The sequence below is a fragment of the Kribbella sp. NPDC050124 genome (assembly GCF_044460355.1).
Classification (GTDB): Bacteria; Actinomycetota; Actinomycetes; order Propionibacteriales; family Kribbellaceae; genus Kribbella.
Window position 1 is genome coordinate 949,529 of sequence record NZ_JBITJU010000001.1, and the last position, 55,774, is coordinate 1,005,302.

General features: G+C 68.8%; 55 protein-coding genes and 1 riboswitch (2 of these 56 cut by a window edge). Of the genes, 27 read left to right on the top strand and 28 right to left on the bottom strand.

From position 1 onward, the window contains the following. On the top strand, window positions 1-354 hold the 3' portion of the coding sequence (locus tag ACIBL3_RS04775; protein ID WP_396351812.1) for a helix-turn-helix domain-containing protein. The gene continues 207 nt to the left of window position 1, outside the view; the window shows 354 of its 561 coding nt (coding positions 208-561); its start codon lies off the left edge, out of view; it ends in the stop codon at window positions 352-354. 47 nt (window positions 355-401) lie between these two features. On the opposite strand, the gene ACIBL3_RS04780 is transcribed toward ACIBL3_RS04775, so the two are convergent. Both ACIBL3_RS04780 and ACIBL3_RS04785 read right to left on the bottom strand, forming a co-directional pair. Then, the gene (locus ACIBL3_RS04780) at window positions 402-1,196 is read right to left on the bottom strand and encodes an ABC transporter permease (protein ID WP_396351813.1); all 795 of its coding nucleotides are present in this window, start codon (window positions 1,194-1,196) and stop codon (window positions 402-404) included. Beyond that, window positions 1,193-2,146, bottom strand: a complete 954-nt coding sequence (locus tag ACIBL3_RS04785) for an ATP-binding cassette domain-containing protein (RefSeq protein WP_396351814.1) — start codon at window positions 2,144-2,146, stop codon at window positions 1,193-1,195. The genes ACIBL3_RS04780 and ACIBL3_RS04785 overlap by 4 nt, the downstream gene beginning before the upstream one ends. A 124-nt stretch (window positions 2,147-2,270) precedes the next feature. On the opposite strand from ACIBL3_RS04785, the gene ACIBL3_RS04790 reads away from it, so the two are divergent. Next, window positions 2,271-3,038, top strand: a complete 768-nt coding sequence (locus ACIBL3_RS04790; RefSeq protein ID WP_396351815.1) for a TetR/AcrR family transcriptional regulator — start codon at window positions 2,271-2,273, stop codon at window positions 3,036-3,038. Here the strand turns inward: ACIBL3_RS04790 and ACIBL3_RS04795 are convergent. The 4 genes from ACIBL3_RS04795 to ACIBL3_RS04810 all read right to left on the bottom strand — a co-directional run bounded on the left by ACIBL3_RS04795 (window position 3,028) and on the right by ACIBL3_RS04810 (window position 6,220). Beyond that, the gene (locus tag ACIBL3_RS04795; RefSeq protein WP_396351816.1) at window positions 3,028-3,636 is read right to left on the bottom strand and encodes an FMN reductase; all 609 of its coding nucleotides are present in this window, start codon (window positions 3,634-3,636) and stop codon (window positions 3,028-3,030) included. The genes ACIBL3_RS04790 and ACIBL3_RS04795 overlap by 11 nt on opposite strands. Then, window positions 3,633-4,745 (bottom strand): LLM class flavin-dependent oxidoreductase, encoded by a 1,113-nt coding sequence (locus ACIBL3_RS04800; protein ID WP_396351817.1) that lies wholly within the window; start codon window positions 4,743-4,745, stop codon window positions 3,633-3,635. The genes ACIBL3_RS04795 and ACIBL3_RS04800 overlap by 4 nt, the downstream gene beginning before the upstream one ends. 166 nt (window positions 4,746-4,911) lie before the next feature. Next, complete coding sequence (locus ACIBL3_RS04805; RefSeq protein WP_396351818.1) at window positions 4,912-5,256, bottom strand: tetratricopeptide repeat protein; 345 nt, start codon at window positions 5,254-5,256, stop codon at window positions 4,912-4,914. An 88-nt stretch (window positions 5,257-5,344) separates the two neighbouring features. Then, the gene (locus tag ACIBL3_RS04810) at window positions 5,345-6,220 is read right to left on the bottom strand and encodes an aldo/keto reductase (protein ID WP_396351819.1); all 876 of its coding nucleotides are present in this window, start codon (window positions 6,218-6,220) and stop codon (window positions 5,345-5,347) included. Between the two features lie 206 nt (window positions 6,221-6,426). Here ACIBL3_RS04810 and ACIBL3_RS04815 point away from each other — a divergent pair, with 206 nt between their 5' ends. Further along, a complete protein-coding gene (locus tag ACIBL3_RS04815) occupies window positions 6,427-7,923 on the top strand; it encodes an alkaline phosphatase D family protein (RefSeq protein ID WP_396351820.1) in 1,497 nt (498 codons plus the stop codon). Continuing rightward, complete coding sequence (locus tag ACIBL3_RS04820) at window positions 7,923-8,744, top strand: polysaccharide lyase family protein (RefSeq protein ID WP_396351821.1); 822 nt, start codon at window positions 7,923-7,925, stop codon at window positions 8,742-8,744. Before ACIBL3_RS04815 ends, ACIBL3_RS04820 begins: the two co-directional genes overlap by 1 nt. A 45-nt stretch (window positions 8,745-8,789) precedes the next feature. Here ACIBL3_RS04820 and ACIBL3_RS04825 read toward each other — a convergent pair whose 3' ends face one another. After that, window positions 8,790-10,370 (bottom strand): alkaline phosphatase D family protein, encoded by a 1,581-nt coding sequence (locus tag ACIBL3_RS04825; protein WP_396351822.1) that lies wholly within the window; start codon window positions 10,368-10,370, stop codon window positions 8,790-8,792. A gap of 73 nt (window positions 10,371-10,443) precedes the next feature. Between ACIBL3_RS04825 and ACIBL3_RS04830 the strand changes: the two genes are divergently transcribed. The 3 genes from ACIBL3_RS04830 to ACIBL3_RS04840 all read left to right on the top strand — a co-directional run bounded on the left by ACIBL3_RS04830 (window position 10,444) and on the right by ACIBL3_RS04840 (window position 13,636). Further along, complete coding sequence (locus ACIBL3_RS04830) at window positions 10,444-10,926, top strand: GNAT family N-acetyltransferase (RefSeq protein ID WP_396351823.1); 483 nt, start codon at window positions 10,444-10,446, stop codon at window positions 10,924-10,926. A gap of 102 nt (window positions 10,927-11,028) precedes the next feature. Continuing rightward, window positions 11,029-12,675: a hypothetical protein gene (locus ACIBL3_RS04835; protein WP_396351824.1), complete on the top strand. Its 1,647-nt coding sequence runs from the start codon at window positions 11,029-11,031 to the stop codon at window positions 12,673-12,675. A 10-nt stretch (window positions 12,676-12,685) separates the two neighbouring features. After that, complete coding sequence (locus tag ACIBL3_RS04840) at window positions 12,686-13,636, top strand: hypothetical protein (RefSeq protein WP_396351825.1); 951 nt, start codon at window positions 12,686-12,688, stop codon at window positions 13,634-13,636. Between the two features lie 4 nt (window positions 13,637-13,640). Here the strand turns inward: ACIBL3_RS04840 and ACIBL3_RS04845 are convergent, their stop codons facing one another. The 7 genes from ACIBL3_RS04845 to ACIBL3_RS04875 all read right to left on the bottom strand — a co-directional run bounded on the left by ACIBL3_RS04845 (window position 13,641) and on the right by ACIBL3_RS04875 (window position 21,434). Next, window positions 13,641-15,086 (bottom strand): diguanylate cyclase domain-containing protein, encoded by a 1,446-nt coding sequence (locus ACIBL3_RS04845; protein WP_396351826.1) that lies wholly within the window; start codon window positions 15,084-15,086, stop codon window positions 13,641-13,643. 71 nt (window positions 15,087-15,157) lie between these two features. Further along, window positions 15,158-15,904 carry a sugar phosphate isomerase/epimerase family protein gene (locus ACIBL3_RS04850; RefSeq protein WP_396351827.1) on the bottom strand — a complete coding sequence of 249 codons (747 nt, stop codon included), beginning with the start codon at window positions 15,902-15,904 and terminating at the stop codon, window positions 15,158-15,160. 19 nt (window positions 15,905-15,923) lie between these two features. After that, entirely contained in the window at window positions 15,924-16,739 is an 816-nt protein-coding gene (locus ACIBL3_RS04855) for a sugar phosphate isomerase/epimerase family protein (RefSeq protein ID WP_396351828.1), read from the bottom strand. Next, window positions 16,736-17,890 carry a dihydrodipicolinate synthase family protein gene (locus tag ACIBL3_RS04860; protein ID WP_396351829.1) on the bottom strand — a complete coding sequence of 385 codons (1,155 nt, stop codon included), beginning with the start codon at window positions 17,888-17,890 and terminating at the stop codon, window positions 16,736-16,738. The genes ACIBL3_RS04855 and ACIBL3_RS04860 overlap by 4 nt, the downstream gene beginning before the upstream one ends. Further along, entirely contained in the window at window positions 17,887-19,050 is a 1,164-nt protein-coding gene (locus tag ACIBL3_RS04865; RefSeq protein WP_396351830.1) for a Gfo/Idh/MocA family protein, read from the bottom strand. Before ACIBL3_RS04865 ends, ACIBL3_RS04860 begins: the two co-directional genes overlap by 4 nt. Before the next feature lie 11 nt (window positions 19,051-19,061). After that, window positions 19,062-19,796, bottom strand: a complete 735-nt coding sequence (locus tag ACIBL3_RS04870; protein ID WP_396351831.1) for a cupin domain-containing protein — start codon at window positions 19,794-19,796, stop codon at window positions 19,062-19,064. 231 nt (window positions 19,797-20,027) lie between these two features. Further along, a complete protein-coding gene (locus tag ACIBL3_RS04875; RefSeq protein WP_396351832.1) occupies window positions 20,028-21,434 on the bottom strand; it encodes an FGGY family carbohydrate kinase in 1,407 nt (468 codons plus the stop codon). A gap of 135 nt (window positions 21,435-21,569) precedes the next feature. Between ACIBL3_RS04875 and ACIBL3_RS04880 the strand changes: the two genes are divergently transcribed. The 7 genes from ACIBL3_RS04880 (at window position 21,570) to ACIBL3_RS04910 (ending at window position 28,608) form a co-directional block, all read left to right on the top strand. Beyond that, the gene (locus ACIBL3_RS04880) at window positions 21,570-22,466 is read left to right on the top strand and encodes a nucleoside hydrolase (RefSeq protein WP_396351833.1); all 897 of its coding nucleotides are present in this window, start codon (window positions 21,570-21,572) and stop codon (window positions 22,464-22,466) included. Continuing rightward, window positions 22,463-23,767: an ABC transporter substrate-binding protein gene (locus tag ACIBL3_RS04885; RefSeq protein ID WP_396351834.1), complete on the top strand. Its 1,305-nt coding sequence runs from the start codon at window positions 22,463-22,465 to the stop codon at window positions 23,765-23,767. Before ACIBL3_RS04880 ends, ACIBL3_RS04885 begins: the two co-directional genes overlap by 4 nt. A gap of 9 nt (window positions 23,768-23,776) precedes the next feature. Beyond that, complete coding sequence (locus ACIBL3_RS04890; protein ID WP_396351835.1) at window positions 23,777-24,691, top strand: carbohydrate ABC transporter permease; 915 nt, start codon at window positions 23,777-23,779, stop codon at window positions 24,689-24,691. Window positions 24,692-24,809: 118 nt separating this feature from the next. After that, window positions 24,810-25,706, top strand: a complete 897-nt coding sequence (locus ACIBL3_RS04895) for a carbohydrate ABC transporter permease (protein WP_396351836.1) — start codon at window positions 24,810-24,812, stop codon at window positions 25,704-25,706. Between the two features lie 33 nt (window positions 25,707-25,739). Beyond that, window positions 25,740-26,735 (top strand): sugar phosphate isomerase/epimerase family protein, encoded by a 996-nt coding sequence (locus ACIBL3_RS04900; protein WP_396351837.1) that lies wholly within the window; start codon window positions 25,740-25,742, stop codon window positions 26,733-26,735. Further along, window positions 26,732-27,643 (top strand): transketolase, encoded by a 912-nt coding sequence (locus ACIBL3_RS04905; RefSeq protein ID WP_396351838.1) that lies wholly within the window; start codon window positions 26,732-26,734, stop codon window positions 27,641-27,643. The genes ACIBL3_RS04900 and ACIBL3_RS04905 overlap by 4 nt, the downstream gene beginning before the upstream one ends. Next, window positions 27,640-28,608 (top strand): transketolase family protein, encoded by a 969-nt coding sequence (locus ACIBL3_RS04910; protein WP_396351839.1) that lies wholly within the window; start codon window positions 27,640-27,642, stop codon window positions 28,606-28,608. Before ACIBL3_RS04905 ends, ACIBL3_RS04910 begins: the two co-directional genes overlap by 4 nt. Here the strand turns inward: ACIBL3_RS04910 and ribB are convergent. Next, window positions 28,592-29,215, bottom strand: a complete 624-nt coding sequence (gene ribB, locus ACIBL3_RS04915; RefSeq protein WP_396351840.1) for a 3,4-dihydroxy-2-butanone-4-phosphate synthase — start codon at window positions 29,213-29,215, stop codon at window positions 28,592-28,594. The two genes, ACIBL3_RS04910 and ribB, sit on opposite strands and share 17 nt — an antisense overlap. A 91-nt stretch (window positions 29,216-29,306) precedes the next feature. Beyond that, window positions 29,307-29,440, bottom strand: a riboswitch (FMN riboswitch). A gap of 52 nt (window positions 29,441-29,492) precedes the next feature. On the opposite strand from ribB, the gene ACIBL3_RS04920 reads away from it, so the two are divergent. The 3 genes from ACIBL3_RS04920 to ACIBL3_RS04930 are packed head-to-tail and all read left to right on the top strand — an operon-like array spanning window position 29,493 to window position 33,341. Then, a complete protein-coding gene (locus ACIBL3_RS04920; protein ID WP_396351841.1) occupies window positions 29,493-30,992 on the top strand; it encodes a DUF4038 domain-containing protein in 1,500 nt (499 codons plus the stop codon). A gap of 25 nt (window positions 30,993-31,017) precedes the next feature. Next, on the top strand, window positions 31,018-31,989 hold the full coding sequence (locus tag ACIBL3_RS04925) for a sugar-binding transcriptional regulator (protein ID WP_396351842.1): 972 nt from the start codon (window positions 31,018-31,020) through the stop codon (window positions 31,987-31,989). Continuing rightward, a complete protein-coding gene (locus ACIBL3_RS04930; protein WP_396351843.1) occupies window positions 31,989-33,341 on the top strand; it encodes a threonine/serine exporter ThrE family protein in 1,353 nt (450 codons plus the stop codon). The genes ACIBL3_RS04925 and ACIBL3_RS04930 overlap by 1 nt, the downstream gene beginning before the upstream one ends. A 5-nt stretch (window positions 33,342-33,346) precedes the next feature. On the opposite strand, the gene ACIBL3_RS04935 is transcribed toward ACIBL3_RS04930, so the two are convergent. After that, entirely contained in the window at window positions 33,347-34,879 is a 1,533-nt protein-coding gene (locus ACIBL3_RS04935) for a DUF4185 domain-containing protein (protein WP_396351844.1), read from the bottom strand. A 269-nt stretch (window positions 34,880-35,148) separates the two neighbouring features. Here ACIBL3_RS04935 and ACIBL3_RS04940 point away from each other — a divergent pair, with 269 nt between their 5' ends. The 5 genes from ACIBL3_RS04940 to ACIBL3_RS04960 all read left to right on the top strand — a co-directional run bounded on the left by ACIBL3_RS04940 (window position 35,149) and on the right by ACIBL3_RS04960 (window position 39,196). Beyond that, a complete protein-coding gene (locus ACIBL3_RS04940; protein ID WP_396351845.1) occupies window positions 35,149-36,351 on the top strand; it encodes a 3,4-dihydroxy-2-butanone-4-phosphate synthase in 1,203 nt (400 codons plus the stop codon). Beyond that, window positions 36,351-37,031: a class I SAM-dependent methyltransferase gene (locus ACIBL3_RS04945; protein ID WP_396352304.1), complete on the top strand. Its 681-nt coding sequence runs from the start codon at window positions 36,351-36,353 to the stop codon at window positions 37,029-37,031. Before ACIBL3_RS04940 ends, ACIBL3_RS04945 begins: the two co-directional genes overlap by 1 nt. Window positions 37,032-37,092: 61 nt before the next feature. Then, window positions 37,093-37,491 (top strand): cyclic nucleotide-binding domain-containing protein, encoded by a 399-nt coding sequence (locus tag ACIBL3_RS04950; RefSeq protein WP_396351846.1) that lies wholly within the window; start codon window positions 37,093-37,095, stop codon window positions 37,489-37,491. Then, the gene (locus ACIBL3_RS04955) at window positions 37,481-38,461 is read left to right on the top strand and encodes an adenylate/guanylate cyclase domain-containing protein (protein ID WP_396351847.1); all 981 of its coding nucleotides are present in this window, start codon (window positions 37,481-37,483) and stop codon (window positions 38,459-38,461) included. Before ACIBL3_RS04950 ends, ACIBL3_RS04955 begins: the two co-directional genes overlap by 11 nt. A 15-nt stretch (window positions 38,462-38,476) precedes the next feature. Beyond that, on the top strand, window positions 38,477-39,196 hold the full coding sequence (locus tag ACIBL3_RS04960) for a GNAT family N-acetyltransferase (protein ID WP_396351848.1): 720 nt from the start codon (window positions 38,477-38,479) through the stop codon (window positions 39,194-39,196). Here ACIBL3_RS04960 and ACIBL3_RS04965 read toward each other — a convergent pair. The 5 genes from ACIBL3_RS04965 to ACIBL3_RS04985 all read right to left on the bottom strand — a co-directional run bounded on the left by ACIBL3_RS04965 (window position 39,190) and on the right by ACIBL3_RS04985 (window position 44,033). Then, complete coding sequence (locus ACIBL3_RS04965; RefSeq protein ID WP_396351849.1) at window positions 39,190-40,695, bottom strand: SMI1/KNR4 family protein; 1,506 nt, start codon at window positions 40,693-40,695, stop codon at window positions 39,190-39,192. The genes ACIBL3_RS04960 and ACIBL3_RS04965 overlap by 7 nt on opposite strands. Next, window positions 40,692-41,573: a hypothetical protein gene (locus ACIBL3_RS04970; protein WP_396351850.1), complete on the bottom strand. Its 882-nt coding sequence runs from the start codon at window positions 41,571-41,573 to the stop codon at window positions 40,692-40,694. Before ACIBL3_RS04970 ends, ACIBL3_RS04965 begins: the two co-directional genes overlap by 4 nt. Before the next feature lie 65 nt (window positions 41,574-41,638). Further along, window positions 41,639-42,832: a DUF1700 domain-containing protein gene (locus ACIBL3_RS04975; protein ID WP_396351851.1), complete on the bottom strand. Its 1,194-nt coding sequence runs from the start codon at window positions 42,830-42,832 to the stop codon at window positions 41,639-41,641. After that, window positions 42,829-43,158, bottom strand: a complete 330-nt coding sequence (locus ACIBL3_RS04980; RefSeq protein ID WP_396351852.1) for a PadR family transcriptional regulator — start codon at window positions 43,156-43,158, stop codon at window positions 42,829-42,831. Before ACIBL3_RS04980 ends, ACIBL3_RS04975 begins: the two co-directional genes overlap by 4 nt. A 347-nt stretch (window positions 43,159-43,505) precedes the next feature. Beyond that, window positions 43,506-44,033: a hypothetical protein gene (locus ACIBL3_RS04985; RefSeq protein WP_396351853.1), complete on the bottom strand. Its 528-nt coding sequence runs from the start codon at window positions 44,031-44,033 to the stop codon at window positions 43,506-43,508. Between the two features lie 118 nt (window positions 44,034-44,151). Between ACIBL3_RS04985 and ACIBL3_RS04990 the strand changes: the two genes are divergently transcribed. After that, window positions 44,152-45,078 carry a helix-turn-helix domain-containing protein gene (locus tag ACIBL3_RS04990; RefSeq protein ID WP_396351854.1) on the top strand — a complete coding sequence of 309 codons (927 nt, stop codon included), beginning with the start codon at window positions 44,152-44,154 and terminating at the stop codon, window positions 45,076-45,078. Window positions 45,079-45,087: 9 nt separating this feature from the next. Here ACIBL3_RS04990 and ACIBL3_RS04995 read toward each other — a convergent pair whose 3' ends face one another. Continuing rightward, the gene (locus tag ACIBL3_RS04995) at window positions 45,088-46,011 is read right to left on the bottom strand and encodes an RNA polymerase subunit sigma-70 (protein WP_396351855.1); all 924 of its coding nucleotides are present in this window, start codon (window positions 46,009-46,011) and stop codon (window positions 45,088-45,090) included. A gap of 133 nt (window positions 46,012-46,144) precedes the next feature. Between ACIBL3_RS04995 and ACIBL3_RS05000 the strand changes: the two genes are divergently transcribed. After that, window positions 46,145-46,861: a DUF899 family protein gene (locus ACIBL3_RS05000; protein WP_396351856.1), complete on the top strand. Its 717-nt coding sequence runs from the start codon at window positions 46,145-46,147 to the stop codon at window positions 46,859-46,861. Between the two features lie 105 nt (window positions 46,862-46,966). Here ACIBL3_RS05000 and ACIBL3_RS05005 read toward each other — a convergent pair whose 3' ends face one another. The 5 genes from ACIBL3_RS05005 to ACIBL3_RS05025 form a co-directional block, all read right to left on the bottom strand. After that, window positions 46,967-47,293 carry a hypothetical protein gene (locus ACIBL3_RS05005; RefSeq protein WP_396351857.1) on the bottom strand — a complete coding sequence of 109 codons (327 nt, stop codon included), beginning with the start codon at window positions 47,291-47,293 and terminating at the stop codon, window positions 46,967-46,969. A gap of 131 nt (window positions 47,294-47,424) precedes the next feature. Then, window positions 47,425-48,537, bottom strand: coding sequence for a methyltransferase domain-containing protein (locus ACIBL3_RS05010; protein WP_396351858.1), 1,113 nt, complete (start codon window positions 48,535-48,537; stop codon window positions 47,425-47,427). A 142-nt stretch (window positions 48,538-48,679) separates the two neighbouring features. Next, the gene (locus tag ACIBL3_RS05015) at window positions 48,680-49,504 is read right to left on the bottom strand and encodes an MvdC/MvdD family ATP grasp protein (protein ID WP_396351859.1); all 825 of its coding nucleotides are present in this window, start codon (window positions 49,502-49,504) and stop codon (window positions 48,680-48,682) included. Between the two features lie 2 nt (window positions 49,505-49,506). Then, window positions 49,507-49,797, bottom strand: a complete 291-nt coding sequence (gene tgmA, locus ACIBL3_RS05020) for a putative ATP-grasp-modified RiPP (protein ID WP_396351860.1) — start codon at window positions 49,795-49,797, stop codon at window positions 49,507-49,509. A 90-nt stretch (window positions 49,798-49,887) separates the two neighbouring features. After that, window positions 49,888-50,238 (bottom strand): hypothetical protein, encoded by a 351-nt coding sequence (locus ACIBL3_RS05025; protein ID WP_396351861.1) that lies wholly within the window; start codon window positions 50,236-50,238, stop codon window positions 49,888-49,890. 98 nt (window positions 50,239-50,336) lie between these two features. On the opposite strand from ACIBL3_RS05025, the gene ACIBL3_RS05030 reads away from it, so the two are divergent. Continuing rightward, window positions 50,337-51,497 carry a helix-turn-helix domain-containing protein gene (locus ACIBL3_RS05030; protein WP_396351862.1) on the top strand — a complete coding sequence of 387 codons (1,161 nt, stop codon included), beginning with the start codon at window positions 50,337-50,339 and terminating at the stop codon, window positions 51,495-51,497. A gap of 964 nt (window positions 51,498-52,461) precedes the next feature. On the opposite strand, the gene ACIBL3_RS05035 is transcribed toward ACIBL3_RS05030, so the two are convergent. Next, window positions 52,462-54,405: a Xaa-Pro dipeptidyl-peptidase gene (locus ACIBL3_RS05035; RefSeq protein ID WP_396351863.1), complete on the bottom strand. Its 1,944-nt coding sequence runs from the start codon at window positions 54,403-54,405 to the stop codon at window positions 52,462-52,464. Window positions 54,406-54,550: 145 nt separating this feature from the next. Between ACIBL3_RS05035 and ACIBL3_RS05040 the strand changes: the two genes are divergently transcribed. Next, window positions 54,551-55,564, top strand: a complete 1,014-nt coding sequence (locus tag ACIBL3_RS05040) for a LacI family DNA-binding transcriptional regulator (protein ID WP_396351864.1) — start codon at window positions 54,551-54,553, stop codon at window positions 55,562-55,564. 34 nt (window positions 55,565-55,598) lie between these two features. After that, window positions 55,599-55,774 carry the 5' end (the start) of a 1,4-dihydroxy-2-naphthoyl-CoA synthase gene (locus tag ACIBL3_RS05045; RefSeq protein ID WP_396351865.1) on the top strand. Its footprint extends 727 nt past the window's final position, so 176 of the gene's 903 nt are visible here — the first part of the coding sequence; the start codon lies at window positions 55,599-55,601; the stop codon falls past the right edge of the window.

Below are 55,774 nucleotides of genomic sequence, written 5' to 3' on the forward strand. Positions count from 1 at the left end.
CTGCACCTGGAGGCCATGGTCGCCGACCCCGCCTGGGCCGCGCTCCCGCCGGACGAGCAGTCGCGCCGGCTCGCCGACGTACGGGCGGTCGAACGTTCGACGCTGACCACGGTCACCTCCGAGGTGCAGCCCGCCGCCGGCGCCGCACCGGCCCGTCCGCAGCCGGCGGGGGATCCGGTGACGGTGGTCCAGGACGTACTGCGGGCCGTGGCGTCGGCGGCCGAGCTCGAAGCCGCCGCCCAGATGCTCGAGCAGGAGTATCCCGACCTGGCGGAGGCCCTGAGGGTGCTCGGCACCGGCCGCACCCCGGACGCCCGCGCGTACTACGCCCGGATCCTCGCCGGCCCGGCCTAGCCTTCAGGCCGGATCCGGGCCGGCGGTGATCTTCCGGAACCGCGCAGTTACTGCGAGAGGGTGCGGTAGCGGTGGGCGGACAGCGGCAGGAAGACGGCGATCAGGATGAGCGGAGAGATGATCGCCGCGAGCTCCGCGTGGGTGCCGATCCAGGTGGCCGTCGCCGATGGATCCGGGTTGCCGAACAGGGCCCGGGATGCGGTCGCCGTTGCGGACAGCGGGTTCCACTGGGCGATGGTGCCGAGCCAGTTGGGCATCGTGGAGGTGGCGACGAAGGCGCTGGAGAGGAAGCCGATCGGCCAGACCAGCACCTGCACCACCGTCACGCTCTGCGCGTTCTTCACCGACAGCCCGATGAAGATCCCGACCCACAGCAACGCGAACCGCAGCAACAGCAGCAGCCCGAAGGCTGCCAGCGCAGCCGGTAGTCCTTCATGCCAACGCCAGCCGAGTGCGAGCCCAGCCGCGGCCAGCACGATCAGCGTGACCACCGAGTCGAGCATGTCCGCGATGCACCGGCCCATCACCACGGCGGTCGAGCTCATCGGCAGTGAACGGAACCGGTCGGTCACCCCCTTGTCCTTGTCCGTGGTCACCGCCGTCATCGTGCCCTCGAGCCCGAAGAGCATCGCCAGCGCGAAGATCCCGGGCACCAGCAGCTCGTAGTACGACTCGCCCTCGGGGAAGTCCATCGCCCCGCCGAGCAGGCTGCCGAACATCAGCAGCATCAGCACCGGGAACAACCAGTTGAAGACGATGAGCCCCGGCTGGTTCCGCCAGTGCGTCAGCGTCCGCCGCGCGATCGTCCAGCTGTCGGCCAAGGTCCACCCGAGCGCGGTCATGCTGCCACCTCCGGTCCGGTCAGGTGCAGGAACACTTCGTCCAGCGTCGGTCTGCGCAGCGTGATGTCCTCCGGTTCGATCTTTGCCTCGTGCAATGAATTCGCGATCGTCACCAGCGCCCGGGTGCGGTCCTTGACCGGCACGCTGATCCGTACGTCGGTCACCCGGATCTCCCCGTCCGCCAGCGGCTCGGCCAGCTCGAGCACCCGCGACACCTCCGCCGGGTCCGCCAGGACGAGGTCCAGCCAGTCCGACCCGAGCTGGGTCTTCAGTTCGTCCGGAGTGCCCTCGGCCACCACCTTCCCGGCCTTGAGCATCGAGATCCGGTTCGCCAGCTGATCCGCCTCCTCCAGGTACTGCGTGGTCAGCAGCACCGTCGTCCCGCCGTCGACCAGTTGCCGCACGGCGTTCCACACCTCGATCCGGCCCGCCGGGTCCAGCCCGGTGGTCGGCTCGTCCACGAACAGCACCGACGGCGCCACGATCAGGCTGGCCGCCAGGTCGAGCCGCCGCCGCATCCCACCGGAGTACTTCGTCACCGCCTGCCCGGCCGCCTCGGTCAGGCTGAACCGCTCGAGCAGCTCGTCCGCCCGCCGGACCGCGGTCGCGTGGCCCAGGTGGTTCAGCCGGCCGAACATGACCAGGTTCTGCCGGCCGGTCAGCACCTCGTCGATCGCCGCGTACTGGCCGACGAGCCCGATCCGGCGCCGTACCTCGGCACCTTGCCGGCGGACGTCGTACCCCGCGATCGTCGCCGTACCGGAGTCCATCTCGAGCAGTGTGGACAGGATCCGCACCGCGGTCGTCTTGCCGGCGCCGTTGGGCCCGAGCAGGCCGGTCACGGTGCCGGCGGTGACCTCCAGGTCGAAACCGTTCAGCCCCGCCCCCTCGGTGCCGCCCTTGTAGTTCTTCCGTACGCCGACGGCCTCGATCACACGTTCCGTAGTCACTTCCCACCTCTCGCCGAGTGAATCGTAGGGTGTACCGTACACCGTACGACTCAGGTACGATGCGGTCAACGACGAGCGGTCCACCACAACCGCCAGGCACTTACATCGTTTGGAGTTTCTTCCCTTGAGTCCGAAGAAGACGGCCGCGCCCGATCCGGCGCGCAGTCTGGCGCTGCTGTGGGGCAGTCACACGAAGCCCGGCCGGTCCGGCCTGACCGTGCGCTCGATCGTCGGCACTGCCATCGAGCTGGCCGACGCGCAGGGGCTCGACGCGGTGTCCATGCGGACCGTCGCGGAGCAGTTGAAGGTCGGCACGATGTCGCTTTACACGCACGTCCCGGGCAAGGGTGAGCTGACCGACCTGATGTTCGACAGCGTGTACGGCGACCTGTACGCCGACGTCGACGAGCCGGCCCGGCAGACAGGGGGCTGGCGTGGTGCGCTGGAGTTCATCGCGCAGCGCAACTGGGATGTGCTGGTGAAGCATCCGTGGATCCACGAGGTCCCGACGATGCGGAACGCGCTCGGGCCCAACATCACCTTGAAGTACGAAGCCGAGCTCCGTCCGCTGGACGGGCTCGGCCTGACCGACGTGGAGATGGACTCCGCGTTGACGCTCGTTCTCACCCACGTCCACGGCACCGCTCGCGCCGGTGCGGAGCAACTCCGCACACAGCGCGAGACCGGTCTGTCCGACCAGGAGTGGTGGCGTGAGATTGCACCCACGCTCACCTACGTGATGGCCGGTGCGGCCGACCGGTTTCCCGTGGCCGGCCGCGTCGGCACCTCAGTCGGCGAGCACTTCCAGTCCGTCATCGATCCGGCTCATGCGCTGCAGTTCGGGCTGAGCCGCATCCTGGACGGGATCGAACTGCTGATCGCTAGCCGTTGAGCAGATCCTCGAACGGCGTGGGGTTCTCGTACGGGTCGGCCTGAGCCGGGGTCTCGTGGTGGAGGGCTGCCACCAACTCGGTCGCAGCCTGCGCGATCCGAGTACGGAGCTTCGTCGCACCGCTGCCCCAATCGGTCGAGGCGGCGTACACACCGGTCGCGACCGGGAGCGCCTTCAGGTAGGCGAACAGCGGTCGCAGCGCGAAGTCGAGCACGAGCGAGTGCCGCTCGGTGCCGCCCGTCGCGGCGAGCAGGACCGGCTTGCCGGCCAGCGCCTTGTCGTCGAGCACGTCGAAGAACATCTTGAACAGCCCGCTGTACGACGCGCTGAACGTCGGCGTCACCGCGATCAAGGCGTCGGCGTTGGTGACCGTGTCGAGCACCTTGCCGAGCTCGGCCGTCGGGAAGCCGGTGAGCAGGTTGTTGGTCAGGTCGTGGGCGTGGTCACGCACCTCGATCAACTCGACCCGCGACTCGATCCCGCGACCGGACAGCTCGTCGCGCACCGCGGCGGCCAGTTGGTCGGCGAGCAGCCGGGACGACGACGGTGTCGTCAGCCCGGCCGTCACCACGGCGATCACGCGTTCGCGTTCGGTCATACCGTCGGCTCCTCGATCGTCTCCAGGTCCCGCGCGCGCTCGGCGGCGGCCTTCAGGGAAGCGTGGGTCGGCGCGTCCGGCACGTGCGCCGGCCTCTTCGCGGCGAACTCCTTGCGCAGCACCGGAACGACCTCCTCGCCGAGGATGTCCAGCTGCTCCAGCACGGTCTTCAACGGCAGCCCGGCGTGGTCGACCAGGAACAGCTGCCGCTGGTAGTCACCAAAGTGCTCCCGGAAGGTCAGCGTCCGCTCGATCACTTCCTGCGGGCTCCCGACCGTCAACGGCGTCTCCCGGCTGAAGTCCTCCAGCGACGGGCCGTGCCCGTAGACCGGCGCGTTGTCGAAGTACGGCCGGAACTCCCGGACGGCGTCCTGCGAGTTCTTCCGCATGAAGACCTGGCCGCCCAGCCCGACGATCGCCTGGTCCGCGGCGCCGTGTCCATAGTGCTCGAACCGGCTGCGGTAGAGCTCGATCATCCGCTTGGTGTGCGTGACCGGCCAGAAGATGTTGTTGTGGAAGAACCCGTCACCGTAGTACGCCGCCTGCTCGGCGATCTCGGGCGACCGGATCGACCCGTGCCAGACGAACGGAGGTACGCCGTCCAGCGGTCGAGGGGTCGCCGTGAAGCCCTGCAACGGCGTCCGGAACTTGCCCTCCCAGTCGACCACGTCCTCACGCCACAGCCGGCGCAGGAGCGCGTAGTTCTCCACTGCGAGCCCGATGCCGTTGCGGATGTCCTGGCCGAACCACGGGTACACCGGGCCGGTGTTGCCGCGACCCATCATCAGGTCGACCCGGCCGTCGGCCAGGTGCTGCAGCATCGCGTAGTCCTCAGCGATCTTCACCGGGTCGTTGGTGGTGATCAGGGTGGTCGCGGTGGACAGCACGATCTTCGACGTCTTCGCCGCGATGAACCCGAGTTGCGTGGTGGGGGAGGACGGCACGAACGGCGGGTTGTGGTGCTCACCCTGGGCGAACACGTCCAGGCCCACCTCCTCGGCCTTCAGCGCGATCGCGACCATGGCCTTGATCCGCTCGGCCTCGCTCACCGTGTGACCGGTGGTCGGGTCCTCGGTCACGTCGCCGACGCTGAACACACCGAACTGCATCTGTCCTCCTCCAGGATCTAGTAGTTAACTATTTAACTACTTCTGGCCCGCACAACGCCAATCCATGGTCCGGGCATTCCCCACTCTTGTCAGGCCGGGTCCGTCGCGACGTACCTACTCGGCCAGCGCCCGCCGATCACCGACCTGTACGCCCCCCAGCGTCAGCTCAGACGCGGTGCGGCTTGAGCAACTCGTCGTCACCGGTGAGCGCCGCCGCGATCCGGCGGTGCTTCCCGGCCTCGTCGGCCCGAGACTGCCGCTCGAGCGTCCGCGCCATCATCAGGTGCGCGTAGTACTCGGTCGGCTCCCGCTCGATGACCTCCAGCAGGTGCTCCTCGGCCGGCTTGAGCAAGGCCGCGTGGTAGTAAGCACGGGCAAGCAGCAGCCGCGTGCCGACGTCGTCCGGGGTCTCCTCCACGACGGGCCGCAGGGCGCGAATAGCGCCGCGGTAGTCCCGCTCGTCGAAGTATTGCTGGCCGAGCCCGTAGCTCAACGCACGCAGATCTTCCATCGCGAGAACCTCCTGTCTGGTTGGGGACAAGACAGGAACACCCCGGCCCACGAAGGTATTCCGTGGGCCGGGGCGCGCTGGGTCGGGGTCAGGCTGCGTCGAGCGTGGCGACCTGCTCCGGGGTGAGCTCGAGGTCCAGAGCGGCGTACGAGTCGAGGATCGTCTCGGGCCGGCTGGAGCCGGGGATCGGGATGACGTACGGCGACTTGGCCAGCATCCACGCCAGCGTGACGCGCTGCGGGCTGACGCCGAGCTCGTTCGCGAGCTGGTGGAAGGCGGGGTGCTTGGCGCCGAGCTCACCGGCGTTCGAGATGCCGCCGAGCGGGGACCAGGGCAGGAACGCGATCCCGAGCTGGTCGCAGAACTCGAGCTCGGGCTCGCTGGACCGGAAGGCCGGCGAGAACTGGTTCTGCACCGAGACGAGCCGGCCGCCGAGGATCTCGTTCGCCTGCTGGATCTGCGCCGGGTTCGCGTTCGAGATCCCGGCCATCCGGATCTTGCCCGCGTCGAGCAGGTCGCGGATCGCGCCGACGGACTCCTCGTACGGCGTGTTCGGGTCCGGCCGGTGGAACTGGTACAGCCCGATCGCGTCGACGCCGAGCCGCTTCAGCGACGCATCGGCCGCCTCCTTCAGGTGCTGGGGCGAGCCGTCGAGCGTCCACCGCCCGTCACCCGGCCGCAGGTGCCCGCCCTTGGTCGCGACCAGGACGCCGGAGGTGTCACCGCCGTACGACGCCAGCGCCTTGGCGATCAGGGACTCGTTGTGTCCGACATCGGTCGCGGTCAGGTGGTACGCGTCCGCGGTGTCGATCAGGGTGATGCCGGCGTCGAGCGCGGCGTGGATGGTCGCGATCGACCGAGCCTCGTCCGGTCGGCCCTCGATCGACATCGGCATCGCGCCGAGCCCGATCCCGCTGACCTCCACGTCGCCGATCCGACGCGTCTTCTTCGTCTGAGCTGCCATGCCCTCAAGCCTTGCGCGCCGCCACTCAGACTTCCAACAGGAATCTTCGCAAACACCCAGCACTCCAGTTGCTGAATCTTTGGCGACTTCCCGTCAACGACTGACATTACGGACGAGACATACGTAAGAATATGACGCAAGTCCGCCCTCCCCTGAATGGAGCTTCGCCCGTGCCTCCACCGCCAACACGTCGTACCTTCCTGCAGTTGACCGGGCTCAGTGCCGCGAGCGTCGCGGTGGGCGTCTCCGCACCGGCGAGTTCGGACGCCACCCCTGGGCGTCCGATTCCGTCCGGTGCGTTCGGGCTCGGCGTCGCGTCCGGTGATCCGCGGCCTGATGGGTTCGTGCTGTGGACTCGGCTCGCGCCTACGCCGTTGGCCGCCGACGGGCACGGCGGGATGCGTGCCGAGCACGTGCCGGTGCAGTACGAGGTGGCCGAGGACAGTTCGTTCAAGCGAGTCGTACGGCGTGGGCTCGCGATCGCGACGCCTGAGCTGGCGCACGCCGTCCATCCCGAGGTGCGTGGGCTGCGGCCGGAGCGCGAGTACTTCTACCGCTTCCGTGTCGGCACCGAGGTCAGCCCGGTCGGTCGCACGAAGACACTGCCGGTGCACGGTTCGCGGTTCAGCTTCGCCACCGCGTCGTGCCAGGCCTGGTACCACGGCTACTTCCCGGCGTACCGGGACATCGCGAGCCGGGCGCCGGACGCGGTGTTCTTCCTCGGCGACTACATCTACGAGTACGGCATCGTTGCCGGTGGAAACCTCTGGCGCGAGGGCGTGACGGTTGGTCCCGAGCACGGGGTGGAGATCGAGACGCTCGAGCAGTACCGGCTGCGGTACAGCCTGTTCAAGACCGACCCCGACCTGCAGGCAGCGCACGCGACCGCACCGTGGCTGAACGTCTGGGACGACCACGAGGTGCAGAACAACTACGGCGCGGACAACTCGATCTACGGGATCCCGCCGGAGCTGTTCGTCCATCGCCGCGCGGTCGCCTACCGGGCCTTCTACGAGAACCTGCCGATCGGGCTCGGCAGCCTGCCCGAGGGCCCGGACACCCAGGTCTACCAGCGGTACGACGTCGGGACGCTCGCCCGGATCAACCTGCTCGACAACCGGCAGTACCGCGACCCGGTGCCGGTGGACGAGGCCGACCGGCAGTCCGAGTCCCGCACGATCCTGGGCTCCAAGCAGGAGCAGTGGCTGTACGACGGACTGCGGCGATCTCCCGCGACCTGGAACGTCCTGGCCGGCGGTGTCGTCCTCACCGCGATCACCGACGACCGGATCGAGCAGTGGGACGGCTACCCGGCCAACCGCCGCCGACTGCTCGCGGAACTGCAGCAAGCGGGTAATGCGGTCATGCTGACCGGCGACATTCACCGGCACGTGGCGTCCGAGCTGAAGGCGGACTTCGCGGACCCGGCCTCTCCGACGATCGGCGTCGAGCTGGTGTGCTCGTCGATCGGATCCGACGGCGACGGCGCGGACACCGACCAGTACGCGAAGGACTGGCTTCAGCACCCGTACGTGAAGTTCTACAACGCCCGCCGCGGCTACGTGCACACCACGCTGACCCGGTCCGAGCTGACCGCGGAGTTCGTCAACTTCCCGTACATCGAGGCCGACGCGAACGCCGTACCGCACGTGGTCGCGGCGTTCCGCTCGCCGGTCGACGCGCCCCGTCTGGAGGCCCTGTGATGAACCGTCCGCCCGCCATCACCCATCTGACCGGCAGCGGCCAGCTCGGCACGATCACCCTCGACTGGAAACCGGTGTCGTGGGCAACCGTCGTCGACCACTACGCGGTGTACGTGCTGAAGGACGGCTCCTACGAGCTGGCCGGCAAGACCGTGTACCCGCACTTCGTCCACCGCGGGATGGGATTCACCGGCGTGACCCGGACGTACCGCGTCGTCACGGTCGATGCTGCAGGCAATAGCTCGAAGCCGTCGGCAACAGTTGCCGCGACCAACCTGACCTCGGTCACGATCTCGGGCCTCCCCGTCGCGACTGTCGGGACCTTCGACGGCAAGGGCTCCGAGCTCGCCCTGTCGCCGAACGGCTACGCGAGCTACCCGACCCGGTTCCCGTCGGACGTCGACTACAGGTTCGGTACGTCGACCCCGTCGGCCGACTGGTCGTATTTGCTGCCAGGTCCAGCCGACAAATGGGCTGGGTCGAAGAATCACAAGGCCACACTCCGCTTCGACCTGGCCGCCGTACCGGAGAAGGATCTCGACCTGGCGTTGTGGCTGATCGGCAGCCACGCCAGCCTGGCCGGCACCGCCGTACTGACTGTCAATGGGACCCAGGTCGACCGGCTGACGTTCGCCAATGGCGCCACCAAGGGCTCGACGATTGCCGATAGCACCTATCCGGGATCGCCGCTGAAGCCGTCGTACCTCGAACGGCCGTTGGCCCGGGATCTCTTCAGGCAAGGGCAGAACGTGATCGAGCTGTTCAAGGACAACGGCTCCTGGATCGCGTACGACGCCGTCGGCCTCTTCGCGCGGAAGTGACCCACTGACGGACCCCGGGCGGGCGCGCCCGGGGTCCTCAGCTTGTCAGGATGCGTGCACGTGCGGGTTGCGGTCCTCGACGACGTACGACGCCCGCGTGCTGATCGGCGCGTCGGGCTTGGTGACGTACGGCAGGACGCGGTAGTCGGAGCGCCACTGCTTCTGGTCCACGGTGACCCGGACGTAGCCGCGCTGCGAGTTGAAGAACTTCAGGTGCGGGTTGGCCGCCAGGAACTGCTGCCCCTGGTCGGTCATGTCGGCGCCGTCGCCGCCGCTGGTGATCGACGTACCGACGAACTCGGTGCCGACGGCGGCCGAGTCCGGGTTCGCGTAGTCCCGCTTGAGCTCGAGGGCGTAGTTCTGGTGCCGGTCACCGGTGATGACCACCAGGTTGCGGACGCCGCTGTCCTGCGCCGCGCCGAGCACCTGGTTGCGCTCGGCAACGTACCCGTCCCACGGGTCAAGCCAGACCCGGGTCTCCGGACCCGGCGTCCAGTCGGTCTGACCCATCGGCGCCTGGTTGCCGAGGATCTGCCAGCGGGCGTTCGACCGCTTGAACCCGTCCAGCAGCCAGCCGCGCTGCTTGCCGCCGAGCATCGTGTTGTCGGGGTTGAACCGGTCGTCACAGGTCGACGAGTCGCCGTCGCCGCACGGCTGGTCGGAGCGGTACTGGCGGGTGTCCAGCATGGTGATGTCGGCCAGCCGCCCGTACGGAAGCCGTCGGTGCAGCCGCACCGACGGGCCGGACGGCATCTGGTCGTGCCGCAGCGGCATGTTCTCGTACATCGCCTGGAACGCGGCCGCGCGGCGGGCCCGGAACACGACCGGGTCCTGGTCCGGCTCGGTGTCCGCCTGGGACAGGTCGCCGGCCCAGTTGTTCTCCACCTCGTGGTCGTCGATGGTCTGGACCCACGGGAACTGCGCGTGCGCAGCCTGCAGCGGCGCCTCGGTCTTGTAGAGCGCGTACTGCAGCCGGTAGCGGGCCAGGTCGAACGTCTCACCGTGGAACCGCGGGTCGGTCACGACTCCGCGCCGGTTCGTCCTCACACCGGACTCGTACAGGTAGTCGCCGAGGTGCACGACCAGGTCGAGGTCCTCGTCGGCCATGTGCTGGTAGGCGGTGTAGAAGCCGTCCTGCCAGGCGTTGCAGGAGGCGAACGCGAACCGGAGCTCCCGCGGCGAGGCGAACGGGTGCGGCGTGGTCCGGGTCCGGCCGGTCGGCGAGACCTCGCCGCCGGTGCGGAAGCGGTAGTAGTACACGTGGTCCGGCTGCAGCCCGCGGACCTCGGGGTGCACCGAGTGGCCGAGCTCCGGAGTGGCGACGACGCTCGACCGGCGAACGATGTGCCGGAAGTTCGGGTCCCGGGCGATCTCGTACTCGACCCGGACCGGCTTGGCGGGCATGCCGCCCTTGCCGTCGACGGCGTACGGGTCGGTGGCGAGCCGGGTCCACAGCACGACACCGTCGTACTGCGGATCACCTGAGCCCACGCCGAGCGTGAAGGGGTTGCCGCTGCCGGCTGGGGCGGCGTACGTGGTCGAGGCGTCCCAAGCGCCGGTGCCGAGCAGTACGGCGGCGGAGCCCGCACCACTCAGGCCGAGGAAGCGACGGCGGGAAACTGACATGGAGGATCCTCCTGTGTCGGGCGGGGAGGAGCCCAGCTTTCCGGCGCTTGGTGTCCTGGGAGTTAATGGTCCAATGCGGACTGACGAACGAGTACGACGGGCGCGGCCGGACGACGTGCCGGCGATCGTGGAACTGGTCTACGGCCTGGCCGAGTACGAGCGGGCTCCCGACGAGTGCCGGCTGACCGCCGAACAGTTGCAGACCGCCCTGTTCGGCCCGGAGCCGAAAGTGTTCTGCCACGTCGCCGAGCACGAGGGCGTGGTGGCCGGCTGTGCGATCTGGTTCCTCAGCTTCTCCACCTGGCGCGGCGTCCACGGCATCTACCTGGAAGACCTCTTCGTCCGCCCCGAAACCCGCGGCAGCGGCCTCGGCAAGGCCCTCCTGGTCGCCCTCGCCCAGGAATGCGTCCGCAACGACTACGAACGCCTCGAATGGTCCGTCCTCGACTGGAACACCCCCGCCATCGACTTCTACAAGTCCCTCGGCGCCCTGCCCCAGGACGAATGGACCACCTACCGCCTCACCGACGAGCCGCTCACGCGCCTGGGTTCTTGACCCCGTGGTTGCAACTTCCTGCAATTGCGGGGAAAGGGGGAGCGGGATCGCGTCGAGCCGGGCAAGATAGGGCGGCTATCGGTTCGAGTACCGGGTGGGGACATGGGTGGGGAGTTGCGGGTTACGGAGGTGGACGGGATTCCCGTCTACTGGGTGCCTGGTGAGCAGCGGATGCGGGCCGGGTTGTGGTTCCGGGTGGGGCTGGCGGACGAGACGCTGCCCACCCACGGCTGGCTGCATCTGCTCGAACACCTTGCCCTGCACGGGCGGGACACGATCCGTACGCCGGTCAACGGCCACGTCAGCATGCTGCACACCAGCTTCGACGTGGAAGGCGAGCCCGACGACATCGCCGAGTTCCTGCAGCACACGTGCCTGTGGCTGTCGGATCCGGACTTCACCGACCTGGAACACGAGCAGCGCGTCCTCCGAGCCGAAGGCGCCACGCGTGGTGGCGGTGCGGTCGCGTCGCACCTGCTTTGGCGTTACGGAGCGCAAGGACCTGGCCTGGCCGGGTACGACGAGTTTGGGCTGCACACGGCCGACGCGGATCGCCTTCGGGCGCTGGCGGCGGACGCCTACACCCGCGGCAACGCCGTACTGGCTCTCACCGGTCCGCCTCCGGCCGGACTGCGGTTGCCGCTGAACGACGGCACGCGCTGGAAGGCGAGCCGCCCGACGCAATGTGACCAGCCGATGCCGGGTGCATTCCCGGGACCTGAGGGCTCTGTCGCGATGTCGGGTGTCGTGCCGCGTTCGACGGCGGCTGTCGCTTTGGTGCGGGCGCTGCGGCGTGGTCTGGAGGGCGGCTTCCGGCACGGTGCCGGAGTCGGCTACAGCGGTTGGGCGTCGTACGAGCTCGTGGACGCCGAGCACGCGATGGTGACCGCCGGGATGGACATCCTGCCCGAGGCGCGGTCGACCGTCGTCGCCGAGACCACGACCGTCCTGCGCCGGCTGCGGGACCGCGGTCCGGACCCCGCCGAGCTGCGCGACGACCTGGACCAGGAGCTACGACGACTCAAGACCGAGCCGGCCGAGAACTGGCTGCCGTACCTGGCCGCCCGCGAGGTGCTGCTCGGGCGTCCGCCGACGGACCGCGATCAGCTGGCGGCCGAGCTCGATGCCGTGACGGTCGACGAGGTCCGGGAAGCCGCCCGGGCGATGTGGAGCAACCTGCTGTTGTCGGCGGATCCCGAGGCCGCTCGCGATCCCCAGCTGAGCTGGAACGGTGGCCCGCCGCGGGCCAGTGCGCCTTTGGGGCAACAGTTCAAGCACCTCGGTCGACCGGTGGCCAAGGCCGTGCTGACCGTGGGCCGCAGTGGCGCCCACGTCGACACCACCAGGGGCGAGACCTCGGCGTCGTACGACGAACTGGCCGCCGTCGTCGCCTTCCCCGACGGCGGACGGCTGCTGATCCGGCGGGACGGCTACCAGCTTCCGATCGAGCCCGCGCTGTGGAAGAACGGGCAGCAGGCGGTCGCGGCGGTCGACGCCGCGACCGCGGTCGCGCTGCGGGTCCCGATGCCGGCCCGCGAGCCCGACGAGATCCCGCGGAGCTCGGTGACCCGGTGGGACAAGGCGGCGTACTGGCTGAAGCGGCCGACGCTCTGGGTCCTCGCGGCTCTGGTCGGTGCGATCGTGCTGGCGCTGGCGACCGGGATGTCGTTCGGAGACCTGCCACCCGCCACGTTCGCCGTCCTGGTCGTCGGCATCGTGGTGGGCTACCGCGAACACCGCAAGAAGTGAGGTGCTGCCGATGAAGTGGCCACGGAAGACCCCGCCTCCGCCCACGATGGTCCTCGATCCGTGCCTGGGTGATCCCACCGCCCGGCGGCTGTACGACGCACTGGAGAACCGCGAGTGGTCCGCGGCTCGCGCCGTACTGGCCGCTGTCGATCACCCTGACGACCGCGCGTTCTACCTGGATGTCTGCGGAGCCGTCCCCGGCGTACAGGTCTGGATCGGGCACCACACGCCCGACGACAACTTGGCGCAGTTGGTCCGCGGCGCGCACGCCGTGCACTGGGCCTGGGATGCGCGTGGCGGCTACGGCGCGCAGTACACCTCCCGCGATCGGTTCGAGCTCTTCTTCGAGCGACTGCGCCTCGCCGAGTCGTATCTGTACGACGTGATCAGGCGCGACGCCGAGGAGGTGTCGGCATGGGCGTTCCTGATCCGCACGGCGCGCGGACTGCAGTTACCGCTGGAGGACGGCGAGTTCCGTTATCTGGAGGCGACGAAACGCCACCCGAGCCACTGGAAGGCGAACTTCGAGTGGATGCAGACGCTCTGCGGGAAGTGGTTCGGCAGTGACGAGCAGATGCACCGGTTCGCCCGCGACGCCGCGACCCGCAGCCCGGGCGGCAGCATGGTGCACGCCCTCGTCGCGCTTGCCCACCTCGAGATCACTGTCGAGCTGGACGCGAACCAGACGACCGGATACATGACCCAGCCGAACGTCCGGGCCGACCTGCGGACCGCGGCCGAGCTTTCCATCTGGCACCCGGCCGCCGACCTGCGTCCCGGATCGGCCGGTCCGTTGAACATCTTCGCTCTGGCCTTCAGCCTGAGCGCCGATCCGGCGGCTGCGGCCGCTGTCTTCCAACAGTTGGGCGAGCGCCCGACCGAGCAGCCCTGGGGCTATCTCGGCGGCGACCCCGGCCAGCGGTTCCTCGAAGCCCGGGCTCGGGTCACCACCGGCTCCTGATCCGTCAGCGTTCCCGCTTGCGTTGCTGCTTGGTGAGGTACATGGCCTGGTCGGCGATGTGCAGCAGGGTGTCCAGGTCGGTGGTCTCGGGGGTGATCGGGGCGGTGCCGATGCTGGTGGTGACCTCGACGGTGATGTTGGGGAGCGGGCGACTGACGGCGGTCTCGAGGCGACTGATCAGCGCGGCCAGGTCGTCGTCGGCGATGTCCTCGGCCAGGATGGCGAACTCGTCGCCGCCGAGCCGGGCGACGGTGTCACCGTGCCGGACCTCGTTGGCCAGCCGGGCGGCGATCTCGCGCAGCGCCCGATCGCCGGCCTCGTGACCGTAGCTGTCGTTGACCTGCTTGAAGTGGTTCAGGTCGCAGAACAGCAGGGCGCCGCGACGGCCGCTGGCGCGGGTCCGCTCCAGCGCGGCGGCGAACCGGTGCTGCAGCAGGCGACGGTTCGGCAGGCCGGTGAGCGGGTCGTGCGCGGCGTGGTGGCGGAGCTCGCGTTCGGCGTCCTTGCGGGCGGTCACGTCGTCGACCTGGACCAGCAGGATCCGCGGCTGCCCCTCGGCGCCGACGATGGCCGCCGTACCGCCGAGCCAGATGTCGTTGCCGGCGGGCGGCGAGAAGATCCGCTCGAACCGGTACGTGCCATTGCCGGCCGCGACCTTCTCGAGCTCCTCCCGGGACAGCGACGGGTCCTCGTCGCGCAGGAACTCGAGCAACCGGGCGCCGACGAGTTGGTCGGCGGCGTACCCGGTGATCCGGCTGAAGGCGTCGTTCACGCGCAGGATCCGGCCGGCCTCGGGCCCGTCCAGCGCGACCGTCGCCATCCCGTTGCCGGCGCCTTCGAACACCATCCGGAACGTGGTCTCGCTGGCCTCCAGCCGGGCCTTCTCGGCCAGCAGCTGATCGGTCAGCCGGGCCTTGTCGATGGCCAGCCCGGCCTGGGTGGCGAAGATCTCCAGCAGCTCCCGGTGGATCGGCCCGGGCCGGCGATGGTCCTCCGGCAGGTCGACCGCCAGCATCCCGACCAGCTCGCCGACCGGCGAGTACAACGGCGCGAACAGCGCGTCCAGTGGATGCCAGGCGGCCGGGTCGTCGGACACCGGTACGTCGGGCACCCAGCCGATCACCTCGCCCTCCGGCAATCGCTCGTGCGGCACGAACCGCAGCCGCCCCCACTCGTCCGCGATCGCGAACTCGGCGTCGAAGATGTCCGCCGAGCTGATCGTCCCGAGCAGCGCCTCGCGGGCCTCCGGCGACCCGGCGACCGCGATCACCTCGAACTTCCCGTCCGGCTGCCGCAGGTTCAGTACCGCGATCCCGAACCCGAGTCCGGTCACGACGCCGTCGACGACCGCCTGCAGGGTTTCGGCCAGGCTGCGCCCCGCACCCATCCGGGCGCTCACCTCGTACAGGCGCCGAACGGCCGTCAGCCGAACAGTCGGTTCGTTCTGCACGCGACGAGCTTAGGCCGATCTCACCGGACGTGAGCAGTTGTAACCACGGCTGATCCGGTTAAGCGTTTGGCTCAGAACCGGAGATCGGACAATCCGCGGTAGCTGCGTTCGGCGGACTGCCAGGCGTCGGCCGGCTTGTCGTGCTCGACCAGCCACTGCTCGACCCCACCCTCGGCGGCGTACGCGAACATCGCGGCGAAGTCGAGCTTGCCGGCGCCGACGTCCTCCCAGGAGCCGTCCTCGGCCATGTCCTTCACGTGCAGCGCCGGATAACGGCCCGGGTGGTTCCGGAAATAGTGGATCGGGTCCTTGCCGCCGTTGACCACCCAGTACAGGTCGAGCTCGAAGCCGAGCAGCTCGGGGTCGACCTCGAGCAGGATGTCGAACAGTACCTGCCCGTCGACCTCGTCGAAGTCCCGGCCGTGGTTGTGGAAGAGCAGCTTCAGCCCGGCGTCCCGAGCCGCCTTCCCCGCCTCGGTGAACGCGGCGGCCGCCGTCCGGAACCCCTCCACCGAGTGCTGCTCGGAGGGAATCGACGGTACGACGACCCACTGCGCACCCAGCGTCTTGGCGTCGGCCAGCGCGCCGGCCCAGTCGTCGGACATCCGGTCGTACTTCACGTGCTCCAGCACGATCGACAGCCCGGCCTCGTCCGCGAAGGACCGGATCTTGTCCGGTGAGTGACCGAACCGGCCGCTCACGCCCACCGTGCGATACCCGATACCGGCCAGCCGCTTCAGTGTTCCCGGGTAGTCCTCGGCCAGCACATCCCGCATCGTGTACAGGTGCATCCCGATGCCGTCGGCGGGGATAGTCATACAGGCAGCTCCTCGGTCGCTAGATGACGTGCTCCTGATACCGCTCCAGCGCCAGGTCGAAAACCTCCTGACCGGGCGCGTCCCACAGCTTCTGGTTGAAGATCTCGACCTCGATCGGCCCGTCGTACCCGGCCGCGTCACAGGCCTCGCGGAGGCGGCGCAGCTCGATCGAGCCGTCGCCCATCATGCCGCGGCCGAGCAAGGTGTCCTCCGGCAGCGGGACGACCCAGTCGCTCACCTGGTAGGACAGAATCCGCTCGCCGGCCCGCTCGATCTGCCGGTAGAGGTCCGCGTCCCACCACAGGTGGTAGGCGTCCACGATCACCCCGACCTGGGACGCCGGGAACTGCTCGGCCAGGTCGAGAGCTCCGGACAGCGACGACACCACACACCGGTCCGAGCAGAACATCGGGTGCAACGCCTCGACCGCGAGCTTCACGCCGCGTTCCTCGGCGTACGGCGCCAGCTCGGCCAGCCCGTCCCGGACCATCGCGCGGGCCCCGTCGATGTCCCGTGACCCCGGCGGCAGGCCGCCGCTGACGAGCACGAGTACGGAGGTCCCGATCGTCGCCGCCTCGTCGATCGCGCGGCGGTTGTCCTCGATCTTCGCCTTCCGGTCGACCGGGTCCGTCGAGGTGAAGAACCCGCTCCGGCACAGCGACGACACTTTCAGGCCGGCGTCCGCGACCAGCTTGGCGGCCTGATCGACGCCGTACTCCTGGATCGGCTCACGCCACAGGCCGATCCAGGACAGCCCGGCCGTGGCGCTGGCCGCGACGACGTCCTCGAGCGGCCAGTACTTCGTCGTCGCCTGGTTCAGGCTGTAGCGGTTCACGCGTCCACACCACCCACACGCAGCAGCTGCCGGAACCGTGAAACGGCCAGCTCGGGATTCGTCAGTACGCCGGCTTTGTCAGCGAGCCGGAACGTGTCCGCAAGGTGCGGCAACGACCGCCCGGTCTGCAGGCCACCGACCATCGTGAACCCGGGCTGGTGGCCGTTCAGCCAGGCCAGGAAGGCGATTCCAGTCTTGTAGTAGTACGTCGGCGCCGAGAAGATCTGCCGGGACAGCGCGACGGTCGGCTCGAACACCTCGTCGTACCGCTGCAGGTCCCCGTCGTCCAGCGCCTTCAACGCGGCCGCGGCCGCCGGGGCGATGGCTGCGAAGATCCCCAGCAGGGCGTCGCTGTAGGCATCGTCATCGCCTTTGATCAGCGCGGGGTAGTTGAAGTCGTCGCCGGTGTAGAGGCGCACGCCCTCGGGCAGCCGGTTGCGCAGGGCAACTTCACGGGAAGCCTCGAGCAGCGAGACCTTGATGCCGTCGACCTTCGCGGTGTTGTCGCCGATCAGCTCGATCACCACGTCGGCGGCGGTGTCCAGCGAGTCGCTGCCCCAGTAGCCGTCGAGCGCCGGGTCGAACATCGCACCCAGCCAGTGCAGGATCACCGGTCGCGACGACTGGCTCAGCAGTCGGTCGTACACCTTCCGGTAGTCGTCCGGCGAGCTCGCCGCCGCGCACAGCGCCCGGCTGGCCATCAGGATCGGCTGCGCGCCGACCTCCTCGGCGACCGCCAACTGCTCCTCGTAGGCGCCGATCACGGTCTCCAGCGGGTGGTTGCCCGCAGCAAGTTGATCCGTGCCGACCCCGACCGCGATCCGGCCGTTCGGAGCCTCCGCGGCGGACCGCCGGATCAGCTCCTGCGTCGCGGCCCAGTCCAGACCCATCCCGCGTTGCGCGGTGTCCATCGCCTCGGCGACCGACAATCCGAGCGACCAGAGGTGCCGGCGGAACCCCAGCGTGTGCTCCCAGTCGACCACGGCGGGCTGTCCCGGCGAGTTGTCACCCAACGGATCCGCGACGACGTGGGCGGCGGCGAACGCCAGCCGCGACCGCGCCGGCTCGTAGGTGCCTTGGGCAACGGGTTCGCCCACCAGCTGGTAGGACGACAGACCGCCGTCCAGAGGGAGCGTGAGCGAGAGCGTCACGGCTTGCCCTCGAGGTCGAGCGGCGGCACCTCGAGCTTGCGGCCCTCGCGCCACGACTGCAGGCCGAGCTCGGCGAGCTGCACACCCTTGGCGCCCTCGACGAAGTCCCAGGTGAACGGCGCGTCGTCGACCACGTGCCGCAGGAACATCTCCCACTGCACCTTGAAGCCGTTGTCGAACTCCTCGTTGTCCGGCACCTCGGCCCACTGGTCACGGAACTTCTCGGTGGCCGGCAGGTCCGGGTTCCAGACCGGCTTCGGCGTCACCGACCGGTGCTGCGCCCGGCACCGGCGCAGGCCCGCGACCGCGCTGCCCTCGGTCCCGTCCACCTGGAACTCGACCAGCTCGTCGCGGAACACCCGGGTCACCCAGGACGAGTTCATCTGGGCGACGATGCCGCCCTCCAGCTCGAAGACGCCGTACGCCGCGTCGTCCGCGGTGGCGGTGTACTCCTGGCCCTGCTCGTCGTACCGGGTCGGGATGTGGGTCGCGCCCTGGCAGTAGACCGACTTGACCGGGCCGAAGATCTGGTCGAGCACGTACCGCCAGTGGCAGAACATGTCGACGATGATGCCGCCGCCCTCTTCGGACTTGTAGTTCCAGGACGGCCGCTGCGCCTCCTGCCAGTCACCCTCGAACACCCAGTAGCCGAACTCGCCGCGGACCGAGAGGATCTGGCCGAAGAACCCGCCGTCCACCAGCCGCTTCAGCTTCCGCAGGCCGGGCAGCGAGAGCTTGTCCTGGACCACGCCGTTCTTCAGGCCCGAGTCGCGGACCAGCCGGGCCAGGTCGACGGCGGCCTCCAGGCCCTCGGCGATCGGCTTCTCGCAGTAGATCGCCTTGCCGGCCTCGACCGCCGCGCGGACACCCTTCTCGCGCAGTTGGGTGAGCTGGGAGTCGAAGTAGATCTCCACGTCCGGCTCGGCCAGCGCCTCGGCCAGGTCGGTGGTCCAGCGGGTCAGCTCGTACTTCTCCGCGATCCGGCGCAGCTTGAGCTCGTTGCGGCCGACCAGGATCGGCTCGGGGATGATCATGGTGCCGTCGGCGGCCGGGATGCCGCCCTGCGCACGGATCGCCACGATGGAGCGCTCGAGGTGCTGGCGCAGGCCCATCCGGCCGGTGACTCCGTTCATCACGATGCCGATGCGTCTCTCGTTCACAGTCTTGCCTCTCACGAAGTGATGTCGTAAATGTCGAGGCGACCGCACATGCCGTGCCGGCCGAACTCGGTGGGGGCGGGAAGGTCATGGAGCTCTGCGGTCTGCAGGTGCGGCGCGGTACCGGCCTCGAGGGCGTCCAGCGCGGCGCCGGTCTCGTCGGCGAGCCGGCGGGCGCCCTGCTCCCAGCGGCGTCGCCAGTCGGCGAGCTGCGGCTGGACGATCCGGACCGCGGCCGCGTAGAAGTCGTCGAGCGCCGTCGGGCCGTCCGCCTCGACCGACTCGCGCAGTACGGCGAAACCCTCGAGCGCGAGGTCGCGGCGGGCCATCGCGGACGGGGTCCGCGCCTCACCCTCGCCGGTGAGGGCAGTCGCCTTCAGGTACGTCTCGCGGTCGGTCAGGTGCTCGGGCGGTAGCGTGAGTACGGCGTCGCCGGCCTCGGGGAGACCGGAGTTCGACATCAGCGTGAGGATCTGCAGCTCGCCGCCGTTCACCAGCCGGTGGATGGTGCCGGGGTCGAACCAGACCACGGTGCCGGCCTGGAGCGGGGTCTCGGCGAAGCCCTTCGGGGTCAGCGTCTGGACCGCGCCGGCGCCGGCGATCACGTAGTACCCCTCGGAGCAGGCCAGGTGGACGTGGGGCGTGCCACCGACCAGGCCGTCCGGGGCCTCGATGTCGTACACGGACAGCCGCGAGATGCCGATCCCGCCGGGGAGTGCCACCGCAGCACCCGGCTCGAACTCGCACATGCCGAAGCCTCCCTCGCCACGAGCCTTGGAAAGGGCTTTCCAGGCCTTGTGACCGCAACCTTAGGTGGGCTGTCACGACGAGTCAACCTGTAACGGAAAGCGATCTCCGACCGCATCCGGTCACCCGCTCACTGTCACCCTCTGGTTGGCTGACCCACCGGGATGAGGGTTGGCCCACCGGATTCCGGTAGGGGAACCCACACGCTGGTTGGCTGACCCACCGGAGGGGGGTCAGGTGGTGCGGGTCGCGGCGACGGCGGCGGACCAGTGGGTACGGCGGTTCGCTCGGGAGGCGGCGTCGATCGCCGGCTCGAAGGTGCGGGCGGAGCGGCTGTCAGCCCAGCCGGTGGTCTCGCCGAGCGTGGTCCAGGCCAGTTCGGCGGCGCCGAGGGCGCTGACCTCGGCGACGTCGGACGCCTCGACCGGGTGGCCGAGCAGGTCGGCCTGGGTCTGCATCAACAGCCCGGAGACGGTCGCGCCGCCGTCGGCGCGGAGCCGCCCGGGAGTGCCCGGGATAGTGTCGACGATGTCGCAGATCTGGTGCGCGACCGCGTCCACGGACGCCCGCGCGATGTGGGCTCGGGTGGTCGAACTGCTCATCCCGGTCAGCGCGGCACGGGCGTTGCGATCCCAGTGCGGCGCCCCGAGCCCAGCGAACGCCGGCACGAGTACGACGCCGCCCGCATCCGGCACGGTGTCCGCGAGCTCTACGAGTGCACCGACGTCGGGCACGCCGAGCATGCCGGCCGTCCACGCGAGCGCCGCGCCGGACGACACGATGTTCCCTTCGAGCGCGTAGAGCGGCTGATCCGTCAGCCACGCGAGCGTGCAACCGTCGGCGACGAACGCGTCGACCGGCGTCATCACCGACGACCCGGTCCCGTAGGTCGCCTTGATCATCCCGGGCTGCGTGCATCCCTGCCCGTACATCGCGGCGTGCGAGTCGGCCAGTACGGCGACGATCGGGATCCCGTCGGCGAGTCCCGGAACGCCTTTGGTGTGGCCGAATCCGCCGTTCGACGGCCGCACCTCCGGCAGGACCGACCGCGGTACGCCGAAGGCCTCGAGCAACGACGTGGACCAGTCGAGGTCGAGAACGTCGTACAGCAAGGTGCGGGACGCGTTGCCGGCCTCTGTTAGATGCTCTTGGCAACCAGTCAGGCGATGGACCAGCCAGGAGTCGACGGTGCCGACGCGATCGGGTTTCGCGTTCTCGAGCAGCCAGTGCAGCTTGGGGGCGGAGAACATCGCGTCCACCCGCAGACCGGTGCGCTCGCGGACCAGGTCATCGAGCTCAGTTGGCAGCGCGGCGCACCAGGATGTCGTCCTGACGTCCTGCCAACCGATGACGGGCCCGACCGCCTCGCCTGTGTCATTCCACCCGACGACCGACTCACGCTGCGTGGACAAGGCGATCCCGACCACCTCAACCGCGCCGGCCGACGCCAAACACGCCGAGATCGCCGCGAGCACGCTCTGCCACAGCCCCTCGGCGTCCTGCTCCGCCCAGCCCGGCTGCGGCGTCGACAGGCCGACCGGCGCGGACCCGGTCGCCAGCACAGATCCGTCAGCGCCGACGAGCACCGCTTTCGAGTTGGTCGTGCCCTGGTCGACCGCAAGCACAGCAGATCCACCCACGTCGAGCGCCCTTTCGATCGGACAACTTTCAACCGAGGTCTTGACGGGACTCTAGCGCCGTGGTGAAACTCAGGTCGACAGGTTATGCACTACTGAATATCTATTCAAAGTGACGAGTCGAGGAGGTCAGCACAGGTGGCGAAGCCGAGTAGACGCCGGGTGATCATCAACACGGACGCCAAGAACGAGGCGGACGACCAGTTCGCGATCGTGCACGGGCTATTGTCGCCCACCTTCGACATCCGCGGGCTGATCGCCGCGCACTTCGGCACCCGGCGGTCGGACCGGAGCATGGCGGAGTCGCGCGAGGAGATCGACCTGCTGCTGGACCTGATGGACCTGACCGGCCAGGTCCCGGTCGCGGACGGGGCGCCGACCGGGATTCCGGACGAGCAGACCCCACTGGACTCGCCCGGCGCGCAGTTGATCATCGAGGAGTCGAAGCTGGCCTCGAAGGACGACCCGCTGTTCGTGTCGTTCCTCGGCCCGCTGACCGACATGGCCTCCGCGATCCTGCTGGACCCGGAGATCGTGCACCGGGACGTGATCGTGATCTGGATCGGCGGCCGCGGCTACCACGGCTACACGTCGTACCCGGGGATCGAGTTCAACCTGTCCAACGACATCCACGCCGCGAACGTGGTGTTCGGCTCCGGGATGACGGTCTGGCAGGTGCCCAGCGACGTGTACACCAAGGTCTCGGTGAGCTACGCGGAGCTCGACGAGAAGATCGGCGACGCCGGGCCGCTCGGCAAGTACCTGATCGAGCAGTTGCACGAGTGGAACGCCACCTACCACGGCGAGCCGATCGAGTCCCGGTCCCTCGGTGACTCACCCGCGATCGCCCTGATGCTGTACCCCCGCAGCGGGGACATGCGGGTCCGGCCGGCGCCGCGGTTCGGCGTCGACGGCTGGTACCTGCCCGGGACCGACAACCCCATCAGTGTCTGCGAGCAGGTCGACGTCCGGTTCCTGCTGGAGGACATGTTCGCCAAGATCCGCCGCTTTGCCCGCCAAAGGAGCAAGTCATGACAGGCAACACCTTCACCCGCCGTGGATTCCTGGGTCTCACGTCCGCCGCCGCAGCCGGCGTCGGTCTGTCCGCCTGCACCGGGGGTGGTGCGTCGACCAGCGGGAGCGGTGGCGCCACCGGCGCGGCCTCGAACAACCTGCGCCTGTTCACCTACGAGGGTGACGAGACGATCGGCCTGCTGAAGGCCCAGGTCAAGAAGTTCGACGAACAGAACGGTACGACGACGACCGTCGACAGCCTGCCCGGATCGGGCGCGGCCGTGTACCCGGACAAGCTGCGCACCGAGCTGCTCGGCGGGAAGGGCCCGGATGTGTGGCGGATCTGGGGCGGCCAGATCGGGGCGCCGTTCGCGAAGGCCAAGCAGGCGCTCGACCTGGCGCCGTACTACTCCAAGTACGGCTGGGACTCGAAGATCAACACCTCGGCGATCGGCGGGATGACGTTCGACGGCGTGAAGACCGGGGTGCCGTTCGTGTCCCTCGGGATCGGCGCCTGGTACAACAAGTCCCTGTTCGCGAAGGCCGGGGTGAGCGCCCCGCCGACGACGTACGCCGAGCTCGAGGCGATCAACGACAAGCTGGTCGCGGTCGGGGTGACTCCGCTCGGGACCGGGGGCAAGTACGGCTGGCACATCATGCGGCTGTTCGAGTACCTGCTCGAGCACACCGCCGGACCGGAGCTGCACGACAAGCTGCTGACCGGTGCCGAGAGCTGGGACCGGGCCGAGGTGGTCGAGGCGTTCACGCTGTTCAAGAAGTGGCAGGACAAGAAGTGGATGCCGCAGGGCGCGCTCGGTCTCGACCCGGCCGACATCGAACCGGCGTACGTCCAGGGCAAGACGGCGTACACGATCACCGGGCCGTGGACCGAGGCGGCCGCGATCCTGACCGCGAAGAAGAGCCCGGCCGCGTTCGGCAACTTCGAACTGCCCACCGACAAGCAGCCGGCCCGGCACTCGGGCTTCGTCGAGGGCTACATGATCAACGCCAAGACGGGCAACGCCGACAAGGCCGCGGCGCTGATCGACTTCATCGTGAAGCCCGAGACGCAGAAGGCGATGCAGGTCAGCGCCTCGACGGTCAAGGGCGCCGAGCCGGACCCGAAGGCGCTGCCGCTGTCGGCGGAGTGGGCGCAGAAGTACGGGAGCAACCCGTTCTACACGATCCAGGACCAGGCGTTCCCGAAGAAGGAGGCCGACCAGTACTTCAGCGTGCAGAGCGACCTGTTGCAGGGCTCGGTCACGCCGGACGCGGCGGCGAAGAAGATGCAGGAGATCGTCTCCGCCTGGGCGAAGGGCTGAGTAGGGCTCATGGCGACGGTCGCACTCTCCAAGCCTGCTAAGGCCGCGAAGGTCAAACGGGGTGGCAAGTGGTCACCCTGGTTGTTCGCCCTGCCCGCCTTGGTGGTGTACGTCGCGTTCCTGGTGTACCCGGCGTTGTCATCACTGTGGTTCAGCCTGACCGACTGGGACGGCCTGAGCGCGACGTACAGCTTCGTCGGGCTGCAGAACTACGTCGACCTGCCGAAGGACCCAGTCGTGGTCACGGCGGTCCGGAACAACGTGATCTGGACCGTCGTGACGATCGTGGTCCCGACCGTCATCGGGCTCGCGCTGGCGATCGCGCTGAACGGCAAGGTGCACGGCAAGCCGGTCCTGCGGCTGATCTTCTACACGCCCGCCGTGCTGCCGCTGGTCTCGATCGCCTCGATCTGGGGCTGGCTCTACAACCCGCAGTACGGCGCGATCAACTCCTTCCTGCGACTGCTCGGGCTGGACGGGTTGGCGCAGCCGTGGCTCGGGCAGGACTCGACCGCGTTGTGGGCGGTGATGGTGCCGGCCATCTGGTTGCGCACCGGCTTCCCGATGCTGCTCTACCTGGCCGCCCTGCAAGGGATCCCGAACGAGCTCTACGAGGCCGCGACGGTCGACGGCGCGAGCCGTTGGCAACAGTTCTGGCACGTCACGATGCCGAGCCTGCGGCCGGCCCACTACATCGTGCTGGCGTTGTCGCTGATCGACTCGTTCAAGGTCTTCGACATGATCTACGCGATGACGTACGGCGGCCCCGGTACGGCGACGCAGGTGATGGGCACGTGGATGTACGCCAACGTCTTCCAGTACTACCAGGCCGGTTACGGCACCGCGATCGCCGTGGTGATCACCCTGGTGGCGATCGCCGTCGGCATCCCGTACGTCCGGTCCCAGACGAAGGAGGCGTCATGACTGTGCTTTTGGCCGGGCCTCCGGCGCCGGCGTGGTCATGGGGCTGGAACTCCCGGCCTTCCCTCGTCACTCCAGTCGCTTCGCTCCCTCCGCTCCTCAGTCCAGGCCGGGAGGCCCCATGACCTCGATCGCACCGGTCCGGGTGGACGCGCCCGTCGTACCGAAGGAAACCGAGCCGGTCAGTCAGCAGTCGAAGGGCCGTAAGGGCCTGGTCATCACGTTGGTGCTCGTGGTGGTGGCGCTGTTCTGGATCTCGCCGCTGGCGTTGCTGGTGGTCACCGCGGTCCGGCCGCTGGCGGACTTCGTCGGCAACGGGCCGCTGTCCTGGCCGGACCAGTTCACCTGGTCGAACTTCAAGGACGCCTGGGGGATCGGCAACTTCGCCACCACCTACCGCAACAGCGCGCTGCTGGCGCTGATCAAGGTGCCGCTCGGCGTGCTGCTCGCGGCGATGCTCGGGTTCGCGCTGGCCAAGCTGCGGATGAAATTCCGCACCACGGTGATGTTCGCGGTGTTCCTCGGGCTGACCATCCCGATCTACATCACCATCGTGCCGGTCTTCATCATGATGCGCCAAGCCGGTGCGACCGACAGCATCTTCGGGCTGATCGGGCCGTACCTGGCGTTCGGCATCCCGTTCGAGGTGCTGGTGCTGCAGTCGTTCTTCCGGCAGATCCCGGACGAGATCATCGAGGCGGCCAAGGTCGACGGCGCCGGCGACTGGCGGGTGTTCTTCACGATCATCCTGCCGCTGTCCCTGCCCGCCCTGGTCACGGTCGCGATCCTGGACGCGGTGGCGACCTGGAACGAGTTCCTGTTCGCGTTGATCCTGCTGAACTCCGACGCCAACAAGACGATCCCGGTCGGACTGCTCAACTTCCAGGGCCAGTTCGCCAACAACAACACCGGTCTCGCGGCGGGCATCCTGATCGCCGTGGTGCCGATCCTGATCGCGTACACCCTCCTGCAGCGCTGGATCGTCGGCGGCCTCACCGCCGGCTCTCTCAAAGGCTGACCGAAACCGCCCCACACGAAGGAGTAACCACCAATGACTGACATGCCGGTCTTCGGCGCGGGTATCTGGCACTTCGCGACCTACAAGGACCGCTACGCCACCGACGGGTACGGCGACCCCGTCGGACTGCTCGAACAGATCGACCGCGCCGGCGCCGTCGGCGACCTGTCCGTGGTCGACCTGAACTGGCCGTTCGCCGGGTACGACGGGACGCTGGACGAGGTCAAGGACGCGCTGCAGCGCAACAACCTCAAGGCGATCGCGATCACGCCGGAGATCTACACCCGCGACTTCGTCAAGGGATCCTTCACCAACCCCGACCCCGGCGTCCGCAAGCAGGCGCTGGAGCTGATGCACAACGCCACCGAGCAGGCCTTGGACCTGGGCTGCTCGTACGTGAAGCTCTGGCCCGGCCAGGACGGCTGGGACTACCCGTTCCAGGTGGACTACCACGACATCTGGAACCTGGCGCTGGACGGCCTGAAGGAGCTCGTCTCCGCGCACCCGGACATCAACTTCGTGATCGAGTACAAGCCCCGTGAGCCGCGGGTGAAGATCATCTTCCCGAACGTCGCCCGGACGCTGCTCGGAATCGAGAAGATCGGCCTGCCCAACCTCGGCATCCTGCTCGACTTCGGGCACTCGCTGTACGGCCAGGAGACCCCGGCCGACGCCGCCCAGCTGGCGATCGACTACAACCGGCTGTTCGCGATCGACGTGAACGACAACCTGCGTGGCTGGGACGACGACATGGTGGTCGGCTCGGTGCACCTGGTCGAGACGTTCGAGTTCTTCCACACGCTGCGAAAGAACAACTGGGAGGGTGTCTGGCAGCTGGACCAGTTCCCGTTCCGCGAGGACAGTGTCGAGGCGGCCAAGCAGGCGATCCGTTTCCTCAAGGCGGTGCACCACGCGCTCGACGTACTGGACGACGAGGCGTTGGCCGCGGCGCAGGCGTCGCACGACGCGCTGGCCGCCCAGAAGCTGGTCCAGAAGGTGCTGCTGAGCTCGATGGCGGAGATCGTATGAGTCTGACGGTCGAACACACGACGATGCCGGTGCTGGGCAGGCTGCCGATCCACAGCAGCCGGGCCGAGCAGGTGGCGCACATCGCCGAGGCGGCCCGGCAGATCCGGATCCAGGACCTCAAGCTGGTCCACCACGCCGGCGCCGGCCACATCGGCGGCGACTTCTCCGCCATCGACATCCTGGCCACCCTGTACGGCGCGGTGCTCGACATCACGCCGGAGACGGTGGCCGATCCCGAGCGCGACCGGTTCATCCTGAGCAAGGGGCACGTCGCCGGCGCGCTGTACACCACGCTGGCCACCTTCGGGTTCCTGCCGGTCGACGAGCTCGCCACCTTCCTCAAGCCCGAGTCCGCCCTGAACGGGCACCCGAACCGGAACAAGGTCGCCGGGGTCGAGGCGAACACCGGTCCGCTCGGCCACGGGCTGCCGGTCGCGGTCGGGCACGCGCTGTCGGCCAAGCTGGACGTGTCGATGCGCCGGACCTACGTGCTGGTCGGCGACGGCGAGCTGCAGGAGGGCAGCAACTGGGAGGCGATGATGGCGGCCTCGCAGTACCAGCTGGACCGGCTGACCGTGATCGTCGACCGGAACCGGCTGCAGCAGGGCGCCACCACCAAGGAGACCAACGACCTGGATCCGCTGCCGGAGAAGGCGATGGCGTTCGGGTTCGCGGTGGTGGAGGTGAACGGCCATGACCACGGCGAGCTGCTCGACGTGCTGTCCGCCGTACCCTTCCGGCCCGGCAAGCCGACCTTCGTGATCGCCCACACGCACAAGGGGCACCCGATCTCGTTCATGAGCAACAACGTCGCCTGGCACCACCGGGTGCCGGACGCGGCGGAGTTCCGGCAGGCGCTGACCGAGCTGGAAGCTGTTGTTCCCGGATACGCCAAGGAGCAGGCATGACCGTTGTCGACACCACCTCGATCGCGGACCAGCCGCGGTACGACTGCCGGGACGCGTACGTCGAGACGCTTGCCGAGCTCGCGCACGCGGACCACCGGATCGTCGGGGTGGTGAACGACTCGGTCGGGTCCAGCAAGCTGAACAGCTTCCGCAAGGCGTTCCCGGACCGGTTGATCAACGTCGGGATCGCCGAGCAGGACATGGTCGGCGTCGCGTCCGGCCTGGCCAACGGCGGCCGGATCCCGTTCGTCTCGGCCGCGTCCTGCTTTCTGACCGGCCGCGCGCTGGAGCAGATCAAGGCCGACGTCGCCTACTCGAACACGAACGTGAAGCTGTGCGGGATGAGCCCGGGCGTCGCGTACGGCGAACTCGGCCCGACACACCATTCGATCGAGGACATCGCCTGGCTGCGCGCGATCTCCAACATGACCGTGATCGTCCCGGCCGACCCGATCGAGACCGCGGCCGCGCTGCGCTGGGCGGCGGCTTCGGACGGGCCGGTGTTCATCCGGGTCAGCCGGATGAGCGTGCCGAAGGTGTACGCCGACGACTACGAGTTCCGGCTGGGCAAGGCGATCACGGTCCGGGGCGGCGACGACGTGACGCTGATCAGCAACGGGACCGTGCTGTGGCGGGCGCTGGCCGCGGCCGAACAGCTCGCCACCGAAGGGATCTCGGCCCGGGTGCTGTCGATGCCGACGGTGAAACCGCTCGACGTCGAGGCCGTGGTCGCGGCCGCGCGGGAGACGGCCGGCATCGTCACCGCGGAAGAGGCGGTGTCCGGTGGCGGCCTCGGCGGTGCGGTCGCGGAGACCGTCGTACAGCAGCATCCGGCGCGGGTGTCGATCCTCGGGATCCCCGAGTTCGCGCCCACGGGGTCGGCCGGGTACCTGCTGGACCGCTACAGGCTCTCGCCGGAGGGCATCGCGGACTCCGCCCGCCAACTGGTCAAGACAAGTAGCTGACCAGGTCGGCGATCGAGATCATCGCGAAACCGTGAGTGTCGGCGAACGCACGCAGGTCGGGCCCGGTCATCAGGGTGCCGTCGTCGTTCATCAGTTCGCCGATCACGCCGACCGGCGGCAGCCCGGCCAGCCGGACGAGCTCGACGGTGGCCTCGGTGTGACCGGGCCGCTGCCGGACACCACCTTCCACTGCCCGCAGCGGGAGGATGTGACCGGGCCGGATCAGGTCCGTGGGCTGCGCCGCAACGTCGGCCAGCACGCGGACGGTCCGGGCCCGGTCGGCGGCCGAGATGCCGGTACCGATCCCGCTGCTCGCGTCGACCGACACCGTGTACGCGGTCAGCAGACTGTCCTGGTTGTCCGGCACCATCAGCGGCAGCTCGAGCCGGTCGAGGACCTCCGGCGCGGCCGGTGCGCAGACGTAACCGCTGGTGTGCCGGACCAGCAACGCCATCAGTTCGGGGGTCGCCAGGCTCGCGGCGAAGGTCAGGTCGCCCTCGTTCTCGCGGTCCTCGTCGTCGACGACCACGACGGGCCGTCCCAGGGCGATCTCGTCGATCGCGCGCTGGATGGTGTCCAAGTGCGTGGGTGCTGTCGCGGAATGCACGGTCGTTGTCCTCTCGGCCTGGCACTCCGGGGCAACGACAAGCTCCGCGGGCACGTCCGGCCACGACGACGGCAGCGCACCGCGAAGACTGCCACGTGCGTCTTCCCATCCGGACTTTCACCGTCGGTCCCGGAGTTCCACCGGGTCAACCGCAGTTCCTTGCGGAGCTGCGGGTCGCGGACTGTCACCGCCGGCTCGGAATTTCACCGACCCCAGAGCACGTGTGGTCTTGCTGTTCGCCGGTCAGTCTATCCGTCTCAACCACCCTTGGAGTGTCATGTCCATCTCAGTCTGGCGTGAGGTCGAGCTGTCGCTGACCCGCACTCACGACGAGCCGTACGCCGCCGAGGAGTGGGCGGACTTCGAGCACGAGAGCGGTCTCCGGCTGCGGCGTCCTGCGTTCTGGGACGGCGGTGACATCTGGCGGGTCCGCTTCGCCGCGCCGTCACCCGGCCGGTGGACCTGGACGAGTGGCTCGGACAGCGGCGAGCTCGACGTGGAACCGGCCGATCCTGACCAAAACAACCCGTTCTACGCGCACGGCTTCTGGCGGATGTCGCCCGGCGGCCGCAGTCTGGTGCACGCGGACGGCACGCCCGCCATCCTCGCCGGGGACACTGCGTGGGCGCTGCCCTGGCGAGCGACCCCCGAGCAGGTCCGGGAGTACGCCGCCGACCGGCAGGCCAAGGGGTTCAACGCCGTCCTCCTGATGACCGTGCAACCGGACATGCGTGCTGTCGGTCCGCGCGACCGGACCCAGGACGAGGGCTTCGCGGTCGGCTTCGAGGACCTCGCCGACGGACACCTGAACCAGTTGAACGTCGAGTACTTCCAGTACCTCGACGAACTGCTCCGGATCCTGGTCGAGCACGGGCTGGTCCCGGTGCTCCAGCCTGTCTTCCACGGCTTCGGCTGGAAGGGCCTCGACGTCGCCGGCACCGTCGTACCGCCGGCGGAGTACGCCCGCTACTGCCGTTACCTGGTCGCCCGGTACGGCGCTCAACCGGCGATCTACCTGGTCGGCGGGGACGGCTCGGGTCGCGAGCCCCAGATCGCAGCCGGCGGGGCCGAGGTCCACGCGACGGACTGCTACGCCCAGCCGACGGGCATCCACTACCGCCCACACATCCATGCGGACGCCCACCAGGACGCGGACTGGCTGGACTTCCAGTGGTGCCAGACGGGCCACAGCGGTGAACACGTGCCCGAGCGGGTGGCGGACATGTGGCGCAATCAGCCCGTCAAGGCGATCGCGAATGGCGAACCGACGTACGAGAACACCGGGCGGACCGGCGTGGCGACCGGCTGGTGGCAGGGGCACGAGGCGTGGAGCAACCTGTGCGCGGGCGGCACGATGGGCGTCGTCTACGGCGCCGGCAGCCTGTGGCAGTGGAAGCTGCATCCCGACGAGCCGGGGCACTCGGACTACTTCGCTGCGCCGGGCGCGGGCTGGCGGGAGGCGGTCGGCTTCGAGGGGTCGTCGTACCTCGGTCTGCTCACCAAGATCCTGCGTGGACTGCCGACGACCGACATGGAACCGGACTGGACCCGGGTGATCTCCGGCCGGGCGCTGAGCGTGCCGGGGCGGCTGCTGGTCATCTATCGGGAGCACGGCGGCACGGTGCCGGTGTTCGACGACGACGTACCGCTGCCGTACACGATCGTGGACCCGCGCGACGGCTCGGTGGTGGCCACCGGCAAGCGCGACTCGCCGCGGGCCGTCCTCCCCGACGCCGGTGGACAGCCCCGCGTGTACATCTGCCTGGCTGACCTATAGTCGTCGTCTGTTAGGGGGTCTCGACGTGAACAACCGCGCGGTGCGCCAGCCAGGGCTGGACGAGTTGCGGCTGCTGGCGAAGGTGGCCCGGATGTACCACGAGAAGGGCATCCGGCAGCCGAAGATCGCGGCCGAGCTCAACCTGTCCCAGGCGCGGGTCTCGCGGATGCTCAAGCAAGCCGTCGAGGTCGGCATCGTGCACACCGTGGTGACCATGCCGAGCGGGGTGCACAGTGACCTCGAGGACGAGCTCCAGGGCCGGTACGGACTGCGGGACGCGGTCGTCGTCGACACCCTCGGGATGGCGGACGACGTCCTCCCGGCGCTCGGCTCGGGCGCCGCGGCGTACATCGACATGACGCTCACCGGCGGGCACGTCATCGGCATCTCGTCCTGGAGCGAGACGCTGATCAGCGCGGTCGACCGGATGCCGCGCAAGAGCGTGCCGGTCGTGGACCGGGTGGTGCAGATCGTCGGCGGGCTGGGTGACGCGGCGGTGCAGATGCAGGCGACCCGGCTGACGGCCCGGTTCGCCGAGCTGACCGGTGGGATGCCGGTCTACCTGCCCGCCCCGGGCCTGGTCGGGACCCCGGCGGTCCGGCGGGCGATGATGAACGACGTGTCCGTTCGGGACGTTCTGGGCACCTGGGGACAGCTCACCGACGCCCTGGTCGGGATCGGCAGCCTCGAGCCCTCGCCGCTGCTGCAGCGCAGTGGGAACGCGGTCGCGGAGGCCGACCAGGACGAGCTGCGCCGGCTCGGCGCGGTGGGCGACGTCTGTTTCCGGTTCTTCGACGAAGAGGGAAAGCACGTGCGCTCGACGTTCGACCAGCGAGTCATCGGGGTGACCGCCAAGGAGCTTTTGGCGGTGCCGCGCCGGATCGGGGTGGCCGGCGGCGACCGGAAGTTCTCCGCGATCCGGGCGGCCCTGCTCGGCGGCTGGGTCAACATCCTGATCACCGACCTGGCGATGGCCAACCGGCTGCTCGACGCCTGATGGATCGCGAGGAGCAGCAGGACGTCTACCGGACGCTCGACCTGGCCCTGCGGGTCGGCGAGGTGCTGCTGTCCAGCGGCGCCGGTACGGCGGACGCCACCGCGACCATCCTCGGGGTCACCGCGGCCGGCGGGCTGCGCGGCTGCGAGGTCGACATCACCTTCACCTCGATGGCGATCTCGTACCAGGCGGCGCCCGACGTCGCGCCGGAGACCCACATCCGCCTCGTCCGCTACCGCTCGCAGGACTTCTCCCGGCTGACCGATGTCGATCGGCTGGTACGGCGACTCGCCCGGGGCGACGTGACCCGGGACGAGGCGAGTCGTGAGCTGGCGCGGCTGACTTCGGCGGGACCGCCGTACCCGCGCTGGAGCGCCGTATTGGCCTGGGGTGTGATGGCGGGTGGCGCGACGCTGCTGCTCGGTGGCGGCTGGTTGATCACGCTGGTCGCGGTCCTGACCGCGATCGTGATCGACCTGAACAACCGCTGGTTCAACAGGCAGCGGCTGCCCGCGTTCTACCAGCAGGTCGCGGGCGCGTTCGTCGCCACCGCGGTCGCGTTGATCCTGTACGCCGTCCACGCGCCGGTGAAACCGTCACTGGTCGTTGCCGCGGGCATCATCATGCTGCTGGCCGGGATCGCGCTCACCGGTGCCGTCCAGGACGCGATCACCGGGTACTACGTGACCGCGGCGGCTCGAAGTCTCGAGGCGATGCTGCTGACCGGCGGGATCATCGCCGGGGTCAGCCTCGGACTCACGTTGGGGATCAAGCTCGGGCTGCACGTCGGCATCGAGGCGCAGACGATCCAGTTGGCGAATCTGCCGATCATGGTCGGATCCGGCGCGTTGATGGCGCTGGCTTTCGCCTACGCGTCGTACGCGCCGCCACGGGCGCTGCCGCCGGTCGCGATCATCGGGGCGCTCGGGTCACTCGTCTTCACGCTGATGACGCGGGCTTCGTTCGGACCGGCGTGGTCGACGGCGGCTGCGGCTTTCGTGGTCGGTCTCGGGAGCTACTCGCTGGGGCGTCGTACCGGGGTGCCGCCGCTGGTGGTCGTGGTCTCCGGCACCATTCCGCTGCTGCCGGGACTCACCATCTACAAGGGCCTGTACGAGCTGATGGGGCTCGGCAACCTGATCGGCATCGTCAGCCTGGCCACCGCGGTCGCGATCGGGGTCGCGCTCGCGTCCGGGGTGATCCTCGGCGAGTACGTCGCGCAGCCGATCCGCCGCGAGGCCCGGCGACTCGAGGATCGCCTCGCCGGGCCACGCTTGGTCGGACCCCGCCGTCCGATCCGTCGCCGGACCGCATCCCGCCGGTCTCGTCGACGGGCTGCCCAGACTCAGTAGCCGCCTCAGCCGATCTCCTCCAGGACGACGTCGTCCAGTTGCAGCCAGACGTCTTGGCCGCGGCCGAAGAAGCCGCCGTACAGCTGGATCAGGGACTCACGACCGGAGTCGAACTCGACGCTGACCTTCTCGTACGCCGGGTGTGCCCCGCTGGTCTTCTGCGCGATCGTGCTGCCGCGCAGGGTGCGGACGCCGAGCATCGTCTCGGTGTTGTTCTCCGCGGTCCGCATCCAGGCGGACAGGCGGTAGCGGTGATGCGGCCGGACGGCGACGTTCTGCTGCAGCTGGTGAGTGCCGATCGAGTCACGGACGTAGGCGTTGTTGGCGCCGCTGTGGCCGAGGTTCGTCCGGTCGATGCCGCCGCGACCGTTGAGCTGCCAGGGCGACGTCGGCGTACTGCCGGTCTGGTCCTCGAAGCCGGGATCCGTCACCAGGTTGGTGGCCTGACCGTCGTCGGTCAGCTTGGTGCGCATCAGGAACACGTTGTACGGGTCCCACTGCGACATCGTGAAGTACAGGTCCTCACCGGACGACCACGGGTGCATGTAGGTCCCGTAGAGGCCGGGGAAGTCCTTGCCCTTGACAACGACCTTCTCGCCGCTCCACGGACCGGTCAGCGACGTCGACGACCGCAGTACGACGGATGCTCGCGTCTCGTCCAGGTACATCATCAGCCACTTGCCGAGGTGCGCGTTCCACTGCACGGAGACCTCGCTGACCGGGCCGATCGCGATCGGCGCCGCGGCGCTCTCCTGCGGCGACCACGTCCGGCCGTCCCAGTATCGCCAGGCGCTCTTCTGCAGGACCAGCTTCTCCGGAACCCTGGCGATGTGCGCGTTGCCGAAGCGGCCGTTCGGCGTACCAATCATGTAGACAAAGCCCGAGGGGGTGTCGCGGACCAGGGCCACCATCTGGAAGTTGTTGTCCCACGCCTTGGTGTTCTGCCAGCGGGCGTTCGGGTCCTTGGTCCAGGTCTCGCCGTTGTCGTCGGAGTAGGCGAAGCCGGAGTAGTTCGTGAACCAGCTGCCGGCCGGACCCCAGTAGTTGACCGACATGTACTGCACGTACTGCCGCTTGCCTACCGCGATACCGCCGGTCGGGATCACGGTGTGCTCGTCCCGGTCGACCTTCTTGCAGTCCAGGAACTGCTTGGCGTGGCCGGGGTGGTCCTCGGCGGCCGAGTCCAGCGACATCCCGTCGGCCAGGTTGCGGTCCTTGCTGCGGAACAGCAGGTTGCAGCGCCAGTCGATGGTGGCCGGGTCGCCGGCGCCTCCGCCCGGTCCGGTCCAGCCGCTGCCGTAGCTGTCACCGAACGCGGTCAGGATCTCCTCCGAACCGTTGTCCCAGAGGATTCCGAGGTCGGTCGCCTTCAGGGCGAACCGCGCCTCGGTGTCGTTGATCGATCCGGGACCGGTCAGTTTGGCGACGCGTTCGGCGGGCGAGGGCACCGCTGACACCTGGGCTTCGGAGGTCTGGTCGGCCGGCACCAGGGCGGCTCCGATCAGCGCGGGCAGGACGAGTAGCAATCGTTTCCGCATGCGTTGTCTCCTCGGGCGGGGCAGAGCACGATCGTGAGAAATCGATTTCCGACGAACGTAGTCCTTCGTTGTCAACGGGTCAATGGCTGGGTGTGGTTTACTTCCTGCTGGTGCGATTCCAAGGTGTGACGGTCGGGAGCTTCCCGGGCCCGTCGGCTCCGCCGGTGGCGGAGTGACCCGGCGCTGACCGGGGCCACGCGGTGATACCCCGCTTCTAGCTCGGACCCCACGGTGGTCCCTGACCGGAACTCACAGCCGGAGAGCGAAGCATGTTCACAGGAAGAATCGAGCACACCGCGGCGGTCGTCGAGGTCGTCGGCGACGTCCTGCGAGTGAAGTCCGCGATCGCGGTCGCGCCGGGTGGGGCGGTCTGTCTCGACGGCGTCAGGTTCACCGCGGAGCCGGCGGGCGCCGGCGAGGTGCGGGTGAGCGTGACGGACGAGACCAGGCGCCGTACGACGCTGGACCGCGTCTCAGCCGGTACGACGATGAACGTCGAGCTCCCGATCGCCGCGGGCGACCGGATCGACGGGCACCTCGTGCAGGGGCACGTCGAGGGGGTCGGCAAGGTGCTCCGGGTCGCCGCCGAACCGGCCGGCCGCCGGGTCTGGATCAAGCCGCCGGATCGCCTGCTCGCGAAGCTGGTGGCGAAGACCTCGGTCGCGATCGACGGCGTGAGCATCACCGTGGCCGAGGTGCTGAAGGACCGGTTCTCGGTCGTCCTGGTGCCGAACACCCTCGAGAAGACGACGCTCGGCGCGTTGGCCGAAGGCGACCGGGTCAACCTGGAGAGCGATTTGCTCGTCCGGATGGCCCGCGACGGTCAGGGACCCGAGCTGCTGAAGGCGGTCAGTCAGTTGCCGTGGGCGGGTCAGCTCAGTGGAGAGATCGGCGTGCAGAAGGTCGTCGCGCAAATCGCCGCTGGTGGTGGCGTCGTGGTCTGGGACCCGACTGCGGAGAGCGAGGGCGATGTCGTCTTCGCCGGTGAGCGGTTCCGGCCACAGGCGATGACGTTCCTGCTCACGAACGCCTGTGGACACACGACGATCCCGTGTGCGGCCGACGTACTGGAGCGGCTGCAGATCCCGCCAATGCCGGGCGAGGGCGATCGGCAGGGTACGGCGATGCACGTGTCGATCGATCTGGCGTCCGCCGTGGGGACCGGGGTGTCCGCGGTCGAGCGGGCGGCGACGATTCGCCGGCTGGCGGCGCCGGACGCCGTACCGACGGACTTCCTGCGGCCGGGTCACGTGTTCCCGCTCGCGGCGCGACCCGGGTTGCTGGCCGAGCGGCTCGGGCACACCGAGGCGACTGTCGCGCTGTGTCGTGCGGCCGGGCTGGTGCCGGTGGGCGTGTGCTGCGAGGTTATGCGGCCGGACGGCGTGATGGCCGGGCCTACGGACCTCGAGCAGTTCGCGTTGCGCTGGGAGTTGCCGATGATCGACATCCACGACTTGGTCCGGTGGCTGTGATGTTGTACGACGATCCCGTCTTCCTCAGCGGTTACCGGGAGTTGCGGCGCACGGGGCTCGGGCTCAACGACGAGCTCGAGATCCCGGCGATACACGCCGTTCTGCCGCCGGTCGAGGGGCTGAGGGTCGTGGATCTCGGGTGTGGTGAAGGCGGTCTGGCCGTCCGGCTGGCTTCGGGTGGCGCTGACGTAATCGCGGTCGACGCGTCGGAGCAGATGCTGGCGGCGGCTGCTCGGCATCCTCGGGTGCGATACGTCCGGGCGGACCTGGCTGGGTTCGATCTTCCGGCAGGATCGGTGGAGCTGGTGGTGAGCAGCCTGGTCTTGCACTACGTCGAGGACTTCGCGGGGCTGGTCGCTCGGGTCGCGCAGTGGCTGACGCCGGGCGGATCCTTCGTGTTCTCGATCGAGCATCCGGTGGTGACCGCGCCGCTGACCGCGGCCGATTGTGTGGTCGACGACTACGCGGACGAGGGCCCGCGGCAACGGACCTGGTTCGTGGACGGTGTGATCAAGTATCACCGCACGATCGGGACCGTGCTGCGTGCGCTGCGAGAGCAGGGATTCCGCCTGGAAATGGTGGACGAGCCGGTGCCGACCCGGGCGCAGGTCGAGCGCCACCCGCATCTCGCCGTCCATCGGCGTCGGCCGGCCTTACTCCTGGTCGGGGCCGTCCGTTAGAGTTACCGACTGGAAACATCGGCTGATCGCCGGGGTGGCCCGGCGGGCTCGGAGGATCGACGTGGCTTTGGGTAGGACATCCCCGCGGGACCTGCCGTTGTTCGCGGATCTGTCCGGACGCGACATCAGGGACATCTTCCGGGCCGGCGAGGAGGTCTCGGTGCCGGCCGGCTGGTCGCTGATCCTGGAGCAGACCCCGCCGGACGCGGCGTACCTGATCCTGAGCGGCACGGCGGCGGTCCGGGTGAAGGGCGAGGAGATCGCCGAGCTCGGCCCCGGTGACATCGCCGGTGAGGTGGCGGTCCGGAAGAACACGTTGCGGACGGCAACGGTGACGGCGAGGTCGCGGCTGCAGCTGCTGCACTTCACCCGGGAGAAGTTCGACGACCTGACCAACCGGCTGCCCGCGTTCCGGGATGCGATCGACGCCACCATCGCCGAGCGCCGCGGTGGTTCCTGAGCCGGCGACGCCGGTCGATCCGGCGGCCGTCCAGCAGGACTTCGAGCAGGCGCTGCTCGGCGGCGAGCGGAAGTTCACCCGGATCCAGGTGTCGGAGCGGGCCGGGATCTCGATCGGCCGCGCCGAGCGGATGTGGCACGCGCTCGGGTTCGCGACCGTGCCGGACGACGAGGTCGCCTTCACCGACGGCGACGTCGAGGCGTTGCGGCTGGTCGCGGCCCTCGAGGACGACGGTTTCATCGACCCCGAGCTGGAGTCCTCGCTGGCCCGCAAGCTCGGCCAGACCCAGTCCCGGCTGGCGTCCTGGCAGTCCGCGATGTTCCTGGAGTTCCTCGGCAACACGAAGCTGTCCGCCGACGAGGCGATCGAGGTGGCCGGGCTGCTGCTCCCGGCGATGGAGCAGCTGCAGACCTACGTCTGGCGCCGCCACCTGGCCGCGGCGGCGGGCCGGGCGGTGGCCGGATCGGACCAGTTGGCCCGCGGGATCCGCGCGGTCGGGTTCGCCGACATCGTCAGCTACACGCGGCTGGCGCGTCGGCTGAGCGAGGTCGAGCTCGGTCAGCTGATCGAGCGTTTCGAGGGCACGGCCGCGGACGTGGTCGCGCTCAACGGCGGGCGGGTGATCAAGTCGATCGGTGACGAGGTGCTGTTCGTCACCGACACCGCCGCGCAGGGTGCCGCGGTTGCCTTGGCGCTGCAGGACGCCGTCGCCGCTGCGGGGGAACTGCCCGAGCTGCGCATCGGTCTTGCCTACGGCAACATCCTGATCCGGCTCGGCGACGTGTACGGCGAGGTGGTCAACCTGGCCGCCCGCCTCACCTCGGAGTGCAAACCCGGCCGCGTCCTCGCCGATCGCGAGCTGGCCGCGGCGCTGGACGGCCACTCCGACTACCGGTTGCGCCGGCTCCGGCGGGTCTCGGTCCGCGGCTACCACCACTTGGTCCCGTACGCCGTGCAACGTGCTGAGTGAGTCAGAATTGCTGGTGTGCGCGAGATTCTGACGACGGCCGACCTGGCGACGGCGAGTGCCGGCGATCCGCTGATCGTCTGGGCCGGGCAGGGTTTCCGCCCGGGCGTCCGGGCCTGGTACGACGGGGAAGCTGTGGCCGTCGCCGCACCGGATCTCTCCAAGCGCGATCGGTTGGCGGTCGTCGGCCCCGCTGACGAGGTCGCACGGCTCACCGTCGCGGTCTTCGCCGAGGTCGGGACGAGCTTCCGTCCGTTCGGCGACGAGCGGCTGATCCGGGAGCTCGCCGACCGGGTGCCTGGTCTGTCGTTCTCGGCTGCCTTCGGCTGGATGGACACGACTGAGTATTCCGCGGTGACCACCACGGCTGTCTGGCTCGATGGCGACGACGGTATCGAGGCGCTACTCCGTGCGGCCGCGCCAGCGTCGTACGCGTGGCCCGGGCGTTCCGGCGTACGGCGGTGGGCGGCAGTGACCGGTGATCACTGGGAGCTGCTGAGCATCGCGGCGGACGCGTGGAGCGCACCGGAGGTCGGCTTCCTGGCCGGCGTTGCCACCGCACACGTTGCTCGGGGCAAGGGTCTGGCCCGTGAGGTGTGCGGGTTCGTCACGGCCGAGCTGGTGAAGCGGCATGGTCGTGCCGGCCTGATGGTCGACCGGGACAACGCGGCCGCGATCGCGGTCTATCACCGGCTTGGGTACTCGTACCGTCCTGTGGCTGGGGCGGGCTTTCAGTAGGTCCCGTCGTGGCGGGCCGGGTCGCCGGGGGAGAACCGGGCGGCCCAGTCTGTGGCCTCGGCGAAGGTCGGGGTGCCGAGGAGGCCGGCGGCGGCGAGATTCGGTGGTGCGGTCGTCTGTTGCCACTGGTCGGCGCGGAGACCTAAGTATTTGAGGTCAGTCAGCTCGTCCAGCACTTTGTAGTCCTGCGCCACCGCCTTCGAGAGATCCAGCGATTGCAGTGCCGGCAGTGCGCGCAGCGGGCTGAGGTCCATCGGGAGGCGGGTCTGGATCGTCAGGCGTCGTACCGTCGGGTGACCGCTCAGCCTGCTCAGGTCGATCTGGTCGAGGCCGACGAAGAGCTCGTCGATCGGGGTGTCCTGGAGTGGCGCGAGGTCGGCGGTCGCGCAGTTCGTCAGGGCGACGTACCAGAGCACGGGCAGGCCGCGGACCGGCTCGAGATCGACCTGGAAGGCGTTCTTCACCCGCAGATCCTGGATGCCGTCGTGCACACCTTGGAGTGGCGCGGCCTGTCCGTTGACCTCGAGCAGGCTTCGGTCGTCGTCGGTGGCGTTCCAGTGGACGGTGACGACGCCGTTGGATTCGCTGTAGTCGCCGCGGTCCAGCGCTTCGACGTGTAGCCGCAGCAAGGTGGTCACCGAGTCGGCGACGTAGACCGGTCCGGTCTGATGGTCCTTGCCGATCCGGACGACCTGTCCCGGCGAGCCGTGCGGACCAGGGTCCAGGTCGACGGCGAGGAAGTTGCCGAAGGTGTCGCCGGCGAACGGGATCCACGCCGGCCAGTCGCGTGCTCGCCGTACCGCCAGCGCCGGAACGCAATCGAGCTGCGGCGGATTGGACACCTCGGTCGCCCAGTCGCGTGCACTCCACCAGCGCTCGAGGAACGGCTCCGCTACCGACTCGAGGCCGAACCACACGTGGTTGTCGAAGATCCCGGCGCCGCCGTCGCCGTCGATGACGGAGTACAGCGCCACCAGGTCCGGCGGCAGGTCGACGGTCTCGGCCTGCACGGGCTCGGGCAGCTTGCCGAAGAGCTCACCCGGTTGCCGGTCCAGGATCCGCTCGACGTGGGCGACGTACCGGTGCAGGAGCTCGACGGCCTCGCTCGGGTCACCCGCCGGTACGGCGTGCGCGGGCCCGGACTGGAGTTCGCCGGGCTCGACCGGCAGGTCGTCGGGGTCGAGGACGTAGAGGTATCCGGGGTTCAGGTCCTTGAGGGACTCGCTGGTGACGGCTTCGTACTCACCGGAAGCGTGGACGACGAGGTCGAGCAGGACCGAGTCGACCGCATCGACCGCCTCGTGGAGTTGGGTGAGCTGCTTGTGGAGGCGCTCGCCCTCGTCCTCCCGATAAGGCCCGTCGTCGGGCTGGTAGCGGGGACCGCTGCGGTACGTCCAGGTTTCGCCGATCGTCGCGGTCAGTGTCGCCTGCTGCCAGCCTTCCGGTCCGTCCTCGGCGACCGTACGCGCGATCGCGGCGAGGACGTTGGGCGCTTTCATGCGCCGTTGTTCCAGGCGGAGTCGGCGAGGATGGCGCGTTCGTCGTCGGTGGCCGGGCGGGTCCAGAGGACGCCGGGAACCTCGGAGGCCACCATGCGGGCCAGGAGACCGCGCAGGAGATCCATCGGCGGGGTCTGCGGCTGCGCCTGCCGGGCTTGGCTGTAGTGGTCCAGCACGCGCCCCAAGTCCAGCACCAGGTGGTTGGTGTGCCGGCTCTGGTCGGCCTCCATCCGCGAGTAGGTCCTGTCGAAGGCTTCCTCGTTCGACGCGCCGTGCTGCCTCGCGTGCTCCGCCTGGGCGGACATGGCGTCCCGCTCCTCGCGCAGGCTGAGGCCCGTCGCACGGACGACTGCCTCGACCATGCTGTCGCCGTTCCAGGAGCCGCCGGTGACGCGCTGGTCGTTGTGCCGCATCAGCACGTCCATGACGAGGTCGGCGAAGGCCGAGCTGTCCATCCCGTCGACGCCTTCGGCGGGAAACCAGTCCTCCCGCAGGTGCAGCACACCCGGTTGCTCCCGGTCGGCGAGCTCGTCCAGCAGCCGCCCGACCGAGCTCACCGGGTACGACACCGCATCCGGGCCGAGGGCAACGAACCGCTGGGCGAGCAGGTAGAGCGAGATGACGCAGTGCGGCGCGAACAGCATCACCTGCCCGCTGCGCCCGTCGACGGAGATCGGGCCGTCCTTGCTCTTGTGGTACGCCTGCAGGCCGGACATCAGAGCAGTCTCCTGCTCCTCGGTCAGCGCGAACTCCCAGTCCCACTTGCGTTCCACCGCGAACTCTTCGTCCAGCTCGTCGTCAGGGCCGCGCAGTAGCCACCACAGCGCCAGGGCGATGAGCAGGACGACGACAGCAACGATTCCGAGCACGATCCACACAGGGCGTTTCCTCACACACGACGGGCGACAAGGCCGTCACCTTAGTGTGTGGTGAGGTTCACTGTTCAGCGAGTGGGCTGGACGGTCAGGGTCACGCTCGGGCGCGCGGTCGGCGTGGTGCTCGCGCTTGGTGTGGTGCTTGGTGTGGTGCTTGGCGTGATCGTGGTGGCCGGTGCCGGTGGCGGGGAGAACGAGGCCTTGTCGGAGTTCTTGCAGGTCTGCGGCTCCATACTGGACCCGTCGTCGATCATCACCGGCAGCGGGAAGCTGTTGCTGGTGGCGTTGGCGTTGGCGAAGTAGGTCGCGCAGTCCTGCTTCTGCAGGCTGATCGGGGAACCGTTCTGGTCGTACAGCCGGACCGGCACCTGCTTGCCCTGGGCATCGAACGGGTAGATGTTGTCGATCGGCGTGCCGTTCAGGACCAGGCCGACCTGGTACGCCGACGCCGGCGTGCTGCGGTAGTCGTCGTACCCGTTGAGGAAGCCGAACGACGCGCCCATGTAGGCGGCCGCGAGGAAGGCCGGGACCGCGACGGCCGCGACGACGTTGAGCGGTACGACGTACCAGAGCCAGCGCGCGTCCTGCTGGGTCTTGCGGCCGATCCAGATCGACACCGCAGCCCCTGCCAGCGCGCCGACCACCGTGACCGCGCCGGCGCCGAAGAGCGCGAAGAACCCGCCGCCGCCGATCGCTCCGCGGGCGACCCACCAGACCGGTTGGCCGATGGTGACCAGCTCGCGGCGGACGTTCGGTGGGATCTGGTCGACCAGGCCGCGGACGGCCTCGGCGCCCTTCGCGCCGCGGGGTGTCTCGAGCACGATCTGCGGATCGTGGCCGCGGAGGGAGCGCACCCCGAGGTAGGCCGCGGCGAACAGCACGCCGAACCCGAGGACCCCGAAGAACAAGGTCTCTTCGTGCGACCAGGCGAAGATGCCGACGGCAACGAAGAACGGTCCCACGGTGGCTGCGATCAGGCCCCAGCGCAGCGCCTTCCGGCCGGCCTCGCGATCCGCGACCGGCTGGGTGCGGGGCGGGTACCCGGCCGCAGTCCGCAGCTCGTCGGCGTACTCCCGCGGTGTGCCGAGGCGCTCCTGGAGGTCCATGGTGGTCGGCTCGTGCTCGAACTCGGCCGCCACCTCGGTGAGGTGACCGCTGACGTCCTCGAGCACGTCCTCCAGCTCACCCGGGGGCAGATCGCTCAGTTCGGCCCGCACCTGAGCCAGGTAGATCGCGACGGCTCCGGTCAGGGTGCTGTTCACGCGGCCTCCTTCTCCGACAGCAGCACCGACATCGTGTCGGCGAAGTGGTTCCAGGTCTTGGTCGACCGGGCCAGCATGTCCAGGCCGGTCTTGTTCAGCCCGTAGTACTTCCGGTGCGGCCCCTCCTCACTGGGCTGCACGTACGACGTCAGCGCCCCGGCCGCGAACAGCCGCCGCAACGTCCCGTACACCGACGCGTCCGCGACATCCTCCAACCCGGCCTGCCGCAGCCGCCGCAACACGTCGTACCCATACCCGTCGGCCTCCCGCAACACCGCGAGCACCGCCAGATCCAGCACACCCTTGAGCAACTGACTCGTATCCACACCAACCTCCCAGTGCTACACCGACCACACTACTACACAATACGCAGTACTCCACAACACAGCACCTGGGCCGAGGTGGTTGCAGTGGACTGTGGTCGCCCCACGCGCCCGCTACGCCCGCTCGTGCCTCGCGTGCTCGCCGGCCGCTCCCACCCACCCGCAGGTCAGCGCGCTACCGCGCGCGTTGGCGGGCTGCCGCCCGCATGCCGACCACACCGTGGTCCCGTGCAGGCGTAGACCCGAAACCCACCGTGCTAGCGGCAGGAAGAGCGGAGCCGTGGTCAGCGCCCGCAGTCCATCGTGGTTGGTCGTCTCTGCGGCGACTCGGCAGTCGCCTCGTGCACCCGCTACGCCGTCGGCTTCTCCGGCGTGCTGTCGTTGCCTGCATTGGTCGGCAGAGGTGGCTGCGAGAGCAGTTCGATGCGGCGGCGGAGTTGGCGTGGGTAGTACAGGCCAAACCACAGCATCAGCGCGGCCGAAAACGCGAAGATCAGAGCCCAGAGCGAACCTGATCGCGCAGCGCCGACGGCGTTGATCGCCATCACCGCGCCGATCGCTGTCCTGATCCTGGGGCCCGGGACCCAAGTGGATGAGTCGAGGTCGTATGAGGCGATCCGAAGTGCCGCAGCGCGGACTTCGGGGTCGGACGGCACCGGTCCCCGCTGGGCAGCGCGCCGCGCGAGCTCCAGTTTCTCGGACGGCAGATCGCCTTCGACCTCCGCGCGTTCTCGTCGCCACCGCGGCTCGGCCCACCACATGCCGATGGCGAGCATGACTCCGCCTAGCGCGGCAAAACCACCCGTCTCCGCCCAGCTGGCCCCACCGGTCTTCAAGGAGAGGCCGGTCGCCACCGCGCCGCTCAGGCCGAACAACACGGATCGGCGCCACCCGGAGAACCTCTGCACGGGCCAATCATGCAGATCGGCGCCTCGGTGCGCCAGATCAGCAATTTCGATCAAGTCGGGTGGGGTGGGGAGGGGGCACAGTGGGGGCATGGTGGATGTGTTCGAGGAGTTCGTGGCGGTGGTGGCTGAGGGGTTGGGGGCGCCGGGCGAGCTGGTGGGCGGGGTGGATCTGGCCGGGCAGGTGCATCTGTCGCGGTTCCACTTCGACCGGGTGATCGGGGCGGTGGCGGGCGAGTCGCCGTACGCGTTCCGGAGGCGGGTTCTGCTCGAGCGGGCGGCGTACCGGCTGCTGGCGGAGGACTCGCCGGTGCTGGATGTTGCGGTCGAGGCCGGGTACGGGTCGCACGAGGCGTTCACCCGGGCGTTTGTGCGGGCTTATGGAATGTCGCCGCGGGAGTGGCGGCGGGAGTCGTCGCGGGTGTTCTTCCTGTCGGCTCCGAGTGGGGTTCATTTTCAGCCGCCGGCGGGTCTGCGCCTGCCGGCCAGGAAAGAGGTGAGAGGTATGGACGTACTGGTCAGGATGGTCGAGCACCACGTCTGGCTGACCGGCGAGATGATCGAGCGCGGCGCCCGCCTGGACGCGGCCACGCTCGACCGGCCGATCGAACTCTCGGTGGAGGGGATCGACGACGCGATCTCGATCCGCTACCTGCTGGACCGCCTGGTCTGGCAGGAGGAGATGTGGCTGGCGTCGGTCGAGGACCGCCCGTTCCAGGTCCCCGAGTGCGGCCGCCAGGTGGTCACCCCGATCCCGGAGCTGCGCGAACGGCACGCCGACGCCGGCTCCCGCTTCGTTGCTCTGGTCAACCAACTGAACGACGAGGGCCGCTTCGACGAGTCCTTCGTCGACACCACCTGCGAACCACCGCGCGTCTTCACGTACGGCGGCATGGTCGCGCACGTACTCACCTTCGCCGCCCACCGCCGATCCCTCCTGATCGGCGCCTTCTACACCGCCGGCATCACCGACCTCGGCTTCGGCGACCCCATGCACCACGTCGCCGAAGGCAGGTAGTCGCTTCGATCACGAGGCGTCCAGCCCGATACTCGCCGGCATTCCGAACGCTGCGACGTGGTGGGCTCCGACGAAGGCGTTGCTCGCCACGATCCGTCCGTTCGCGATCGTGAGTACGTCGACGACCGTTGCGTCGTACCGGTCGCTGCCGGGGTGGCGGAGGTAGCAGATCAGCGCGGGCCGGCCGTTCGCGGCGGACGTGAACGTGCGCCAGTCGAGCGGCCGGCCGAGGAACTCGGCCGCCGCCTCGCGGCCCACGACCGGTGGCTCCGGCGGCATGGTGATGCGGACGTCCTCTGCCAGCAATTCCCGGAAGCTGGCGGGATCCGTCGCGGCGGCGTAGCGCCGCAGGATCTCCTCGTCCGCGCTCGTCAACGCCGGCCTGCGCCAGTCCCGGGGATCGCCTGGCGCATAGTGTCGGATGGTCTTCCGGGCCCGTTGGATCAGGCTGTTCACGGCCGGTACGGCGAGCTCGAGCCCGTCGGCGATCTCCGCCGGAGTCCAGCCGGAGACGTCACGCAGTACGAACGCTGCTCGCTGCCGCGGCGGCAGGTACCTCAGCGCGGCGATCAGCGCGAGCTCGACGGTCTCCCGGGCCACCAGGTCCGACGGTGGGTCCTGGCCCAGCAGCGAGTCGGGGTACGGGCCGATCTCGGTGGACCACTCCATCGGGTCACCGACGGGCAGGGTCCGCCGCTCCGCGGCCTTGCGGTGGTCGAGGTAGACGTTGGTGGCGATCCGGAAGAGCCAGGTCCGGACCGACGCCCGTCCTTCGTACTGCGCACGGGAGCGCCAGCCGCGCAGGAAGGTCTCCTGGACGAGGTCGTCCGCGTCGGCGACGTTCCCGGCCAGGCGGTAGCAGTGCGCGTGCAACGGCCGCCGGTGCGCCTCGAACGTTTCCCGGAACCACACCTCGTCCGCGGTGCTCGCCATCCGCTCGGACCTCCTCCCGCCGGTACGCCGCCGCCGATAGGCCTCGGTACGCCGTCGCCGAAAAGTGCGATGACGATCCGCCGGCTCGCTCGTCCGTATTCATAACACCGGACGAGCACATCTGGAGAGCCCCATGACCGCACTGCCGCCGATCGTCGACCGCGAGACTTGGTGCCGCGACCGCCGTACCCTCCTCGATCGGGAGAAGGCCCACACCCGCGAGGGCGACGCGATCGCGGCGGCACGGCGCCGGCTGCCGATGACCGAGGTCGACGCCTCCGCCACCCTGATCGGGGAGAGCGGCCCGGTGTCCTTCCTGGACGTCTTCGACGGTCGCGACCAGCTGATCGCGTACAAGCACATGTGGCACACCGGCGCGGGGATCGAAGGCCAGTGCTCGGGCTGCACCGCGAGCATCTTCGACGTCCACGACGCCAGCTATCTCAACAACCGGGGCGTGTCCTTCGCCGTCTTCTGCGAGGGGCCGTGGGAGGAGATCGCGCCGTTCCGCGAGTTCATGGGCTACACGTTGCCGTGGTACTCGATGCTCGGTGTCGACGACCACGGCGTCGGATCTGGCCTGATCGACGAACCGGGCAACATCGCCTGCTACCTGCGCGACGGCGATCGCGTCTTCCTCACCAACGAGACCGTCGGCCGGGGCGTCGAAACGATCATGCTGCAGGCCCACCTCCTGGACCTCACGGTCTACGGCCGCCAAGAAGCCTGGGAAGACTCCCCGGCCGACTGGCCCCAACACCCCACCGGCACCTGGTGGACGAAATCCGGCCGCCCCGTCCCCCAATGGACCAGGCCAGGTTCAGCTCGGCTGGGAGTCAGGGGACTGTGAGTACTGCCGGTGCGTCGGGGGTTGTGAGGGCGTGACGGTAGATGGCGGCGACCTCCGCAGCGGGCGTGGAGTGCGGGATGTCCCAGTCCGGCGGAATGCTCTCGGTCACCCATCCCGGCGCCACGACATGCGCCCGGATCCCGTCGGGCAACTCCCGCCGCGCGCCGTGACGAAGGCGGCCAGCGCGGCGTTGACCGCCGTACCTCCGGATCCGCCCTCCAGGTTGGGCGCCGCACCACCTGTCAGCAGTACGACGCCACGCGTCATCAGCCCCGCCGCCACCCGAAGCGCCTCGATCTGCCCGAACAACTTCCCCGCAAAGTCCGCCTGCACCTGCGCCGGCGTCAACTCCCCCAATGCCCGCAACGGCGTCCCAGGCCCCAGACAAATCAACGCCTCAAACGGCACCAACTTGCCCAAAGCAACTTCCACCCCCTCGACCCCACTCAAATCCACCCCAGGCTCCGACGACCGCGACACCCCCACAACCTCATGCCCCTCGGCCCGCAACGCCGCACCAACCGCCCCACCCAAGATCCCCGAAGCCCCAACAATGACAATCCTCATCCTCCATCACTACCACGCGGGAGAAGCTCGTGAACTGGGTCTGTGAGGTCGTCGAGGAGGACGTGCTGGTGTTTGGTGGAGATATCGAGCCGGTAGCGAACACGCTCGGGGCTGCCAGCGTCGAGCCACACATCGTGCGTGAATTCGACGTCGTCCCACAGATTGCGGGCACCGCCTTGGGTGACTGTGCCGCCGGCGAGGCGCGCCCACGACCCGTCTGGGTGAAAGGCGATCGCGGCCGACTCAAGCTGCATCGTCCGTACATCTGGTTGGGTGAGATCGAGCCAGAAGCGGGCGTTGTTGTCCCGGTAGATCGTGGTGTCGTGCGTGTAGTTGCGGGTCGAGCCGGCCGCCCTCGTGGCGGCTTCGATCAGGTCGGCGACCGCGATCTGTTCGGGATGATGGCGTAGCGGCATGAAGTAGGCGGGCGTGGGGAGGAACGCGCCGCTCGCCGTTCCGTCGCCATGCTTGACAACGCGAGCAACTCCGGCGCCAAGTGGGGTGACGACAACGCCGCCGGTCTGGAGCTGTTCCAGCCAGGCGGACGGCATGTAGTCCAGGCGGCAAGTCGCGATGATCCGGTCGTACGGCGCCCGACCAGGGAAGCCGTCGACGCCATCAGTTGCCACTAGCAACGGGTGGTAGCCGGCCGTCGCGAGGTACCGTCGGGCGTCGTCGACTGACTGTGAGTCGATATCGACGCTCACGACTCGTGCGTCACTGAGGCGCTCCGACAGCAAGGCGGCGTTGTATCCGGTGCCGGTCCCGACCTCCAGGACGGTTTCGTCACCGGACAGGTCGAGCGCCTCGAGCATCGCCGCCATCAGACTCGGCGCCGTGGAGGACGAGGTGACGTCGTCTCTTGTCACCAGGTGCGTATCCGAGTAGACCGTGCTCAGCCAGTGGTCTCCGGCGGACGCGTCGACCTTGACTGACCCCACGCTGGTGTTCTGGTAGAACCGCGGAACCAAGAGGTGCCGCGGGACCGCCCGGAACGCCGCTCGCCAAGCCTCATCCGTGATCGCACCCTCCGCCACGAGCGACTCAACCAGTTTGCCCCGCAGCTCCACGGCCTGCTGATCAACCACCTGCTGACTAGACAGACTCATCGGCTGCTGCACTCCAAGAACTCGGCGATCGCCAGTGCGATCGGTTCACGCAGGTGTGGGACGTATGCCCACTGACCGTTGGGATTGGCCTCGATGAACACCCAGCCATCACTTCCGACGCGGAAGTCCAGTGCGGCGAACGTCAGCCGCAGCCTACCCAGCAACTCGAGCGTCGCGGTTCTGATGGCGACGGGACGCTGACCGGCACGTAGCTGACATCCTCGTGATGAGCCCGGATGTCGATCGGCCCATCCGGGTTCGTGGGATGAATTTCGGTGGCGAACACCTGGTCGCCGACCACTGTCATGCGTACGTCGACGCCGTCGACCAACTCCTGGAACAGGTGCGCGGTGACCGCGATACCGGGATCGCTCCAGAGTTCCTCGGCCACCTCGGCGGTGTACAGGACGCCGCTGCCAAGATCGTCGTCGACGGTGATCATCGTGGCCAGCGACTTGGTGATGATCCTGCCGCCGACTTGTATGGCGAACTCGCGTACAGCGAACGGGTCATTCGTCACCAGCGTTTCTGGGGCTCGTAGCCCGCATCTGGCGGCAACGGCAAGCTGATAGGGCTTCATGCGCGCATCGGCCATGGCGCCTGGATGGTTGAGCCACGTCACCTCAGCCAGGCCGGCCAGGACTCCGGACAGGCCGTGGCGGGCCTGCGCCGTGACGAAGTCCCGATCGTGCTTCGCCGTACCGTCTGGGACCCGGAACTCCGATGGACGCCGGTAGTAGACAGCCCGCACGGATCCCAAGTCGATCCCCCGGAAGGCACCGGTCATCGATCCTCGCCAGGACCCCGCTCCGGTCCCGAGGCAGGCTGTCATCCGCATAGCCATGGGGAAGTTGCCGGGGTCGCATCGCACGAACGGTGTGCCACGAACATTGAGCATGCTCAGTACGACGTCGGCGGTCGGATCATCGTCGTGTGTAAGCACCAGGATCCGTGCAGGCTCGTTCACAGCTACTTGTCGTCCGTGGCCCAGTCGACCGTGAGGACGTCCTTGCCGTCGGACTCGAACGACGTCATCGTCGCAGCCATCGGCATCACCTCGCTGGCTGGCAGGCCATCCACCACGCCGACCTGACGTCGCGGACACAGCGTGACTTGTGGCCGACTGAACCGCGGCCGCCCAGGCGAATAGTCCACAAACCGCAGCCCAAACGGTCGCACCACAGACGGTTTGGGCTGCGCGGCACCGCTGCCGCCCGGATCAACCGTGCTGACCGGAAATCGATCGCGATCTCTCCACATACGTTTCTCCCTCTGAATGTTTGCATCTGGCGGACCAGTTGGTGGGCGGGACTGGCGCGGATCCACGAATCGACACGCCGGCCCCGCTGCTCAGGTGGTGGCTCGGCTGCAGAGCACTGGCGCGTGCAGGGCCGCCTCGAGTTGCTTCTGTATCGCGATTGGATGGCCGAAGACCGAGAAGTGCACGAGGCTGGGAACAGCGATCGCAGCGGCCTTGTCGTCGAGGACTGCCGTCACGAGCGCCCTGAGAGCATCGGGTGCGGTCTCCACCCGTTCCATGAAGATCTTGCCGAGCCGATAATCGTTCTTCTCGGCGAACGCCTCGAAACCCGCACGGATCTCGGCTTTCTCGGTGGCTGTCATCAGGAGGTACTCGCGAAAGTACCCGTGCATCACCGGCAGGTCTCTTGCTACGTCCGGGGCGAGTGCGTCCTTGGCCATGCACCCACCATGATGGGTAGCCGTCTGATTACGGAGTGTTCGCCTGTATTCCCCGGGAAGAGGCGACAGGAATACGGACGGCGGGAGACACTGGCTTCATGACGTTCGGCGATCGGGTGCGTGAGTATCGCGACCATCGGGGGTGGTCGTTGGGGGATTTGGCGCGGGCTACGCATTACAGCCGGGGGCATTTGAGCAACGTCGAGAATGGGCGGAAGGCGCCGACGGAAGAGCTTGTGCGGGCGTGTGACAGGGCGCTGCGGGCCAAGGGTGAGTTGATTGGTGCGTTCGAGACTGAGGCCGTTGCTCGGCTGGACATGACGCCATGGGAGACGGCTGAGTTGGTGCAGCGGATGCAGGCGAGTGACACGACCGCTCGGACGCTCGAGACGCTGCATGCGACCGTCGAAGAGTTGTGTTGCCAGTACAACCGGCGTGATGCGTTGGAGCTGCGACGGGAGGCGCACACCTGGCTTCAGCATGTTGCCGAGCTCTTGCATCGGCCGAGCGGGCTGAAGGCGCATCAGGAGTTGTTGGTCGCCGGCGGGTGGCTGGCACTGCTCGCTGGGTGCGTCGAGTACGACCTCGGGTTGCGTTCGGCGGCGGAGGCGACGCGTACGGCGGCTGTCCAGCTCGGCGTCGAGGCGGAGCATCACGAGATCGTCGGATGGGGTCATGAGATGACCGCCTGGTTCGCGCTGACGCAGGGGAGGTTCAGGCAGGCGGTCGACGCGGCGCAGCGGGGACAGGAGGTTGCGAAGTTCTCCAGCGTCCACGTCCAGCTCATCGCCCAGGAGGCGAAGGCCAAGGCGCGGCTCGGCGAGTCGGGTCTCGGGGATCTGCTCGAATCAGGCCGCGCGATGCTGGAGCGCCTCCCGTATCCCGATCGGCCGGACAATCACTTCAAGGTCGATCCGGCGAAGTGGGACTACTACAGCATGGACGTCCACCGGATCGGCGGGGACAACGACCGTGCTCGCACGCACGCTCAGACGGTCATCCGGGACAACATCGCGCCGGACGGTACAGAGCTGAGCCCGATGCGGATCTCGGAGTGCCGGTTGACACTCGGGTTCGTCGCGGGCCGAGAAGGCGACCTCGAACAGGCGGTCGGCCTGGGCCTAGACGGACTCCGGGAGGGTCGGCAAAGCCGGGTCCACCTGATGATGGTCGCCGGCGAACTGGACCAGGAACTCCGGTCGCGCTACCCCACAGAGAGCCAGGTACGCGACCTGAGCGAGGCCCTCCGAGCCGTCTGACGGCGCCCACATGGTCTGCAAGTCGGGGATGCCGCATGAACCGGTGGGCTTGAACAGGCTATTGCGGCTCTGGTGTTGGATGTGTGGGTCGCAGAAGTCCTGCTGTCCCCGTGCAGGTTGGTGCGCCCGCCGCAGCAGCCCTGCCTGTCCCCGCGCGGGGTTCGTGGACTCGCCCCAGCAGTCCTGGAGCCGCTGGCTGGCGGGTTGTTTCACCGCTGCCCTGCTGCAACCCGCCAGCGACCACCACAACCAGCCAGCCGCAACTGGAGCCGCCGGCCCCAGCCGCAGCCGCTGGCCGCGATCGGCACGCGTGTCAGCCGCGGGATGTGAGCTGGATGGGCACCGCATGAACCTCTGGCGGGGCGGCCGGTCAGTCCGGATGCTGGCCGGTGCGGGAGAAGGCGGGGAGAAGGCGGGGGCTTGAACACCGTCTGGTGGGTGCGGACAGGACATAACAGGTCCCCGCCCACCACTTCCTGTCCAAGCCCCCGGTGACTGCCCAACTCCCGGCAACTGTCGAACCCTCCGGCGCCTGTCCCAGCCCCTCGGCGACTGTCGCACCACTGAGGCCGGCATCGGGCAAGGGGGCGGGCGGTTGGACAGGAGGTGTCCCGGGGCTGGGTAGTGCACCTGAGCGTGGCCGTCTGCGGGGTGTACGGCGGGACGCGGTGCACTACCTGTCGAGCTGCACGTTGACCCGACGTGCCCGCATCACCCACACATCCAACACAAGGGCCGTTATTGCTTGTTCAGGGCAACTGGATGGCCTCCAAGGCCACTGTCCATGACCACGGTGGTGGTCCATGGCTCGGCAACCGCGTGAGGTCACGCATGCAGGTGGGCTGTGGTATCCACGGGCCGGCGGGACCACGGGGTAGTCGAAGGCGGGCGGCAGCACGCGCCCTGTGGTGGGTGGGTGCGGTGGCGAGCGGGCGACGTAGGAGCTCGCGTAGCGGCGCGTGGGTTAGTTCTCTTGGTCGTGGAGGTCGGGGCGGTGGGTGGGGGTGGTGATGTCTACCTGGATGGGTTGGGGCTTGGTGGGGGCGGTGAGTTTGCCGGAGGTGACCGGGAGGTTGAGTTTGGAGCCGGCGAGGTCGATGTCGATGGTGGCGCCGGTGTCGTTGGGGGTGGTCCACTCGGTGTCGCTCAAGGTGACGGCGAGGCCGAGGATGCGGCCCTTGGGGATGACTTCGTCCTGGGCGCGGAGGGGGACGGTGACGGTCGACCACTGGCCGGGGGTGAGCGGGGTCGGCTTGCTCAGGGAGTTGCTGTGGGCGGCGTCGATCCAGCCGCGGGAGACGATGCCGTGGTCGCTTTCGGTGGTGAGTTTCTCGACCGTGAAGTAGCAGGCGTCGTCGTACTCGGTGCTCTCGCCTTCACAAGTGCTGTCGTCGGTACGGCGGATGCCGGAGAACCGCTCGGCCTCGCCGTACTCGATCAGCCGGGCAGTGACGGGAGTGGTCGTCGAGTCGGCCTTGATCTTCAGCGTGACCGACGCCGTCCCGCTGATCCGGATCGGCGCCGGGAGGGGTGCGGACAGGAACATCTGCCGGCCGGCGATCACCTGGGACGGGTCGGAGACGATGTCGTCCTCGGTCAGGTCCGGCTCGTCGGTGACGGTGACGGTTCCCTTGCCGGCAGCACCCAGTTTGCCGGCGGACAGCGGGACCGGCATGGTGCGGTTCACGGCCGGCCAGGTCTTGTAGTCGCGCCAGACGTCGGGCGCCGTCTCGATCGACGCCATCGGCTCCTTCATGACGCCGTTCTGCAGGCCCTGGAGCCAGTAGTCGAACCACTTGTGCAGCTCGTCCACCCACTTGTCGCGGCGGAACTCGAACGGGTCGACGTGGTCCTCGAGGCCGAGCCACAGCTTGCGCGGCACCTTATTCTTGGCGAGCGCGGTCCACCACTGCGAGAAGTGGTTGGTCTGGACGTTGTAGTCGCTCAGCCCGTGCGTGATGAAGACCGACGCCTTCACCTTGGACGCGGTCTTCAGATAGTCCCGCTCGGCCCAGAACGACGTGTAGTCGCCGGTCTCGTCGTCGTCGTTGTCCCCGAGGTCAGCCCGTACGGCGTCACACGCGGGCGAATCGTGGCCGACGTACCCACCGAGCCAGGGCATGTAGTCGTCGGAGTACGGCACGCCGCCGGAGCGGGTGTAGTCGTACCAGGACGAGATCGCGGAGATCGGGACGATCGTCTTCAGGCCGTTGACACCGGTCGCGGCGACACCGTTGGCCAGCGTGCCGTCGTACGACTTGCCGATCATGCCGACCGCGCCGCTGGACCAGGTCGCCTCGACGTCCTGCCCGTCCGCGGTGTGCGCGGTGTTGCGGCCGTTCAGCCAGTCGATCACGGCGACGACGGAGTCGATCTCGTCCTTGCCGCCGACGTCGCCGCAGCCGGTCGACCGGCCGGTGCCGACGATGTCGACGCCGACGACGGCGTACCCGCGCGGGACGAAGTAGTTGTCGTAGAACAACGGCATCTTCTGGATGACGCCGTTCTCGTCGTACGTCTTCTTCTCGCTCTCGTTGCCGCGGCCGCAGCAGGAGTAGTACGGCGACGCGTCCATGATGACCGGGATCCGCAGGCCGCTCAGGTCGGTCCCGCGGGGCCGGACGATGTCCACCGCGACGACGTCGTTCTGGCCGTCGGAGTCCGTGTCCAGCTCGGTGTCGACGTAGACGGACTCGCGCAGCGCGTCGGCGTAGTCGTAGACCGGCTGCGTGCTCTTCCGGGCGGCATCGACGTACGGCGGTGTCGCAGGCGTCGGCGCGGGCGCCGCGGCACCGGGCGCACCGGGGTCATCCGGCATCCGTGCTGCGGTGGCGGTACCGGTAACGGACCCCAGGCAGAGCACGGTGGACGAGACCAGGATCGTCACCCTGGCGCGGACGGTCGTCATGGCTGGGAAGGCTAGTCACTCCCGAGGTCCAACGCCAGGTTCTACCGAGATTGGCAGCCACTTCCGTGCAACGCAGAGTAATGGTGGACTGGTTCCGATAAGGTGACGGCCACCACCCAGGGGGAGCGTACGGAAGGGTAGGCCAGTGAATCTGCGAGCACCGGTGACATTGCTGGACGTGGCACAGCGCGCGGGTGTGTCGGTCGCGACCGCTTCTCGCGTGCTCAACGGCGGGGACCGGGTTCCCCGTCCGGAGCTGCAGGAACGGGTCAAGGCCGCCGCGGACGAGCTCGGGTACACGCCGAACGCGCAGGCCCAGGCCCTGGCCAAGTCGTCGACGAACGTGGTCGGCATCCTGGTGCACGACATCGAGGACCCGTACTTCGCGGCGATCGCGAACGGGGTGATGCGGGCGGCCGACGAGCGCGGACTGCTGGTGATGATGGCGAGCACGTTCCGTGACGCGGATCGGGAGATTGCTTATCTTTCCTCGCTGCGTGCCCAGCGGGCCCGGGCCGCGGTGATGATCGGCAGCCGGCGGACCGACCCCGACAGCCTGGCCCGGACGGCGAATGAGGTCGAGACGTTCCTGAACTCCGGCGCCGGCCTGGCGCTGGTCAGCCAGTCCGGGATGCCGGCGCACACCATCGAGCCGGACAACCGGGCCGGCGCGGCGGAGTTGGCCCGGTCGCTGGTCGGCCTCGGCTGGCGGAAGTTCGCCGTACTTGGTGGACCGGACACGCTGGCGACCGCGAAGGACCGGCGAGAGGGTTTCGTCGCCGGGCTGGCGGAGGCCGGGCTGCAGCCGGTCGCGGTCGAGGCCGGCGAGTTCACCCGGGACGGCGGGCACGCCGCCGCCGGGGAGTTGCTGGACCGCAAAGTCGACGTGGACTGCGTGTTCGCGGTGAACGACGTGATGGCGGTCGGTGCGATGTCCGCGCTGCGGGCGCGCGGGGTCGACGTACCGAAGGATCTCGGCGTGGCCGGGTTCGACGACATCGCGACGCTGCGGGATGTGTGGCCGGGGCTGACCACGGTCCGGCTGCCGTTGGAGCAGATGGGCCGCCGGGCGCTCGAGCTCGCCATCGAAGGCGGTGAGGCGACGACCGAGACGTTCAAAGCCGAAGTCGTCCTGCGCGAAAGCACTGCCAGGTCCTGAAAAGCACTGCCAGGTCCTGAAATATGCTCGCAGGGTGACCGTCTCCGAGATTTTCGACGCGTCGGCCTGGAAGCAAGTGGACGGGTTCGACCTGACCGACATCACCTACCACCGCGCGGTCGACGCCGGGGTGGTACGGATCGCGTTCAACCGGCCCGAGGTGCGCAATGCGTTCCGGCCGCACACCGTGGACGAGTTGTACCGGGTGCT

What these genes read in the sequence shown, in the direction of transcription:
- ACIBL3_RS04995 (WP_396351855.1), bottom strand. Translation starts at nt 46,011, where the DNA reads ATGGCGAGCACCGCGGACGAGGTGTGGTTCCGGGAAACGTTCGAGGCG.
- ACIBL3_RS04885 (WP_396351834.1), top strand. Translation starts at nt 22,463, where the DNA reads ATGACAGGCAACACCTTCACCCGCCGTGGATTCCTGGGTCTCACGTCC.
- ACIBL3_RS05000 (WP_396351856.1), top strand. Translation starts at nt 46,145, where the DNA reads ATGACCGCACTGCCGCCGATCGTCGACCGCGAGACTTGGTGCCGCGAC.
- ACIBL3_RS04830 (WP_396351823.1), top strand. Translation starts at nt 10,444, where the DNA reads ATGCGGACTGACGAACGAGTACGACGGGCGCGGCCGGACGACGTGCCG.
- ACIBL3_RS04990 (WP_396351854.1), top strand. Translation starts at nt 44,152, where the DNA reads ATGGTGGATGTGTTCGAGGAGTTCGTGGCGGTGGTGGCTGAGGGGTTG.
- ACIBL3_RS04805 (WP_396351818.1), bottom strand. Translation starts at nt 5,256, where the DNA reads ATGGAAGATCTGCGTGCGTTGAGCTACGGGCTCGGCCAGCAATACTTC.
- ACIBL3_RS05035 (WP_396351863.1), bottom strand. Translation starts at nt 54,405, where the DNA reads ATGACGACCGTCCGCGCCAGGGTGACGATCCTGGTCTCGTCCACCGTG.
- ACIBL3_RS05025 (WP_396351861.1), bottom strand. Translation starts at nt 50,238, where the DNA reads ATGGCCAAGGACGCACTCGCCCCGGACGTAGCAAGAGACCTGCCGGTG.
- ACIBL3_RS04900 (WP_396351837.1), top strand. Translation starts at nt 25,740, where the DNA reads ATGACTGACATGCCGGTCTTCGGCGCGGGTATCTGGCACTTCGCGACC.
- ACIBL3_RS04800 (WP_396351817.1), bottom strand. Translation starts at nt 4,745, where the DNA reads ATGCAGTTCGGTGTGTTCAGCGTCGGCGACGTGACCGAGGACCCGACC.
- ACIBL3_RS04920 (WP_396351841.1), top strand. Translation starts at nt 29,493, where the DNA reads ATGTCCATCTCAGTCTGGCGTGAGGTCGAGCTGTCGCTGACCCGCACT.
- ACIBL3_RS04835 (WP_396351824.1), top strand. Translation starts at nt 11,029, where the DNA reads ATGGGTGGGGAGTTGCGGGTTACGGAGGTGGACGGGATTCCCGTCTAC.
- ACIBL3_RS04935 (WP_396351844.1), bottom strand. Translation starts at nt 34,879, where the DNA reads ATGCGGAAACGATTGCTACTCGTCCTGCCCGCGCTGATCGGAGCCGCC.
- tgmA (WP_396351860.1), bottom strand. Translation starts at nt 49,797, where the DNA reads ATGTGGAGAGATCGCGATCGATTTCCGGTCAGCACGGTTGATCCGGGC.
- ACIBL3_RS04930 (WP_396351843.1), top strand. Translation starts at nt 31,989, where the DNA reads ATGGATCGCGAGGAGCAGCAGGACGTCTACCGGACGCTCGACCTGGCC.
- ACIBL3_RS04850 (WP_396351827.1), bottom strand. Translation starts at nt 15,904, where the DNA reads ATGACTATCCCCGCCGACGGCATCGGGATGCACCTGTACACGATGCGG.
- ACIBL3_RS04945 (WP_396352304.1), top strand. Translation starts at nt 36,351, where the DNA reads ATGTTGTACGACGATCCCGTCTTCCTCAGCGGTTACCGGGAGTTGCGG.
- ACIBL3_RS04795 (WP_396351816.1), bottom strand. Translation starts at nt 3,636, where the DNA reads ATGACCGAACGCGAACGCGTGATCGCCGTGGTGACGGCCGGGCTGACG.
- ACIBL3_RS04820 (WP_396351821.1), top strand. Translation starts at nt 7,923, where the DNA reads ATGAACCGTCCGCCCGCCATCACCCATCTGACCGGCAGCGGCCAGCTC.
- ACIBL3_RS04890 (WP_396351835.1), top strand. Translation starts at nt 23,777, where the DNA reads ATGGCGACGGTCGCACTCTCCAAGCCTGCTAAGGCCGCGAAGGTCAAA.
- ACIBL3_RS04910 (WP_396351839.1), top strand. Translation starts at nt 27,640, where the DNA reads ATGACCGTTGTCGACACCACCTCGATCGCGGACCAGCCGCGGTACGAC.
- ACIBL3_RS04840 (WP_396351825.1), top strand. Translation starts at nt 12,686, where the DNA reads ATGAAGTGGCCACGGAAGACCCCGCCTCCGCCCACGATGGTCCTCGAT.
- ACIBL3_RS04965 (WP_396351849.1), bottom strand. Translation starts at nt 40,695, where the DNA reads ATGAAAGCGCCCAACGTCCTCGCCGCGATCGCGCGTACGGTCGCCGAG.
- ACIBL3_RS04895 (WP_396351836.1), top strand. Translation starts at nt 24,810, where the DNA reads ATGACCTCGATCGCACCGGTCCGGGTGGACGCGCCCGTCGTACCGAAG.
- ACIBL3_RS04905 (WP_396351838.1), top strand. Translation starts at nt 26,732, where the DNA reads ATGAGTCTGACGGTCGAACACACGACGATGCCGGTGCTGGGCAGGCTG.
- ACIBL3_RS05030 (WP_396351862.1), top strand. Translation starts at nt 50,337, where the DNA reads ATGACGTTCGGCGATCGGGTGCGTGAGTATCGCGACCATCGGGGGTGG.
- ACIBL3_RS04780 (WP_396351813.1), bottom strand. Translation starts at nt 1,196, where the DNA reads ATGACCGCGCTCGGGTGGACCTTGGCCGACAGCTGGACGATCGCGCGG.
- ACIBL3_RS04940 (WP_396351845.1), top strand. Translation starts at nt 35,149, where the DNA reads ATGTTCACAGGAAGAATCGAGCACACCGCGGCGGTCGTCGAGGTCGTC.
- ACIBL3_RS05010 (WP_396351858.1), bottom strand. Translation starts at nt 48,537, where the DNA reads ATGAGTCTGTCTAGTCAGCAGGTGGTTGATCAGCAGGCCGTGGAGCTG.
- ACIBL3_RS04825 (WP_396351822.1), bottom strand. Translation starts at nt 10,370, where the DNA reads ATGTCAGTTTCCCGCCGTCGCTTCCTCGGCCTGAGTGGTGCGGGCTCC.
- ACIBL3_RS04870 (WP_396351831.1), bottom strand. Translation starts at nt 19,796, where the DNA reads ATGTGCGAGTTCGAGCCGGGTGCTGCGGTGGCACTCCCCGGCGGGATC.
- ACIBL3_RS04810 (WP_396351819.1), bottom strand. Translation starts at nt 6,220, where the DNA reads ATGGCAGCTCAGACGAAGAAGACGCGTCGGATCGGCGACGTGGAGGTC.